Origin of the sequence: Cognatishimia coralii (genome assembly GCF_037478305.1) — a bacterium.
In the GTDB taxonomy this organism is placed as follows: domain Bacteria; phylum Pseudomonadota; class Alphaproteobacteria; order Rhodobacterales; family Rhodobacteraceae; genus Cognatishimia; species Cognatishimia coralii.
In genome coordinates, this window is sequence record NZ_JBBGAZ010000017.1 from 1 (window position 1) to 42,559 (window position 42,559).

The window sequence follows — 42,559 nt, forward strand, 5'->3', positions numbered from 1 at the left end:
GCCGGAGCCTGTGGCTCCGGCGCGGCGACCCCGCACAACAGAAAAGGCCCCGCGAAACCGCGAGGCCTTTCCAAGGATTTTAGATAGATCAGTGACCGAGAATCTGGCTGAGGAACAGCTTGGTCCGGTCGCTTTGTGGGTTGTTGAAGAACTCTTCTGGCTCGTTCTGCTCCACAATCTGGCCCGCGTCCATAAAGATCACGCGGTTCGCCACCTGACGCGCAAAGCCCATCTCGTGGGTCACGCAGAGCATGGTCATGCCCTCTTCGGCGAGTTCGATCATGGTATCCAGAACCTCTTTGATCATCTCTGGGTCCAGAGCCGAGGTTGGTTCGTCAAACAGCATGATCCGAGGCTTCATGCAGAGCGAGCGGGCAATCGCCACACGCTGCTGCTGACCACCAGAAAGCTGACCTGGGTATTTATTCGCCTGATCGGGAATCTTCACCTTCTCAAGGAAATGCATCGCCAGTTCTTCGGCTTCTTTCTTAGGTGTTTTACGCACCCAGATCGGCGCCAGCGTACAGTTCTCAAGGATCGTCAGATGCGGGAAGAGGTTGAAGTGCTGAAAGCACATGCCGACCTCGGACCGGATCTTGTCGATGTTCTTGAGGTCAGAGGACAGAACCGTCCCGTCGACCTCAATCAGACCCTGCTGGTGCTCTTCCAGAGCGTTGATGCAGCGGATGAGCGTGGATTTACCAGAACCGGACGGTCCACAGATAACGATCCGTTCGCCACGATAAACGGTCAGGTCGATGTCACGCAGAACGTGAAACGAGCCATACCATTTGTTCATCTTCTGGATTTGGATCGCGACTTCGTCGGATACTTTCATTTGAGCATTCGTCATTGAGATTAATCCCTATGATCAGTTTGCAGCTGGCGTTCGAGCCATTGCGAATATTGAGAGATGCCGTAGCACACGACAAAGAACAGAAGGGCGGCAAAGCCAAAGACTTCCCAGTAGATCCCGGTCCAGTTGGCTGACCCGAGGATCGGGCCACGGATGGCGCCGACGAGGTCGAACATGGAGATCACCGAAACCAGCGTGGTGTCTTTGAACAGACCAACCGCCACGTTCACGATGCCCGGAATAGAGATCTTGAGCGCTTGCGGCAGGATGATCAGACGCATCGCCTGAGAATAGTTCAGACCCAAGCTGTCTGCGGCTTCGTATTGGCCCTTCGGCAAGGCTGCCAGACCACCACGGATCACCTCGGCAATATAGGCCGCCGAGAAGAGCGTGATCATGATGATCACCCGCAGGATCAGGTCGATATTGGCATCCGGTGGGAAGAAATACGCCAGAACCACGTTTGCAACGAAGAGCAAGGTGATCAGCGGCACGCCCCGAACGAATTCAATAAAGACAACGCAGATGCCTTTGATGATTGGCATAGACGACTGACGACCCAGCGCCAGAGCGATCCCCAGCGGGATCGACAGCGACACACAGATCGTGCCCAGGATCATGTTGAGCATAAAGCCCCCCATGTCGCGGCTTGCTACCGGCTCAAAGGCCATGAAGCCAGAGGCCGCACCCGAGAGCATCCCGCCCAAACGCCATACGATGATGGCGGCGATCAGACCTGCAACCAGTCCCAATACAAAGCCAGAGCGCTTCTCGCCTTCAAGGAAGGCATAGTAGCCCGCGATGAAACCGATCAGACCCACGATTGGCGCCAGAATGGTGCCGCCCCAGATCAGCCAGAAGGCAATGAACGGGTAAAGCAGGGTCAAGACCAACATCTTGCGTGGCAGGCCGTTAAACAGCACGGGCGACACACAAGGCAGAAGCAGTACAAAGGCCAGGAATGGACGCCAGTAGCTATCAGACGGATAGCTGATCCCGAACAAAAGCTGGTTCCAGCGTTCCGCCAGAATGGCAAAACACGCGCCAGTCTCGCCTGCAAGCGCAGTAACGCAATCCGCGCGGCTGCCGCCTTCCCAGACGCCATTGGCGAACCATGGGTAAACGCCAATGACGATCTTGATGACGAAATAGACCGCCAGAATGGTCAGGATCGAGTTTATCCAGCCAGAGAACAGGTTCTCGCGCAGCCATTTGATCACCCCTGCTTCGCGCGCCGGTGGCGGCGATGGAGGGATCTGGTCGTGACGCACAAAGGATACATCAGACATATCAGCGCTCCTTCAACTTAACAGAGTTGTTGTAGATGTTCATGACCACCGAAATCGTCAGCGAGACGGTGAGATAGAACAGCATCAACAAGAGGATGGCTTCAATCGCGCGACCGGTCTGGTTCAGCGTGATGCCGCCCAGCGTGCCGGTGATGTCCATGTAGCCCACCGCAATCGCCAGAGACGAGTTTTTGGTGATGTTCAGATACTGGGAAATCAGCGGCGGAATGATCACGCGCAGCGCTTGTGGCAGGATCACAAGGTTCATGATCCGGCCCGGACGCAGGCCCAGGGCCGCGGCGGCTTCGGTCTGACCTTTGCTGATCGCCTGGATACCTGCACGGACGTTCTCCGCGATAAAGGCCCCTGTGTAGATCGCCAACGCGAACCAAAGCGCAATCAACGACAGACGGAGGTGCACCCCACCCTGGAAGTTGAAGCCTTTGAGTTCTGGGCGCTCAAGACCCACTGGCTGACCCAGCAGGAAGTACATGATCACGCCCGGCACGATCAGGATCGCCAAGGATGGCCAGCCCGTCGGCAGCATGCGACCGGTGCTGTAAAGCAGGTTGCGCGCATAGCGACGGTAGACAAAAACTCCGACAATCGACGCCAGAATGGTCAACCAAAAGACCATCGAACCGCTGCCGTTTTCAAACGCTGGGATATAGACCCCGCGGTTTGTGAAGGCGACCATGTCCAGCCACATCTCTGACGTCGCATTCTCTCCGCGGAAAGCCCGAGGCTGTGGCAGCGCGTTGGACATCGCCAGGAAGATGATCAGGATCCAGATCAGAACCGGCACGTTGCGGAAGGCTTCGACGTAGATGCTCATCAAGCGGGCGACCAACCAGTTGTTGGACAGACGCAAAACACCTGCGATGACGCCCAGAACCGTCGCAGAAACACAGGCCAGGAAAGCCACGATCAACGTATTGATCGCTCCGACGGTGGATGCACGGGCATGGGTGGATTGTGACGTATAGTCGATGGGACGCTGGTTGATGTCATAACCAGCAGGCTCGCCCAAAAACGCCCACGAGATATTCAGGCCCGCGCGTTCAAGGTTGGCGAAAAGGTTGGAGATCAGATAGCCGATGCCAAAGATCAGCAGCACAAGCGCGATAAACTGGAACGTATATGCGCGGTAGCGTGTGTCGTTGATCAGCATTCCGATACGGAAGCCGTCTTGACTCACACCTGGATCAGGGATTGTGGACATATGTGTCCTCTGTCAGCAGAAGCCGTCTCCGAGCAAGCAGCGCTCTAAGAGGTGGCAAAGTTTCAATAGCTACAGCGTTGACCGACGAAAACAGGAAACGGAAACCAGATACATACGCGGAGTCGTTGAGGTCCGTGCATGCCGCGCCCTGTCGATTTGATAAATTGTCAGAAAACGCCCCAGATAAGAAAAGGGCGTGGAAATTCCACGCCCTCTCCTAAGATCAACTTACCGGAATGGTGGGGAGTAGATCAGGCCACCGTCGGTCCACTTGGCGTTTACGCCACGTGCCAGACCGATGTTGGTGTCTTCGCCGATGTTGTTCGCGAAGACTTCGCCGTAGTTACCGCCCGCCATGATAGCGCGCTTCGCCCATTCTGCGTCCAGACCCAGCATCTCGCCCAGAGTACCTTCGGTACCCAGCAGACGGTTGATTTCTGGAGTGGATGGGTTCGCAGATGCGCCCAGAGTTGCGATGTTGTCAGAAGTAACACCCAGCTCTTCTGCAGTGATCAGAGCGTTCAGAGTCCAACGAACGATGTCGCCCCAGTTGTTGTCGCCGTGACGTACCAGTGGGCCGAGTGGCTCTTTGGATACGATTTCTGGCAGAACAACGTAGTCACCTGGGTTTGCGAAGTTCGCACGCTGCGCCGCCAGAGCGGATGCGTCAGTGGTGTAAACGTCACATGCGCCGGACAGGAACAGCTGAACAGCTTCGGAACCGGTTTCGATTGGCACTGGCTCATAAGAGATGTTGTTCGCGCGGAAGAAGTCCGCGAGGTTCAGCTCGGTGGTTGTACCGGTTTGGATACAAACAGTCGCGCCGTCCAGTTCTTTCGCAGAGGATACGCCCAGTGCGGTTGGAACCATGAAGCCCTGACCGTCGTAGTAGTTCACACCGACGAATTCAAACTTCAGGTCAACGTCACGAGAGAAGGTCCATGTGGTGTTACGTGCCAGCATGTCGATCTCGCCTGCTGCCAGCGCGGTGAAACGAGTTTTACCGGTGGTAGGAACGAATTCGATTGCGGTGGAGTCACCCAGAACAGCAGCTGCAACCGCACGGCAAACAGCAACGTCAAAGCCCTGCCATACGCCGTTCGCATCAGGCTCAGCAAAGCCTGGAACGCCGGTGGACACACCACAGTTCAGTTTGCCGCGCGCTTTGACGTCGTCAAGCGTACCAGCAAACGCAGCGCCAGCAGACAGAGCGAGTGCCGCAGCGCCGAAAATAACGGATTTTTTCATTTTTACCTCTTCCTGGTTTGTCGCCCTTTTGGGCGGCTTTCGATTCCGTTTTATTGGAATCGTTTTCACCGAGTGGAGTGCTCCCCATCCCAGTAGCGCCGAGTTTGGACGAATTTTCCGAGGAAGGTCAAGTGTATCTATTACAATGGCGATTAAATTTTAGGCGTTTTGCGAACTTTTGAAATGACCGCCCGAAAACGCCTATTGTTTGCGCAAACGATTGAACAAATATGCATTTTTAAACGCAGTTTTCTTAATTTCTGCTTGCTCTTGCGCCTCTTCGTCCTCGCCCCACTGCTCTTCTTGCCAAGATTCGTCGATGCGAGAAAGCGACCAAAGCTCATCAATTGGTGCGAAATCGGAAACAGCCGCGAATCCCAAGACCAGCGAACCGGACAAACAGACGAGGTCATGGAAGGCTGCGAGCTCGAAATTGTCCATTTCGTGGACCTTGAGTCGGAGCGATTCCAGCGCGTCAGCATCCTGTCCTTGGAACATCACTCCGGCCACCGGCTTCAGGCGCGCGCCGTAGGTTTCAGCTGCCCAATCCAAAACCGGATCCCAGGCCTCGGCCTGACGTTGAACCAACGCCTCGGGGCTGTCCGCGCGATAGCACAAAAGATCTGTGCCGCCGTATTCGGCCAACATGTCGGCAACTTCGGCATGCTGCTGCGCGACTTTGTCCAAAGCCGAGTTCGCGCAGCGCGTAACAGGCATGGACATGGGATCGATCTGTTCGCCTTGCGCGTCCCATTCTGCTGCAATCGCTTCGGCCAATGCGCGGGTTGGAACCACCACCGGAGTCTTTGCTGGGGTCTTCAAAGGACGCGCATCCAGCTCTACCGCAAAGCCTTCCTCCGTTTCCGCAACCGCGGCAGATTTCCAAAAACGTTTTGCCGTATTCCAGCCTGACATATCTCTATCCCAACATTTGACCCAAAACCGGAAGAAGCTCCTCGAACCGGTCTATGATGATTTCCGCATTGGCCAGCTTTTCGCGGCCATGGTATCCCCAGCTAACGCCAATGCCACGCACGCCAGCGGCGCGGGCCATGGACATGTCAAAGCTGGTGTCTCCGATCATGACCGTCTGCGCTGCGTCAACGCCCGTTTCAGCCATGGCAGCCTCGATCATCGAGGGATGCGGCTTGGACGGATGATGATCCGCGACCTGTTCGGTCACAAAAAATCCCTCCAGCGCATGTCCCGCGATCAGGCTGTCCAACCCTCGCCGAGACTTGCCCGTCGCCACACCCAACAATGTGTAGGGCTGCGCACGCAAGGCGTCCAATACCTGACGCGCACCGAGGTAAAGCGGCGAAGACTCCACGCTGCCTTTGGCCGCACGCAAGTCCTGATAGGCCTGCTTATAGGCGTCGACCAAATCGATCTGCTCGCCCAGCGAGGCCTCTGGTGCCAGCCGCTGCATGGCCACATCCAAAGACAGTCCCACAATCGACAGAACATTCTCCCGAGCCGGCGCTGGCTTGCCCAGCGCCGCAAACGCACGAGACATGGATCCCACGATGTCGCCCTGACTGTCGACCAACGTCCCGTCGACGTCAAAGATCACCAGCCTAAGGTCGCTCATCGCAACTCCTCAAAGGGATCTTCCTGCGCCATATCGGGCGTCCAGTCGAAGGTCTCAAAGGTATGGGCCATGTGGTCCGGCATTGGAGCTGTGACCGTCATAACGGATTTTGTGCCCGGATGCTCAAAGCTCATCATACGCGCGTGCAGGTGCAATTTCTTGGAAATGATCCCGCCCAGCTGCGCGCCCCAGCCGTCGCCAAGGTTCTCCTGCCCCGAGCCGCCGTATTTCCCGTCGCCAATAATCGGATGCCCGATCTCGGCCATATGCGCGCGCAATTGGTGGGTGCGGCCGGTGATCGGCTCCATTGCGACCCAGGCCGCGCGGCTGGCCACACGATAGAGCGTTGCATATTGCGTCAACGCGCGTTTCGCACCGGGTGTTGAACTGACATCGCGCGGATGCACTGCATGCATCTTCTCGCCTTCGCCACGTTTGCCATGCCCATGGGCTTTGACGAGACCGTATTTGATTTCGCCCAGATAAGGCGTCGGTACGCCAGCCACCACAGCCCAATAAATCTTGCGCGTCGCATGGTGGCGGATCGATGTCGTCAGGGCCTGCGCCGCCTGCCGCGTGCGCGCCAGCAGCAGAACGCCCGATGTGTCCTTATCCAGCCGATGCACAAGACGCGGCTTTTCCTCATAGCCGAATTTCAGCGCTTCAGACAGACAGTCCACATGGCGCGTCTGCTTGCTGCCGCCTTGGGTCGGCAGACCCGGAGGTTTGTTCAAAGCAATAATGTGATCGTCACGATAAATCACACAGGATTGGATCAGCTTTTCATCCGCGGCCGAGATGCGATTGCTGCGCGGTTTCGGCTCTGGCGCTTTATCTGGGAGGGGAGGCACGCGCACCATCTGACCCGCCTCAAGCCGCGTCGCAGGTTTCACCCGCCCGCCATCCACACGCAGCTCGCCTTTGCGGCACATCTTTTCGATGCGGATCTGGTTCAGCTGCGGGAAAGTCGCCTTCAGCCAGCGATCAAGACGCATATCTGCGTCGCCCGCCGCGACTTCAATCGTTTGCACGCCACTCATGCCCAAATCCCCCGAGCGATCCAAAGCCCCAACACAAGGGCCGCAATCGACGCCCCGACCGACAGAGCCACATAAAAGGCCGCAGCCCCCGTCTGACCTTTTTCAAACAGGGTCACCGCCTCTAGAGAAAAGGCCGAGAAGGTAGTGAACCCGCCCAAAAACCCCGTCATCACCAAAGGGCTCAGATGCATGATCCCCTTGCGATGGGCAAAGACCACGAAAAGCCCCATCAGAAACGACCCGACAATATTCACAGTGACAACGCCCAGCGGAAATCCGGTTCCGACAAGGCGGATCACGCCCAGCCCCGCAAGATAGCGCATCACTGCGCCCAAAGCTCCGCCCAGCGCCACATATGTCAGGTTCAAAAACATCCCGGCTCTCTCGCCCCTGCCTCGGCTTTTGTCAACCTTGGGGACGGGTCCGGACCCTTAGCCCATCCGAGATTTCACGAAATCCACAAAGCGTTGCTCAGGCGAAAAGCCGAACAGAACCTCGCCGTTGCCAACAAAGTTGGAATAAGGGTTAAAGTCATAGAAACAGGCGCTGCCAGAGTCTTCGCGCAGGAAATACTCGACGCCACCGATGTCGGCTTTGGATTTGGCGCAGATATCCAGCACATTCTGCAAGATCTCGGCGGGGACTTCGTTGGCAACAATGCCGTCGTTGCCAATCACGCACATGTCAAAGTCATCCGCTGCGGGTTCTTCGTCAAAGCTGATGCTGCAGCCATCTGCGGCGCAATAGTTGAACTGGTTTTCCACCACCTGCTGGCGAATGCTGTAAAACAGCGCCCCGTTCAGAATTTCCACGCGGTACACATGGCCGTCCGAGCGGATGTATTCCTGGACGAGCCCTGTGCCATCAATGCCAAGATCCAAGCTGTCTCCGGCAATCGCATCACGCAGTTCTTGCGCGGTATCAAACCGCGCCACGCCAGACCCAGAACCGCCGATGTTGGGTTTCACAATAACGGGATAACCGATGGTCTCAGCGGCGGCAGGCGCGTCTTCGGGGCGATAGATGGCGACGGATTTCGGGCAATCCAGCCCAAGGCGCTCAAATATCCCGTTCTGCACGGCCTTAGAGGCTCCGACGAAATGAGCCTGCGAGCCGTTGATGACTTCGATACCGAGGCTCTCCATCAAATGCAGAACATGCAGCGTATGTGCCGCAACCGAAGAGGCGCGCCCCTCAGAGGGCATCATATTCACGCGGTTGATGCAGAGGTCGAAATCGAAGTCTGATTTCGAAGTCAGAAAGGCAGCATCGGCGACATTGATCGCAACAAGCTCAATCCCGTTTTGCGCAAAACACGCGCGCAGATCATCCGACCAGGTGGGGTGCTCGTAAAGAAATCCGACTTTCATTGTCGCCTCGTATTTTTAGGTTGCTGGCCGGGACGCGAGTCTCTGGCCGATGGCCTTGCGCTATCAAACTCGAACGCTAGGTTCAAACATCGAAAACACCGACTGAGACCTCGGATTTTTAGCCCTTGCCACGCTGCGCCCGCAGTTTGGCGAAATAGGCCACCCGTTTGGCAAGATCGCGTTCGAAACCACGTTCAACCGGAGCATAAAACTCGGGCCGTTTCATGCCCTCGGGGAAATAGTTCTGACCCGAAAACCCGTCCTCTGCGTCATGGTCATAGGCATAGCCCGCGCCATAGCCCTGATCCTCCATCAGGCCGGTCGGCGCATTCAGGATATGCTTCGGCGGCATCATCGCCCCCGTCTTTTTCGCCGCTTTGCGAGCGGCCTTGTAGGCCACGTAGTTCGCGTTGCTCTTGGGTGCCAAGGCCAGATAGACCACGGCTTGGGACAGGGCCAACTCCCCCTCTGGCGAGCCGAGCCGTTCGTAGGTCTCCCAGCTCTGCAAACAAACCGCCTGCGCCTGCGGGTCGGCGAGGCCGATGTCCTCGACAGCCATACGCACCAGCCGTCGTGCCAGAAAGCGTGGGTCTTCGCCCCCCTCAAGCATCCGCGCAAACCAGTAAAGAGCTGCGTCGGGATCGGATCCCCGCACCGACTTGTGCAGCGCGGAAATCAGGTTGTAATGCTCATCCCCCGATTTGTCGTAGTTCACTGCGCGTTTCATCAGACGCGTCGCCAATTGGTCGGTTGAAAGTTTGCCATCGACCTTCCAGGCCGCAACCTGTTCGATCAGATTGAGCAAAGCGCGACCGTCGCCGTCGGCCATCTCAAGCAAACCTTCACGCGCCGCGCCTTCAAGCGGGAGCGCTTTGCCCAGTTCTTTCTCGGCGCGCTGCGCCAAACGTTCCAGATCTGAGAGCTTCAGGCGTTCAAGAACCAGGACCTGCGACCGCGATAAAACCGCGGCGTTCAGTTCAAAACTCGGGTTTTCGGTGGTCGCGCCCACCAAAAGGATCGTGCCGTCTTCCATATGCGGCAGGAACCCGTCCTGTTGGGCCTTGTTGAAGCGGTGGATCTCGTCCACGAACAAAAGGGTTCCCTGCCCGTTTGCCCGCCGGATCTTGGCCGCCTCAAAGACTTTGCGCAGCTCTGGCACGCCCGTAAAGATCGCAGAGATCTGGACGAAATGCAGATCCGTTTCCTGCGCAAGAAGCCGCGCGATGGTGGTTTTGCCAACGCCCGGCGGCCCCCAGAAAATCAGCGAGCTCAGGCTGCCCGCGTCCAGCATCACGCCCAAGGGCGCATCAGGCCCCAGAACCTGCTCTTGCCCAATCACCTCGCCCAACGACTGTGGGCGCAACCGATCGGCCAAGGGGCGCGGGGCTGTGTCTTGGGTCTGGGTCTGAGGGTCTCCGAAGAGATCGGCCATTGGGGTCGCCTTGGGGTTAGAGCCTGAAGCGCATGAGAATCTGTTGACCCCCACGCTCGATCGCCAAGGTGATACGGCTGCCGGCATTTCGCAAGGCGCGTTGGGCAGATTTCGTGTCGGGCGTCTCTTCGCCGTTGACCGCGCGCAGGATATCTCCGGGGCGCAAGCCCGCCCGCGCGCCCGAGGGACCCGGGTCTTCGATCACGACACCTTCGGCCCCAAGCGGCAGTCGTGAGTTGGCGATCACGGCTGGGTTGATATTGGATAAGGTCACCTCTGGAATGGCCGAACGTCTGCCCGTGGTGATCGTCTCACGCGCCGGAATTTCGGGTGGAGCCGCTAAAGAGACCCTCACGACTTGCGGGCGCCCCTTCTGTAAAACCGTCAGATCCGCTTCAGAGCCAAGCCCGGCCACCGACATGCGGAAAATCATCTCGGACCCGGTGTTCACGGGCTGACCATCCACCGCAAGGATCACGTCGCCCGGTGCGAGCCCCGCTTTGCGCAAGGGGCTGGCTTCGTGCAGCGAGGAAATCACGATGCCTCCAGGGCGATCCATCCCGAGGCTCTCGGCCATATCCGCATCGACGGGCTGGCCAGAGGCGCCGGCCCAGGGACGTTGGAAGGTGTCGTTGCCCGCCTTGGCCTGCGCCACAAATTGCGCGACCAGATTGGTGGGGATGGCAAAACCGATGCCATTGCTGCCGCCCGACCGCGTCAGAATACGGGTGTTGATGCCGATGAGGTCTCCGTTGATGTCAATCAAGGCACCGCCCGAGTTGCCCGGGTTGATCGGCGCGTCGGTCTGCAGGAAATACCCCTGCCCCGCACCTGCCGCAGTGCCCGAGCGCGCAAGACCCGACACAATCCCGCTGGACACGGTTTGGCCGACGCCGAATGGGTTGCCGATTGCCAGGACAAGCTCTCCGACATCGACGGTGTCGCTGTCTCGCAAGGTGAGGTGCGGCATGTCTTTAGGCGCATCAATCAACTGCAGGATCGCGAGGTCGCTTTGCTGATCCCCCAACAGAACACGAGCTGCGAACTCGCGACGGTCGTTGAGGACGACACGGATATCCGTTGCCATGCCGACGACGTGATAGTTGGACACGACGATGCCTTCGGCTGACAGGATCACGCCAGATCCCAATGAGTTCTGCACCTGCGGCCGCGTGGTGCCGAAATCTCGGAACAGGTTTTGAAAGAAGGGATCGCCCTGAAACGGGCTTTGGCGCGTCTCGACCACGCGTTTGGCGTAGATATTGACCACAGCAGGCGCGGCCTCTTTCACCAAAGGCGCAAAGCCGAGTTGGATTTCCACTTGGCTCGTCGGGACTTTGGTTTCCGCAGATGCGAGTGTGGCGAAGACAAGAGAGACGACAGCAAGGGTTGCGCGGATCATAGGGTGGCCTTGGTTGGATCGTGATCGTTTTGATATGCGCAGGAGACGCGCGCTTTGCAAGAGACAGCAAGGCCGAGGCGATGCCCCGGCCTTTACGTTGGAATGAGTATTTTTGGCAAGATGAAGCCTAGGCGCGTTTAGGCGCAACCACACGTTCAAACAAGAAGGCCGCAAGGCGGCGCAGACCAATGCCTGTGCGGATCTCGAATTCTTCGAATTTGAAACGAGACGGCGAAACACCCTCGCGGCGGAAGCCCTCGATCAGGGATTTGCGCATTTGCATTGGGCCGCAGAATGCCACTGTCAGGCGATCCGTAGACACTCCGGTTTTCGCCAGAATGCTATCAGCCGTCGCCCGACCATCCGTCGCAGAGTTTTGGATATGCAGGGTCAGGTTGGGTTTGGCCAAAGCCAGCTCTTTAAGTTGCGTCAGATGCGCGGCAGAGGCTTCGTCGCGGATACAATAGACCAGATGTACAGGGCCGCTTGACGGATCAAGGGCTTCGGACCAGGCTAGGAATGGCGTGATGCCAACACCGGCGGCAATCCAAAGTTCCGGGTCTTGCGTGTTACGGCGTTCGAAATGCCCGAAAGGGCCTTCAAGGCGCACAGCTGTTCCTGTTTTCAGGGTCCGCGCCATGCGATTGGTATAGTCGCCCAATTTTGCCACGGTCATGCGAATGCTGCCATCCTCTCGCGGAGCGCTTGAGATGGTGAAAGGATGCGGCTCGGCGCCCTCGATGCTGAGGAAGGCGAATTGGCCCGCCTTGTGACGCAGAGCGCGACCTTTTGGCGTCATGGTGATTGCCATCGCATTGCCGGTTTCTGTGATGTCAGAGACCTCATAACGTTTGGAGCTGCGCATACCAGCCGGCAACAGGCGATAGACGAACGCCACAATCCCAAGGGCGCAGAAGGCGCTTGTGTAAAGGCCCAGAGGGTCTCCGTTCGCGAATGGCTTGAGGATAAACAGATAGTGGAACGCCCCTGCCATAAAGAAGAACCCCATCAAACGGTGGGTCCAGCGCCAGAGGTGATAGGGGATGAAGGTCGCAATGGTGATCACGACAAGGATCAGGATGCCATAGAGGCTGAGTTCTCCGAGAGTTTCGGCCAGTTCCACCAAGGCTGTTTCGCGCCCAAGGCCGTCCATTTCTGCGTCAATCGTGTCGTGCAACAGGATTGCGGCCATGGCACCAATCCCCAGCCATTTGTGCAGGATATACCCGCGATCCAAGCCTCCGAAGATGGCTTCGACACCGGGCCAGCGGGTGGCAATCACTTGCAAGAGTGCCATGGCGATCAGAGCCCAAATGCCCAGATACTGACTAAACAGCGCGATCACATCCCGGCCCTGCGCAATTTCTGGCCACCAGATGACAGGAACGGCCAAGGCGGCAGCGGTGACAACGAGTCCGAGGGGGCGCAGAGACATGGGGCAGTTCCTGTTTTTGGCAAATGGCTAAGAGACTTTTAAACGCCGCCCCTAACAGGTCAACGGGTCTCCCCCAAAATGCCTCTTAGAGTGATGCTTAGATCTATAAACTTTTGGACGATTGGCAGGCTGCGCTTGACAGCCCTTCTATGTTCGCTCACTTTTGAAGAAATGAACATTCGTTCATTTAATGGGAGGATCAGATGCTAAACCGTGAAGCCACGATCGCCGCGACGCGCGAGGCGTTTCAATGGAACGTGCCAGAGTTCTATAATATTGGCGTCGACGTTTGCGACAAATGGGCAAGCGTCGAGCCTGATCGGCTGGCCTTGATCGACATCGATGCTGAGGGCGAGGCGCGCGAGTATTCCTTCGACGATCTGCGGCAAATGTCCTCTCGCTTCGCGCATGTTCTGTCCAGATGCGCGCAGCAGGGCGACCGGATTGGCGTGCTTTTGCCACAGTGCCTTGAGGCCGCGGTTAGTCACATCGCAATCTATAAGATGGGCGGGATTGCGCAGCCCTTGTTTACGCTATTTGGGCCGGACGCTTTGGCCTATCGGTTAAAGGATTCCGGGGCCTCGGTCGTCGTTACGAATGCGCAAATGGCCGAGATTCTTGCGAGCATTCGCCAAGATCTGCCCGCTTTGAAAACGATCATTTCAATCGACGGCCCCGACGGAGATATTATCGGATTTCACGAAGCCTCTGCAGTGCAACGCACATCATTTCCACCGGTAAATTCCCGCGCCGACGATCCTGCGGTTCTGATCTATACCTCGGGTACAACAGGCAACCCCAAAGGGGCTTTGCATGCGCATCGGGTTTTGCTGGGTCATCTGCCTGGGATTGAGATGAGCCACGATTTCTTTCCAAAACCGGGTGACAAAATCTGGACGCCCGCCGATTGGGCCTGGATCGGAGGCCTGCTGGACGTGCTCTTACCCGCTCTGCACCACGGGGTGCCTGTGGTGGCCTGCCGGTTCCAGAAATTCAGTGCCGAGGCGGCGTTTGACTTGATCAAATCTCAGGGCATTCGAAATGCATTTCTCCCCCCAACGGCGATCAAAATGATGCGCCAATATCCCGATGCCGAGAAATTCGGGATCAAGATGCGCTCTGTCGCAAGCGGCGGCGAAGCTCTGGGTGAAGAATTGATCGCGTGGGGCCAAAAAGCGCTGGGTGTGACGATCAACGAGTTTTACGGGCAGACCGAATGCAACATGATCGTGTCGTCTTGCGCGGATCTTGCAAGACCCGAACCCGGCGTTATGGGCTTTGCTGTCCCGGGTCACGAGGTCGACGTGCTTGACGCGGAAACCGGCGAGCCGCTTGGGGTCGACGAACAAGGCGATATCGCAGTGCGCTTCCCTGACCCGGTGATGTTTCTGCGCTATTGGAACCGCCCCGAAGCCACGTCAGAGAAATTCCGGACCGTAAATGGCGTGAAATGGCTTTTGACCGGAGATCAGGGGCGCAAAACATCCACCGGTCGCATTGCTTTTGTTGGGCGCGATGATGATGTGATCAACTCGAGCGGCTATCGCATTGGCCCTGCAGAAATCGAGCATTGTCTTCTGACCCATCCAGCCGTGGCCATGGCAGGCGTGGTCGGCAAACCGGATGAGATGCGCGGAGAGATCGTGACCGGTTTCGTCCAACTAGCCGAGGGCTATGCACCCTCAGACGAGCTGGCGCAGGACATCAGCAACTATGTAAAGACACGACTGGCCGCCTACGAATATCCCCGCGAGCTGCATTTCATTGATCAGATGCCCCTGACGACCACAAGCAAGATCATCAGAGGCGATCTGCGCAAACTCTTGGCGGATCAATCGAGCGGTGCGTGAAGCCGAGTCTTTGAGGTGATGATCCCACCGCGATTGCCAATCTCGATGCTGCCATAGCGCTGTTTGAAAACCTCTGGCAGTGGACGGTCACCGGTCGGAGACAGCCACAGGCGAAACAAATGACGCCTTTCTGCGGGATCAGGCCAGTCCGTAAAACCTGTGCGGTCATGTAGCTGGGCGTGGTTATAGACGAACTGCAAATCTCCGGGCGCAAGGCGCATGGTCAGGTGAAGGCTTGGATCGTTGGCCAGATCATCAAACATATCCAGCGCCTCGATATGGGCCGGCGTCAGACGCATTGCCTCGGGGAAACGCTGGGCGCTGTCGATATATTGCCGTTGATAAAACACGGTCAGCTTGCCCTCATGCCAGATCAGCGGCGGGATGGTCATAAAGGGCTCCATCCCCTCGGGCACCTCTCCGCGGCGGTCGGTGGCGATCGGGTCAAACAAGAGCTTCAGCAGGTCCGGACGTTCCGCGCGCATGCGGTTGTAGATGCTTTCCGCGCTGACCAAGAGCGAGTCCCCGCCCTCTTTGGCTTCGCGCAAACACATCAGCCCAACGATATCGGCGCTGTCTGTGTGAAAGGTCTGACGCGCTGCTGTCTGGTAGATGCGTGAATTCGGGTCATTTGGATCCGCGCCGATATTGCGCACATGCCCCAAAATATGCCCATCCGCATTCTGAGACCGAGCCGAGCCCAAATGCGCGCCAATCCCGCAGAAGATCGCGGCGCACATTTCTTGTGTGTATTGCTCTATCGGCAGTCCCCGCAGGACTTCGAAGCCGTGGCCATTGATTAGGGTTTGCTTCAGGGCGGCCAAATGTGCGTCAAACACCCGCAGTGGAAAATCCTCTTGGCGGATTTCACCGATATCGCGGCCCAAAGACAGATAGTGACGTGCTGCGGCCTCTATGTCGGCGATCTCGGTCGGAGAAAGGTGATAGAGCCAGACATCTTGTTTGCTTTGCATATCGGCGCCGATCCAAGCGGCTGGGCCTTCGATTTTTTCTGGAAGAGTAAGCGGCATTTGGGCGTCCTATGTCTGGCTGCCGTTAACCTGCACAAAAGCCTAAAGGATGTGGAGCAATAATTTCTGGGTCTCAGACCAGAGGAGATGCGGCAAGACGTCCTTGCGCGTTGCCGTCACCATTGCTGCGACCTATATCTGAGGTGAACCAGGTGGAGAAAGACCATGTCCCAGTCCCCCGACACCCGCGCGCTTTATAATGGCGATTGCCCGGTCTGTAGCGCCGAGATGTGCCACTATGAGGACTACTCGAAACAACGTGACCTGCCGGTCGGTTTTGAAGACCTCAATCAAATCGATCTGGCGGAATGGGGCGTCACCGAGGATGAGGCGACCCGTCTTTTGCATGTGATGCACAAGGGGCAGCTTTTTGTCGGATGGGATGCGTTTCTTGTCCTTTGGGAGCAGATGCCGAGATACCGGCTCGCCGCGCGCATTACCCGTGTGCCCGGCATTTATCACATTTGTAGCTGGGGATACGCCAATATCGTCGCGCGGATTATCTACAATCGCCACATGCGCCGCAAAGCGCGCGGTTTGATCGGTGTAAAATGAAAAGCCCGCCGGTTGGGCGGGCTTTCCACAGATCCTAAGGATCTCAATCTTATTCTGCAGCCGCTTCTTCTTCGGCCAGACGCGCTTTGTCAGCTGCGCCTTTTGCATCAACGTCGCGCTCTACGAATTCGATGATCGCCATTGGCGCCATGTCGCCATAGCGGAAGCCCGCTTTCAGAACGCGGATGTAGCCACCCTTACGCTCAGCAAAACGTGGGCCGAGGACTTCGAACAGTTTCGCAACATGCTTGTCTTGCTTCAGCTGAGCGGCTGCCTGACGGCGTGCGTGCAGATCGCCGCGCTTGCCCAGGGTGATCAGTTTTTCAACGATCGGGCGCAGTTCTTTTGCTTTTGGCAGAGTTGTTTTGATCTGTTCGTGTTCGATCAGAGAGCCCGCCATGTTCGCGAACATCGCTTTACGGTGTTCGTGTGTACGGTTCAGGCGGCGGTAACCACGTGCGTGACGCATAATTTCATTCCTTTTTCAGTGGCCTTGCTTGGCCGGTACTTTGTCTGGCTTCTCATGCGTGGCGAGAAGCTCTCCTTGGGGCGGGATTGCCCATATCTTCCCCGGATGTCCGGGCATTTGAGGTGGGTGGCGGGCTAAAGCCCGCCCTACCCGTGTTTCGCGACGCTTAAAACGCGTCTTCGAATTTCTTCGCCAGATCTTCGATGTTGTCTGGTGGCCAGTCGTCCACGTCCATACCGAGGTGCAGACCCATGCCAGAGAGCACTTCTTTGATCTCGTTCAGAGACTTGCGGCCGAAGTTCGGCGTGCGCAGCATTTCTGCTTCGGTCTTCTGGATCAGATCGCCGATGTAAACGATGTTGTCGTTCTTCAGGCAGTTTGCGGAACGCACGGACAGTTCCAGCTCGTCCACTTTCTTCAGCAGAAGCGGGTTGAACTCGAGACCATCGTCTTCGTCCTGACGGCCAGCGGCTTCTGGTTCGTCGAAGTTCACGAAGATAGACAGCTGATCCTGCAGGATGCGAGCAGCGAATGCCAGCGCGTCCTCAGGGGTGATAGAGCCATCGGTTTCGATTTTCAGCGTCAGCTTGTCATAATCCAGAACCTGACCTTCACGGGTCGGCTGAACGTCATAGGACACTTTCTTGACCGGAGAATAAATCGCGTCGATTGGCATCAGGCCAATTGGTGCATCCTCGGGCTTGTTTTTGTCCGCAGAGACATAGCCTTTGCCGGTGTTGACGGTCAGTTCCATGTAAAGATCCGCGCCGTCATCGAGGTGACAGATAACGTGCTCTTTGTTCAGAACTTCGATGCCAGCCGAGTCAGAGATATCACCCGCAGTCACCGCACCAGGGCCTTTGGCATTGATCGACAGACGCTTAGGGCCTTCGACTTCCATGCGCAGAGCAACCTGCTTGAGGTTCAGGATGATGTCGGTGACATCTTCGCGAACGCCTGCGACCGACGAGAACTCGTGCAGAACGTTGTCGATCTGAACGGAGGTGATGGCCGCGCCTTGCAGGCTGCTCATCAGAACGCGGCGCAGCGCGTTGCCGAGCGTCAGGCCAAAACCGCGCTCCAGAGGTTCTGCGATGGCGGTTGCCGTGCGCATCGGGTCATTGCCCGGTTTAACTTCAAGCTGGGTTGGCTTGATAAGTTCTGCCCAGTTTTTGTGGATCATGCGTCCCTCCATTCTTGTTCAACCCCCATGATCAATCAGGGTCAAACGCCCGAGGTTTCAAAATGACGGACTGGGGCCGTGCAAAATTGCAGGGCCCCAGCGGGTAGTTCTATTAGACGCGGCGACGCTTTGGTGGGCGGCAGCCGTTGTGCGCGATTGGGGTCACATCACGGATCGAGGTGATGTTGAAACCGATCGCAGCCAGAGCGCGCAGTGCGGATTCACGGCCAGAACCTGGACCCTGAACTTCGACCTCAAGGGTCTTAACGCCGTGCTCTTGTGCTTTTTTGCCCGCGTCTTCCGCAGCCATCTGAGCGGCATAAGGCGTAGACTTACGAGAGCCTTTAAAGCCCATGGTGCCCGCAGAGGACCAGGAAATTGCGTTGCCCTGAACGTCAGAGATCAGGATCTTGGTGTTGTTGAAGGAAGAGTTCACATGCGCAACGCCTGCTGCGATGTTTTTCCGTTCCTTACGCTTGGTTACGCGACGATCACGTGCCATTGGTCAGACCCTCCCTTATTTCTTCTTACCAGCAATGGCCTTTGCAGGGCCTTTGCGAGTACGAGCGTTGGTGTGGGTACGCTGACCGCGAACCGGCAGGTTACGACGGTGACGCAGACCGCGGTAGCAGCCCAGGTCCATCAAGCGTTTGATGTTCATTTGCACTTCGCGGCGCAGGTCACCTTCTACGGTGTAGTTTGCGTCGATGTGCTCGCGGATGGCCAGAACCTCTGCGTCAGACAGTTCGTTCACACGACGGGTTTCGTCGATGTTGACTGCTTCGCAGATCGCTTTCGCGGAAGTATGGCCAATGCCGGTGATATAAGTGAGGGCGATCGGGACGCGCTTATGCGTCGGGATGTTCACGCCAGAAATACGTGCCACGTATGTCTTTCCTTTTCGTTGCGGTTCCGTAGCTCCAGAACCTTTTTTCACAACATAAGCCCGAGGCGTTTGTACCGTCGGGCTATAGCTGATCGAGGTGCTCTGCGCGGTGGGAGCGACCCACGTTGCCGAATTTGATTCTCCGAAGGAGATGGGTTGCTTTAAGGGGGAAACAAGGCTGGGTCAACCGTTTATCAACCTATTCCTTGCGCTCGGCAAAATTCACCAAAGCTCTGTAGTCAGATAGGTCAGATCTCCATGGATTGAAAGGCCTGCCCCATGCGTTTGATCAATCCGTCTTCGGTGCCGCCGATCAGAAGGTATTCATAGTCCCCGTGACTCCAGACGGCAGAGCTGAGGCCCTCAAGGCGCATTGTTTCCACCATCCCTGCAGCCATCTCGGGATCGTCCGACCGAATGATGCACAACGCAATCGGAACCCCGGTTTTGCTGGCGAAGGCCAATTGCACCAAAGGACGCCCTTCAAAGGCTAGCACCTGCGCGCGTTTGTAGTCCACTTCGGGAAAGGCCGTCAGTTGATCGAGTGCAAAGTCCTTGCCGATCACTGAAGATACACGATCCAGTTCAGTCGCATGCTGTTCAGGTGTCTGCGCGATATGATCCAGCGTCGCATGGGTATAAAGCGCCTGATAGGCCGCCACATAGGCCACCCAGCCCTCAAGAGGCTTGGACGCATTCCACGACCCCGCACCAAATCCAATCGCCAGTGCAAGGCTGGCCGCGACAGCAAGCCCGCCCCAAGCGCGGCGCGGTGCAGCGGGTGTCATCGTCTCAAGCTCTAGATCCGGCGCCTGCAGTAACTCAAAACTGTCCGCCAGAGCGTCCATATCCAGTTTGAGCGCATCCAGACGTGCGGCCAGAGCGCGATCCGTCCGCAAAGCCTCGCGGATCGCATCGACGGGCGCGTAATCCTCTTCGCCGTCCAAAAAGGCGACGAGTTCTTCGTCCGAGAAATGTCTATCTTGCATTGCTCAATCCTTCGTGGTCGCGAAACTTGCGTCCCAAATTTGCGCGTGCGGTGGCAAGACGGCTCATGACCGTTGCCAAGGGTATATTTAGTATTTCTGCCGCGGCCTTGTAAGAGTAGCCTTCGACATAGACCAGAAATACCGTGGCCCGCTGGGCCTCTGGCAAGCCTAGCACAGATTTCAGCACCTCTTTGCGATCGTAAGCACGTTCCGGGTTTTGCGCTGGGTCGGGGATCTCGGATACGTCGATCACCGGCAGCCCCCCTCCTTTGCGAACCCTGTCTTTGCGCAATTCACTGATCCAAAGATTATGCGTAATCCGAAACATCCAACGGTCCAAATGCGAGCCCACCTTGAACTGGCTGGCCTTTTCAATCGCGCGCAGACAGGCTGCCTGGGCGAGGTCATCCGCGCCGTCTCTGGACCCTGTGAGGGAAAACGCATAGCGCCAGATACGGGGGAAGACCTCGGGCAATCCAGCTTGAACCTCTTTTTGAGGGTTCTGGCGACGCAAAGATCTTAGCATTTCGCTGTTAGAGGCTTCCTTGGACTACTCGGTTTCCATTTCACTCTGCAAATAGGCGATCAGATCGTCAACTTGCTCGGGCTTCTTCAGACCTGAAAACGCCATCGAGGTTCGAGGCACAACATCCTTGGGCTTGGTCAGAAACGCCGACAGCGTTTCTACGTCCCAGGTCAAACCCGCCTCGGCCATCGCTTTGGAGTAGCGAAAATCCGGGTTCGCGCCAGAGGCTGCATCAATGATGTTGTAAAGCGTTGGTCCAACTTTGTTGTCCGCTGGCTTTAGGCTGTGGCAGGCCTTGCATTTCTTAAAGACCTTCTTGCCCGCTTTGATATCGCCTTCAGCCATTGCTGCCGTCGACAGAGCGGCCAGTGCCGCTGCCATAAGTGCAATTTTCTTCATCGTCATACTCCAATTTGCCCCGGGGTGCCTCATGGGGACGCGACACCCCGGAACGGTGGGATTACTTTTCAAAGACCATGCGAACGGTCGCCGGGCTGACGCGGGTGATACCCGGCAGCTTGGCCAGCTCCATCAGCTTATCGACGCCTGCATTCACGCCGATATCCGCGGTGGACAGCATGATGATGTCAGAGGTCGTGACCAGAACGCGGTCCTCAGAAAGGCGCGCAACAAAAAGCTCGGTTTCGATGTCCGAGGTGACACCTGCAAGACTGAGCGTGCCTTCGAAATCTGTGACGGTGGTCGCGCCGACAGCAAGCTCGCTCACGTCATCCATATCGACAGAGCCATTCAGTTCGGCAACAGCGTCCATACCCTTAAAGACATGTTCGATCATACGCTCGTTGCGGATGTCGATATTGGTTTCAACAGAGCCCAACTGGATGGTAATCGCAACGTCGCCACTGTCGCTGACGGTGCCCGCAACATCGCTAAAAGTGTGAACTTCGCCCACGACATCCTTCTTTACAGAGCCGAATGCGATCAGACTTTCATCGCCAACAGATTTCCAGGCTGCGTGCCCCCCAGCAAAGGCCGGTGCCGCCAGAACCACAGCTGCTACGGCTGCTGTCATCAGTTTTTTCATGGTGTTTCCTCCCAAGGATTTGTATTCCGTCGTATTCCGTTCTGAGAGGTCAACGCGCCGGGTCGGAAAACTATTCAAAACTTTTTTGAGAAAGTTCGAAAAAAGAAAAAGCCCCCGGAAATCCGAGGGCTTTTCCAAATCTCTTTGGCTGGATTTAGCCGAGGATCTTGGCAATCGAGCCCTGAACCTCTTCGATCGATGCAAGCCCATCGATGGACTGCAGATCGCCCTTGGCGTGGTAGTAGCCAATCAGCGGGCTGGTCTTTTTGTAGTATTCCATCAGGCGGATCTTGAGGCTTTCCTCATTGTCATCCGCCCGCGCAGTTCCACCGGCTGCAACCGCGTCACGAGCGCGACCTACGATGCGTTCCACGAGGACATCATCCTCAACCTGCATCTCGATCACTGCGTCCAGCTTTTCGCCAAACTCATTCAGCAGCGCCTCAAGCGCATCGGCTTGCGCGAGCGTCCGAGGAAAGCCGTCAAAGATGAAGCCGCCCTTTTTGTCGCCTTCCAGCTTTTCGCGGATCAGGCCGATGACGATTTCGTCGGTGACCAGCTCGCCGCGGTCCATTACCTCGGCCACGCGCTTGCCCATTTCGGTACCAGACGTCTTGGCGGCACGTAGCATGTCGCCAGTGGACAGTTGGATCATATCGCGGGTTTCAACCAGGTGACCCGCTTGGGTCCCTTTACCTGCGCCCGGTGGGCCAAGCAGAATAATATTCATCGACGAGCAGCTCCCTTTTTGCCGCGTCGTTTCCCTTTTCCGCGCAGCTGTGATTTCTCGATCAGGCCTTCATATTGATGCGCCAGCAAGTGGCTTTGGACCTGTTGAATGGTGTCCATGGTGACCGAGACAACGATCAGCACGGAGGTGCCGCCAAAATAGAAAGGAATTGCCAGTTGGCCACGGAGAATCTCTGGAAGGAGACAAACTGCCGCAAGGTAGCCAGCACCCAGAACCAAGACGCGGTTCACAACATACTCAAGATACTCGGCCGTTTTCGCGCCTGGACGGATGCCAGGAATAAAGCCGTTTTGGTTCTTCAGGTTGTCCGCAACGTCATCGACTTTGAAGGAGACGTTGAAGGTGTAGAAATACGCGAAGAAAACGATCATGCCAGCGAAGAACAACAGATAGAGCGGCTGACCCGGGCCAAAATAGGCCAGAATGGTCGACATAATCACGCCGGTGTTGTTGCCAGAAAACGTCGAGATCGTTGTTGGCAAGAGCAGCAAAGAGCTCGCGAAGATCGCAGGGATAACGCCTGATGGGTTGACCTTAACAGGCAGGTGGGACGAGCCACCGTCATACATCTTCATCCCGACCTGACGGCGTGGGTATTGGATGTGGATTTTGCGCAAAGCGCGCTCCATGAAGACCACGAAGGCGATGGTGGCGACGACCATGACGATCACGCCAACGATCACAGCAGGGCTGATCGCACCAGAGCGACCAGAGGCAAAGAACTGCGCCAAGGCTGCTGGGATCTCGGCGATGATGCCCACGAAGATGATCAGAGAGATACCGTTGCCGATGCCGCGCGCGGTGATCTGCTCACCCAACCACATCAGGAACATGGTGCCGCCAACCAGCGTGACCATGCAGGACACGATAAAGAAGCCGCCTGGGTTGGTGACAAGCTCACCCGACTGCAGGGAAACAGCCAGACCGTAGGACTGCAGCGTCGCCAAGAACACCGTACCATAGCGGGTGTATTGGTTGATTTTCTTACGGCCCTGCTCGCCTTCTTTCTTCAATTGCTCCAGGGCTGGAACCATCGAGGTCAGAAGCTGAACGATAATCGAGGCCGAAATGTAAGGCATGATGCCCAGAGCAAAGATCCCCATCCGGCCCAAGGCGCCGCCGGTGAACATGGTCAGGATACCACCGATACCGCCAGCGGCCTGTTCCATGAATTCACGAAGCGCGATCGAGTCGATACCAGGCACCGGAATAAAGGTGCCGAGACGATAAACGATCAACAGCCCGATGGTGAAAAAGATGCGGTTGCGAAGATCAGTCGCTTTGCCCAATGCGGACCAACTGGTGTTCGCCGCCATTTGCTCTGCTGCAGATACCATTAGGATCTCTCTTTGAATGCGAACGCCGCCAAGAGCTTTCGGCTCTGGCGGCGTCTAAGAAAACTCAGAGGACTATGTAAGCGGTCAATTGCCCGCTCACAACCTCTTATTCAGCTGCTGCCGCGGATGTGACTGTCAGAGAGCCACCCGCTTTTTCAACAGCTTCAACGGCAGATTTGGATGCGCCGGTCACTTCGATAGTAACTTTCGCGGAAATCTCGCCCTTCGCCAGAACGCGAACGCCGTCTTTCACGCGGCGGACCAGACCGGAAGCAACCAGAGCTTCTTCGGTGATGGTCGCGGATGCGTCCAGTTTCTTGTCGTCGATGAATTTCTGGATCAGGCCCAGGTTTACAACAGCGAATGCCTTGCGGTTTGGCTTGTTGAAGCCACGCTTAGGCAGACGTTGATACAAAGGCATTTGGCCGCCTTCGTAACCGTTGATTGCAACACCGGAACGGGATTTTTGGCCTTTGATACCACGGCCACCCATTTTACCTTTGCCGGAACCCGGACCACGGCCAACGCGCATACGTTTCTTGGCGGCACCTGGGTTGTCGCGCAACTCGTGCAGTTTCATATCGCTTCTCCTTTGCCGGAACTGACCCCTGAAGCGTAAGCGGGCCAAACACGGCTTTTCTTGATTGTTGATTCTGTGACGAGACTCGCCACCGGGGGCGTATAGACCTTCGTTTTGACCAATGCAAGCGTGGGCTGCTTTATTGGAACCGCCCATAAGCCACAGGTCGCGCGACGGAAATTGACGCGTGCGCCGTTTAATCTCTGACCATCAGAGGAGATCGACATGAAAGCAGTTTCAATCGCCCTATGCGCCTTGTTGCCGGTAGCAGCTTTAGCCGAGATTCCAGCGCTGCAGACGCCTGCGCCGGTATTATTTCTGGCCGACAATTTGGATGAGCCTGACGCGCTGGGATATTGTTTGGATACAGTTGGCCGCGGCCTGTCTGATCGCGCGCATTTGCATTCCTGCAAACCGCGCGGCGGGGATGTTCAGTTCATGTATGCCGATCAAGGGCAGATCAAATCCGCCACTTTTGACGACCTTTGCCTTGATGTTGCAAACGGATTTGCGCTGACACGTTGCACCGGTGGCGCGGGACAGGTTTTTACCTGGTCAGACACGGCGGAACTGCGGCTGGCCGCCGTCCCGGAACTATGCCTCGCGAGCGCCCCTGAAAGCCGGCGTGCGGGGCCGTTTGTCGCGCGCGATCTTGTACTGGCGGACTGCGAAACAACTCCTGTCGACCTAAAGACCTGGGTCTATCTTTCAGAATAAGCCGAGGCACAAAAAAACGCCCTCAAGATTTGAGAGCGTTCTTTGAACCGTGAGTGGTGGTTTTACTTGCCTGCAACATGTGCGCGGGCGATGTCTTCGATGTCGCCCCGACGGATGCCGATGTCGGCCAGTTCGCGGTCGCTCAGACCGTTGAGCTCGCGGAAAGTTTCATTGAACTTCTGCTGCTCAAGGCGTGCTTCGCGATAGGTTGCAATGAAAGCCTGCACGCGACGTGCAAAGCCAAAATCCGTTTCGATGTTTGTGATGGCCTGTGCCATGATATTTTCCTTTAATTTCGGACCGGAACGTATTTTCCGGCAATCTTGTGTTTGTCCTTTTGACACGCTTCAGATAGCGCCATGTTAGCGCCCAAACAACGCACATTCCCGCTGTAGCACTATGCAGAAAATGCAAGGCTACGGCGGTTGGTCGACAAGCCTCACTCAATCCCGCTGAAAGCCTGCTTTTAAAAACAAAATCGCCCCCGACGACGCGAGGGCGACTAAAATTTGGGGAGTGTTGGCCTGATTACTTCAGGTACGCGTGCTCGTAAGCGATGCTAGAGATAGACGCGCGGGACAAGCCCAGATCCGCCAGTTCACGGTTGCTCAGGGACTGCAGCTCGGACACGGTTTTGTTGTATTCCGCGCGGCGTGCCAGGTATTCTTGAACGGAGGAAATTGCAGAGCGCACATAGGCGACAACTGGGTTTGCAGATGGGGCGACAGATACAGCGTTAGCCATGGACTTAATCCTTCATACGGTGACCGGAACCCGGCCAGTGTTTATCTCTCCTCCACTTACGCCATTAATTAATGCGCGGATCGCAACCCAACAATCGCCAAAAGCGTCAGGCCGCTATGCGCCATTTGCATAGCTGTTTTGGGTGTTCTGTTTTAGAGCAGGGTATCGCGCACTTCGATCTGCATTGGAGCCAATTGCTGTTGCTCCAATGGTGCGGTCAGAATGAACACCCATTCTCCGCTTTGCCACCTGAGGGACGTCAGGCCTTGGTCTTCCAGCACCTGCACGTCGGTGGTCTCGTCCTGATCGAGACGGGTCATGAAAAGGGTGACGCGTTTGCCATCCGCGGTTTCATACATGTATTGCGCCGCTGCGCGGTCATCAAAGGGCAGCATGCGTCCGCCAAGGAAGGTCAGACCAAAGGCAGACAGATTGGGCACCGTCATCTCGCGGCCCATCCGATCCGCAAGCCAAGTCTGTAGGTGCTCGGTCTCATCCGCCGTCACCTCGACCGCGTGGCGTTTCTCGGCCGCAAAGACGCGGTGAGAATTGGTCGCGCCCATAGTGGCCTGCACGATGATGGTGGTCTGAGGGTTTGTCGTGAATTGGCTGAGGCCATAGCCCCCGACTCCGCCGAAGGCGAAGACCGCGAGCATGGCGGCGATCCGCAGGCCGGGCCATCGATTTGCATTGGCCGCTGAGCTTGCCGAAATAAGCGCATCCAAATGAGCATCTGATGGCGTCGGAATGGACGATGCAAAGAGCTGATCGGTCGCGGACCACCTCTCAATGCGGGCAACCAGCGCTGGGTCCGCTTCCATCTCGGCTTCAAACGCGGCGCGATCCGCCTCAGACATCTGATTGTCCAGATAGGCGCTGATCTTTTCTTCTATGTTGCGATAGTCCGTCATGTCGCGCTCCGAATGCCGGGCACCTGAGGGGCCGCCTCTTTGTTCAAAAACGCCCGCGCCCGCGATATCCGAGACATAATCGTCCCAATGGGAACGTCCAGCACCTCGGAGGCCTGCGCGTAGCTGAGGCCCCCAATTGAGACCAGCAACAACGGTTGGCGTTGCTCATCGGGCAGGTCGTTCATGCGTTTCATCACAGCGCGCAGTTCCGAGCGGGCCTCAATGGTGCGATCATCCGCGCCGATATCGAAATCGTCCTCCATCGCCACTTCCTGCGCGCGCGCCTTGGCACGGTATTTGTCACGAAAGATGTTGAGTTCGATTTTCATGAGCCATGGCCTGAGAGGGTGTAGCGCGTCCCAGAGGGAGCGTTTGAGAATGCCTCTTTCGACCGTGTCTTGGACCAGATCATCTGTCTGGTGATGCGCGCGGGTCAGCGAAAACCCATACCTCCATAGGTGCGGGAGCGACTCCTTAAGCTGCGCATCAAATGTGGCCATAAAGGGCCTCCGTAAAAGGGCGGCGAGCGGCCCGGGGAAGCCGCCCGCCAGCAAAACCGATTAAGGCTTTGCGATGTGCCAGGTGCCTCCGACGCCGTCGCCTGTCGTTTGACCAGGCTTCTTGTCTTGTACCCAAAGGTACAAAGGTTGGTCGTTATACGCTACCTGTTGATCCCCATTTTTGCGGGAAATCACGCTGAAGCCCTCGGGCAGCGCGTCGGCCTTGCCTTCAAGGATCAGTGGAGGCCAAGCTTTGGCGCAGCCTGCGTTGCAGTTGGATTTGCCAGCATCGTCCTTGTCAAAGGTGTAAAGCGTCATGTCGTGACCATCGGTGAAATAGCCTGCGTCAGACAGTTTCACATCTTTGTGGCCATGGCCCGCTGCATAAGAGGTGCAGGCGGTGACGGACAAAGCAGCGGCAGTCGCGATAATCATAAAACGGTTCATTGTTTGGGCTCCTAAGTAAAAAACTGGGCTGCGTTCATGCAGCGGATACTTCACTTACGAGCAGGGGCGGATTTTATTCCCGCATTCCCAAACTTTTTTTTTAAAAAAAGAAAAAGCCCCCGAAAAATCGGAGGCTTTTCAAAGCTTTAGTTGAAAAAGAAACTTAGTCTTTTTCTTCGATGATTTTCACCATGTGTGGGATCTTGTTGATCATGCCACGTACCGAAGGCGTATCCTCCAGCTCACGGGTTTTGTTCATCTTGTTCAGGCCCAGGCCGATCAGAGTTGCGCGCTGATCTGCTGGACGACGGATCGGAGACCCGATCTGTTTTACAACGATAGTCTTAGCCATTGATCAAGCTCCTTACGCTTCTGCTTCCGCAGGTGCTTCGTCCTTTTTCAGGATGTCAGCAACTTTTTTGCCACGACGCGCTGCAACGTGACGAGGGGAAGATTCCTTGCCCAGGCCGTTAATGGTTGCGCGGATCATGTTGTAAGGGTTCTGAGACCCGATGGACTTAGAGACAACGTCTTTAACACCCAGCATCTCAAATACCGCACGCATTGGACCACCGGCGATGATACCGGTACCTTCTGGCGCTGTGCGCATGATGACTTTGCCTGCGCCGTGACGACCTTCGATGTCGTGGTGCAGAGTACGGCCTTCACGCAGAGGGACGCGGATCATTTGACGTTTCGCTTGCTCGGTCGCTTTGCGGATCGCTTCAGGTACTTCTTTCGCTTTACCTTTACCGAAACCTACGCGGCCTTTTTGGTCGCCAACGACAACCAGAGCAGCAAAGCCAAAGCGCTTACCGCCTTTAACGGTTTTGCTGACGCGGTTGATCGCGACCAAGCGGTCTGCGAATTCTGGGGTTTCTTCTTCGCGGTTGCGACCGCGACCCCGGCGGTTTTCACGTTCTGCCATGTGGCATTCCTTTGTGTTCTGGCGCGTTTGGGCGCCGTGAAATCCAATCCTGGTGAGCCATGCCGAAACACGGCCCCCGGATCATCGGGAGGACGCGAACGTCCTCCGCAGTACTTAGACTTTCAGGCCACCTTCACGCGCAGCGTCGGCCAGAGCCTTCACTTTGCCGTGGAAGAGACGACCGCCCCGGTCGAAATACGCTTCGGTGTAGCCAGCTTTGACTGCACGTTCTGCGATCGCAGCGCCCACTTTGGTTGCTGTTTCGATGTTGTTCTTGCCGTTGCTGATGTCTTTTTCCAAAGAGGAAGCAGAAACCAGAGTCACGCCTTGAACGTCGTCGATCAGCTGTGCGCTGATGTTTTTGTTGGAGCGGTTCACGGACAAGCGCAGCTTGCCAACGTTGACCTTGCGAAGTTTGTTCCGGACGCGCAGGCGGCGCTTGAGGAACAGTTCCCGTTTGCTGTTTGCCATTTGTCTGGTCCTTACTTCTTCTTACCTTCCTTGCGGAAGATATACTCGTCTTTGTATTTGATGCCCTTGCCCTTGTAAGGCTCTGGCTTACGCCATTCGCGGATGTTTGCCGCGACTTGGCCAACGAGTTGTGGATCGGTGCCTTCGATGATGATCTCAGTCGGCTTCGGTGCGGTGACCGTTACGCCGGCTGGAACTTCAAAGTTGACGTCGTGGGACAGGCCCAATGCCAGTTTCAGAGTGTTGCCCTGCATCTGTGCACGATAACCAACACCAACGATCTCGAGCTCTTTTTTGAAGCCCTGGGTCACGCCGGTGACGAGGTTCTGAACCATAGTGCGGGACATGCCCCACTGTTGACGTGCACGCTTGGACTTGCCGCGCGGCGTAACCGCGACAGCGTTGTCCTCAACTGCGAGGGTCACATCATCGGTTGCGGTGAAGCTATGGGTCGCTTTTGGGCCCTTAACTTCGATGGTCTGGCCGGAGACAGAGGCAGTTACGCCTGCTGGCAGCTCGACCGGTTTTTTACCAATACGAGACATTCAGCTTCTCCTTAGAAGACCGTGCAAAGCACTTCGCCGCCAACATTGTTGGAGCGCGCGCTTGCGTCAGACATCACACCTTTGGAGGTGGAGACAATCGACACACCCAGGCCCTGACGGACGGTTGGGATGTCATTGACGCTCATGTAAACGCGACGACCAGGTTTAGAAACCCGCTTCAACTCGCGAATAACAGGAGTGCCTTCGAAGTACTTCAGGCTGATTTCCAATGCTGGATGGCCGTCGGCACCAGTGGTTGCTTCGTAGCCGCGGATGTAGCCTTCGTCGGCCAGTACATCCAGAACCCAGCCGCGCAGTTTAGATGCAGGGGTCGAGACAGTACTCTTGCCGCGCATTTGACCGTTACGGATACGGGTCAGCATATCACCGATAGGATCGTTCATAATGCTCTCTCCTTACCAGCTAGATTTAACCATGCCAGGGATCTGACCAGCAGAACCCAGCTCGCGCAGCGCGATACGGGAGACCTTGAGCTTACGGTAGTAAGCGTGAGGACGACCGGTCAGCTGACAGCGGTTGTGAAGACGTGTCGCCGAGCTATTGCGCGGCAGTTTCGCCAGTTTCAGACGCGCTTTGAAACGCTCTTCCATTGGCTTGCTTTCGTCGTTTGCGATCTCTTTAAGTGCGGCACGTTTGGCAGCATATTTTGCAACCAAAGCTTCGCGCTTTTTCTCGCGTGCGATCATAGATTTTTTAGCCATGATATCCTCTCCCGCGCTTAAGCGTTGAACGGCATGTTGAAGTGCTTCAACAGGCTCTTTGCTTCGGCGTCGGTGTTTGCGGTGGTTGCGATGATGATGTCCATGCCCCAGTTCTCGTCGACTTTGTCGAAATCGATTTCTGGGAATACGATGTGCTCTTTCAGACCGGTGGCGAAGTTGCCGCGGCCATCAAAGCTTGGCTTCACACCACGGAAGTCACGAATACGTGGCATCGCGATGGTGATCAGACGATCGAGGAATTCATACATGCGGTCACCGCGCAGGGTCACCTTGGCACCCATCGGCATGCCGTCACGAACACGGAAGCCAGCGATGGAGTTTTTCGCCACGGTGGTCATCGCCTTCTGGCCTGCGATTGCAGTCAGATCGGCCTGAGCGGACTTCGCTTTTTTGGAGTCTTTAACAGCCGCACGACCACAACCGATGTTCAGAACGATTTTGTCCAGCTTAGGGATCTGCATGTCGTTCTTGTAACCGAACTCTTCTTTCAGAGCGGTACGGATGGAGTCTGTGTACTGAGACTTCAGACGTGGTGTATAGGTATCAGCCATCGATCACGTCTCCTGTGGTTTTCGCGAAACGAACCTTTTTGTCGCCTTCCACTTTGAAGCCAACGCGGGTCGCTTTGCCGTTTGCGTCCAGATACGCCAGGTTGCTCAGCTGGATCGGCATTGCCTGAGGAATGCGGCCACCTTGCGAGGTCTGGGTCTGTTTGGTGTGACGGATCGCCATGTTGATGCCGTCTACCACTGCTTTGCCAGCCTTAGGATCAACAGAAGAGATTGTGCCCTCTTTGCCTTTGTCCTTGCCGGCCAGAACGACGACCTTGTCGCCTTTTTTCAGTTTAGCAGCCATCTTACAGCACCTCCGGCGCGAGCGAGATGATTTTCATGAAGTTCTTTGCGCGCAGTTCACGAACAACTGGGCCAAAGATACGAGTGCCAACTGGTTCACCTGCGTTGTTCAGGATTACAGCTGCGTTGCGATCAAAGCGGATCGCGGTCCCGTCTTCACGACGAACTTCTTTTGCGGTGCGCACGACGACGGCCTTACGGACGTCACCTTTTTTAACGCGACCACGTGGAATGGCTTCCTTAACCGAAACGACGATGATGTCGCCTACGGATGCGTATTTACGCTTGGAGCCACCCAGCACCTTAATGCACTGAACACGGCGCGCGCCGCTGTTGTCAGCAACATCCAGGTTTGTTTGCATCTGGATCATGTGGTTTCTCCCGACCTTTAGGACCGGCGATGCGTGCCATGTGGTCCTAGGGTTTCGACTTTGCTAAGTCGTCCGGGAAGCTTGTTTGATTAAGCTTCCAGAACTTCCCAGCGTTTTGTTTTCGACTTAGGTGCGCATTCGATGATGCGAACTTTGTCACCTACGTTGAAAGCATTCTTCTCATCGTGCGCCCGGTATTTTTTGGACTTACGAATGGTTTTCTTCAGAACAGGGTGTGTGAAGCGACGCTCGACAGACACGGTTACGGTTTGTTCGTTTGCGTTGCTGGTGACAACACCTTGAAGGATACGCTTAGGCATGTCTCAAGCTCCTTATTCTGCGGCCGAAGCGGCTTTTTCGTTCAGGATGGTTTTTACACGTGCGGCTTGGCGGCGTGCTGCCTTGATGCCCGCAGTGTTTTCCAACTGACCGGTTGCTTGCTGAAAGCGCAGGTTGAAGCTTTCTTTCTTGAGCTTAACGAGTTCATCGCGAAGCTCGTCTGCGGATTTATCACGCAGTTCATTGGCGTTCATGTCGCCTTTTCCTTCTCTTACACCAGAGGGCGCCTAACAATATGTTTAGGGTGACCCTTGGACCTGGTGGACCAACAAAAAACACACGAATCCCGTCGCCGGGAATCGTGAGATGCCGCTTACTATGGGGTTTGAGGGGTTAGGGCAAGGGAATTATTCAAGTTTTTAAGGGGTAAAGCCCTCTAAACGCCCCTGAAACCAGATCAAACTCGGATAGGCACAGATCCAGATCCAGAAAAACCGGTTTAGCCCGAAAAGAAAGGCATTTACGAGGTGGAAGGTGGCGGCAACCGCGAGTCCCGCGTATAGCGCCAATGGATGCAGCAACGCCAGAGGGAACAGCACCTCAAACCCCATCACGCCCCAGCTCATAACTTGCAATAGACGCGGCCGCGCGGCCCAACCGCGCAGGCTCTCTGACACCGGATAGGCCGAGAAGGTAAAGACATCCACCAAGGCCTGCCCCGACCGCCATTCAGGCTTCACGATCTTCACATAGCCCGACACGAAGTAGGACAGCACCAGCTGCACCGCGAGATAGGCCATCGCCAGCTCTGCCCACAAGGGCGACGGCCCGAGCCGCGCCACCATCAGACAGGTCACGATCAGGATCGTCATCTTGTCGGAACCACCATTGTAAGGCCCACCAAACCGGTGAAGATGCACAAGCGACGTCGCAAAGAGCCCCAAAAACGCAAAGCCCGTCGCCACCCCGCTCAGCAGCCACAGACACAAAGCGATGCGCAGAGCAAAGAGCGTCCTGCCCTTACCCGACAAATGCTCGGCGCCCTGCTGGATCATCGCAAGCGCCAGCATGACCTCGGTCACACGCATGGCCAGATCGAGCGTCATAGGAAGGCCTCCGCCGAGAACAAATCGCTCGTGTAGATCACTTCCGAGATCAACTCTTCTCCCTCCCGCATCACAAAAACCAATCGAAACTGCAGCTGTCCCGCCGACCCATGCGCCTCGGCCACCAACCGCATCAGTTCATCCCGACTGTGATCGCACGGTGCCGCCACCAATCGCTCCGCCAAAGCCACCGCATAAAGCTGCGTATTGCGCGCATGATTGGAAAACATCCGCAAGGCCATCTGCCCCACCGACAAATGCGCAGGCTTCGGATGGCTCTCGCGCCACACCCCGCCTTTCTCGCGATATTCCACACGCGGGGACGGCCCGACGGTCATGAAAAACCGCCAGCTTGGGAACAGCACCGGCATCAACTGGGAAAATGTACGCGCAATCATACCCTTTGATACCGCCCGCTGTTTACAGGAGCTTTAAACCTTCCCCCAAAACGCGCGCGGCGCTAAGAGGGGCCATGGCCCAAATCGACTCTCTCTTTGTGACCCGCCTCTACCGTGCTGCTTTGTCAGAACACGCCCCCGCCATCGACGCGCAGGAGCTTGAGCAATCCTGCCTTGTGATCGCCGAAGACGATGACGCGGGCCATGACTGGTGTGAGGCCAACAACTATCCGGGCTACACGTCCTATGCGTCCTTGACCGACCTGCCCTGGCGGTTCCCGATCTTTGCGGATCTGGTGAAAGTGCTGGATCTGCATGTCGCGGCTTTTGCCGAAGACCTCGAACTAGACCTAGACGGCCGCGCGCTGGAACTGGAGGACCTCTGGATCAACATCCTGCCCGAAGGCGGCAGCCACGGCAGCCACATCCACCCGCATTCCGTGATCTCTGGCACCACCTATGTGACCATGCCGGAAGGCACGAGCGCGTTGAAACTCGAAGACCCGCGCCACGCGATGATGATGGCCCATCCCCCCCGCCGCAAAGACGCGCGTCGGGATCTGCGGACGTTTATCTATGAAACGCCGAAGGTCGGAGATGTGCTCTTGTGGGAAAGCTATCTGCGCCACGAAGTGCCGACGAATATGGCCGAAGACGAGCGGATTTCGGTGAGTTTTAATTATAAGTGGGCGTGAGAACGGCGTTCGGTTTCTGAACGTCTAAACCAAAAGAAAACCCCCGCCGCTTTCGCGCCGGGGGCCAATCTCTTGCCGTAGGGCGGGCTTCAGCCCGCCACCACCTTACCAGTCCTCGCGGACCACAACGCGGGTTTTCACCGGCAGTTTCATCGCAGCAAGACGCAGCGCTTCGCGCGCAATCTCGTCGTTGACACCGTCGATTTCAAACATCACGCGGCCAGGCTTTACCTTGCACGCCCAGTAATCCACGGAACCTTTACCTTTACCCATACGAACTTCGACAGGCTTAGAGGTCACAGGAGTGTCTGGGAAGATGCGGATCCAAACACGGCCCTGACGTTTCATGTGGCGGGTCATCGCGCGGCGGGCTGCCTCGATCTGACGCGCAGTCACACGCTCAGGGGTGGTTGCTTTCAGGCCGTAGGAGCCGAAGTTCAGAGTGGAGCCACCCTTCGCTTCGCCTTTGATGCGGCCCTTCTGCATCTTGCGGAATTTAGTACGCTTTGGTTGAAGCATTGATCAGTCTCCCTTAGCGACGACCGCCACCTGCACCGCGAGGTGCTGGGCCGTCCTGGAGTTCTTGAGCGCGACGATCACGTGCTGCTGGATCGTGTTCCATGATCTCACCTTTGAAGATCCAGGTTTTGATCCCGATGATGCCATAAGGCGTCATCGCTTCAGCATGTGCATAGTCGATGTCTGCACGCAGGGTGTGCAAAGGCACGCGGCCTTCACGGTACCACTCGGTCCGCGCGATTTCCGCGCCGCCAAGACGGCCCGCAACATTCACACGAATACCCAGTGCGCCCATACGCATTGCGTTCTGAACCGCGCGCTTCATGGCACGACGGAAAGACACACGACGTTCCAGCTGTTGAGCGATGGACTCGCCAACCAGAGCCGCGTCGAGTTCCGGCTTGCGCACTTCGACGATGTTCAGGTGCAGTTCAGAGTCGGTCATCGCGGCGATTTTCTTGCGCAGAACTTCGATGTCTGCACCTTTCTTACCGATGATGACGCCTGGACGTGCGGTGTGGATCGTGACGCGGCACTTCTTGTGCGGACGTTCGATGATCACACGTGCAACACCAGCTTGCTTGCACTCAGTTTTTACGAATTCACGGATCTTCAGGTCTTCGAGCAACAGGTTGCCGTAGTCCTTCGTGTCCGCGTACCAGCGGCTGTCCCAGGTGCGGTTGACCTGAAGACGCATACCGATTGGGTTTACCTTATGTCCCATTAGGCTTGCTCCTCAACTTGACGCACCTTGATGGTGATCTCAGCAAATGGCTTGATGATCTTACCGAAACGGCCACGGGCCCGAGGGCGACCGCGCTTCATGGTCAGGTTCTTACCAACGTAAGCCTCTGCCACGATCAGCTCGTCGACATCCAGGTTGTGGTTGTTTTCAGCATTGGCAATCGCGGACTGAAGACATTTCTTCACGTCTGCGGCGACACGCTTGTTCGAGAAAGTCAGGTCGGTCAGCGCCTTCTCAACTTTCTTGCCGCGGATCATGCCAGCAACCAGGTTCAGTTTCTGCGGGGAAGTACGGAGCATGCGCAGCTTTGCCATTGCTTCGTTATCTGCCACGCGGCGGGGGTTCTTTGCCTTGCCCATGACTTACTTCCGTTTCGCTTTTTTGTCAGCCGCGTGACCATAATAGGTCCGAGTCGGAGAATACTCACCGAACTTCTGACCGATCATCTCTTCGGTGACGTTAACAGGAACATGCTTCTGACCGTTGTACACACCAAAAGTCAGGCCAACGAACTGTGGCAGGATGGTGGAACGACGGGACCAGATCTTGATCACTTCGTTGCGACCGCTTTCGCGAGCCGCTTCTGCCTTTTTGAGGACATAAGAGTCGACAAAAGGACCTTTCCAAACAGAGCGAGACATATCTTAACGCCCTTTCTTCTTGGCGTGACGCGAGCGGATAATAAGCTTTTGCGACGCTTTGTTCTTGTTGCGGGTGCGCTTGCCTTTGGTTGGCTTACCCCAAGGTGTCACTGGGTGACGACCACCAGAAGTACGACCTTCACCACCACCGTGCGGGTGGTCGATTGGGTTCATAACAACACCACGGACGGACGGGCGGATGCCTTTGTGGCGCATACGACCGGCTTTACCGTAGTTCTGGTTAGAGTTGTCTGGGTTGGATACCGCACCGATGGTGGCCATGCATTCCTGACGGACCATGCGCAGTTCGCCTGAGGACAGGCGGATCTGAGCGTAGCCACCGTCACGACCAACAAACTGAGCATAAGTACCAGCTGCGCGGGCGATCTGGCCGCCTTTGCCTGGTTTCAGCTCGATGTTGTGGATGATGGTACCAATAGGCATGCCAGAGAACGGCATTGCGTTGCCCGGCTTGATGTCCGCTTTCGCAGACGCGATGACCTGATCGCCAACGGCCAGACGCTGAGGCGCCAGGATGTAGGCTTGCTCGCCATCTTCATACTTGATGAGTGCGATGAACGCGGTCCGGTTCGGGTCGTATTCGATCCGCTCTACAGTTGCCGCGACATCAAACTTGTTCCGTTTGAAATCAACGATCCGGTACAGACGCTTTGCGCCACCGCCACGACGACGAGAAGTGATCCGTCCGGTGTTGTTCCGGCCGCCCGACTTGGTCAAACCCTCGGTAAGGGATTTGACAGGACGTCCTTTCCAAAGCTCCGAACGGTCGATCAGAACCAGCCCACGCTGGCCCGGCGTCGTCGGTTTATACGACTTGAGTGCCATGTTTACTGTCTTCCGTTTTAGCAGTGCGAGCTGGGCTTATGAGGTCCCTAACCCGCGATGTAAGCCCCCCATCTAGGCCGCTTGCGCGACTGTCCGGGTGACAAAGTTATAGGCCCCCGAAGGTGCCCAAGAAAAAAGCAACAGGCCCCAGAACGAATCTGAGGCCGGAAGCGATGGCTGCGTTTAGCAGGGATGGGGGGTGGTGGCAATGGGGTTAGAGCTCCTTCAAGTCCTCGCTCAAAACTTCGTCTCGAACCATACTCAGGATTTGGGATACTGTTCGGCCGCCATTTAGACGCGGGACATAAGGAGCACGAATCAAAATCTGGCTACTCGCGGCCTCTGCAGCAGCCAAAGCCGCATCGTTGATTTTAGATTTCCTGTCCCACAAATACACGTCGCACTCATTGTTAAATGGACTCGTCACGGAGAAAGCAGGTCGCGTCAAATTTGAGCTTCCGACAATGCCAACGAGTGGATCACCACCTCTAAATCCAATGTACACCTTTGCATGCCATTTCAATCCAGCTTTATAGTAACTATTAATTGCTACACCTGCAGCCTTCATATTGTCGCGAAAATCTCTATATGAACTCTTCCAAGTATTGTTATGTACACCCACTGTTGTCAGCCTTATTTTACTTGCGGCGCAAACTTTGGCGAAACTTGCTTCTCCACTTACCTGAAAGTGGGAACCCTGAAAGTTCTCTTGGTAGAATCCAGAACAAATTAGTACCTCATCAAGATGTCCTGAGCCAATAGTCGAAATAACCGCATCACGAAAAACATTCGTCTTTGCAGAAGTGCGTAGCACAATTGAAATAGACAAAATCGAAAACTCTGTTTTGTTATTTAGAAATTAGGGTAGCTCAAACTAACCTGAACTTCGCGCTGATTAAAACATCCAATGCTAACGTTCCTTAGTTGACCATCATTGTCCCACGGGGTGGCGCTCTCAACGTTTCATTCTTGCCCTTTATCCCCGCCAAACCCGTCAGCCCTCTCCAGCCACCACACCATATCCAAAAGCGCCGCCCCATGGGAGCGGGACGGCGCTTGGCGCGGCGGCCTGCGGCCTTGATTCCGCGCAGGGTCTAACTTGTGAGACGTAGGGTGGGGTTTAACCCACCAATCCGGGCAAAAGGTGGGTTGGAAACCCACCCTACAAAAAACCCCCGCTCGCGCAGGGGTTCCTCAATCTCTTTATCGCGACGGCTTAAACCAGCGCCAGATCCACAGCGCTTTCGCGGCCGTCGCGGCCGGATTGCAGCTCGTAGCTGACCTTCTGATTGTCCGCCAGCGTGCGCAGGCCAGATTGCTCCAGCGCGCGGATGTGTACGAACACGTCCTTGCCGCCATCTTCAGGTGCGATAAAGCCGTAGCCTTTAGTTTCGTTGAACCATTTTACGGTGCCAGTGGCCATCCCGTTGTCTCCTATAAATATGCTGCCCACATCAGGCGGCAGCCCGGCCAGCGTCTTGGCAAGATCGAATGCAAAACGCCGGTGAAGGAGAAGAGGTCGATAAACTATAACGTAGCACCACCGCAGCTATCCGACGCCCTTCTTTAGGTCAAATGAAAACAGGGGAAACTCCGCTAAACCGGCATCGAATCGGCGCGACCTTGCGCCAGCCACGCTTCTGCCGCATCGCCGTCCTCCATCCCAAAGGCCTTTATGTCGATGCCAGGAAACATACGTCCCTCAAGCTCGGCAGCGGTGCGGATCCAGGAAGCGTCAGACATCACCGCGCATTTGTCAAACTTCCCCAAGAGCCCAAAGAGTTTCGGCAGATACCCCATCTCGACCCCAATTGCCCCCAAGGTTGGGAAAGCAAAACCGGAGATCTTATAGAGCATTTTCCCGCCGCTCACCCCTTCAGACTTTTCAATCAACTCAGACAGGGCGTCGCGCATACTCTCAGCATCCAGCGTTCCAGAAAGTTCCAGATCCACTCGATTGTCACTTGGTTTGGTTATTTTCAGCATCGTTAACTCCTCACATTGAGGTCAGTTTACGTGCCTAAGCTGATGCGTTCCCTGATCAGGATCAACAAATGCGAAAAACCCCAGCCGAGGCCGGGGTTTTCCAAATCAATCGTGAAAAAACGACTTACAGTCCGGTGGACACGTCGATTGTGTTGCCCTCTTCGAGCGTCACATATGCTTTTTTCACGTCCTTACGCTTACCCTGGATGCCACGGAAGCGTTTGGTTTTACCTTTGGTGATCGTGGTGTTAACCGCTTTGACCTTCACACCAAACAGAGCCTCTACGGCCTCTTTGATCTGAGGTTTGTTGCTGTCGATCGCCACTTCAAAGACAACCGCGCCGTTTTCAGACGCCATGGTCGCTTTTTCAGTGATGACCGGCTTGCGGATCACGTCGTAGTGTTCTGCCTTCGCGCTCATTTCAGTCGAGCCTCCAGTGCTTCGACACCTGCTTTGGTGATCACCAGAGTGTCACGCTTGAGGATGTCATAAACGTTTGCGCCCATTGTTGGCAGGATATCCAGACCTTCAATGTTTGCGGCTGCTTTCTTGAACTCTGCGTTCGCTTCTGCACCGTCGATGACCAGAGCACGTTTCCAGCCCAGGTTCTTCACCTGTTTGGCCAGAGCAGCGGTCTTGCCTTCTGCGGCTGCGTCTTCGATCACAACCAGCTCGCCTGCTTTCGCTTTCGCGGACAGAGCGTGCTTGAGGCCCAGCTTGCGGAACTTCTTCGGCAGGTCGTGGCCGTGAGACCGGACAACCGGGCCTTTATAGATACCACCACCGCGGAAGATCGGCGCGTTACGGTCACCGTGACGTGCGCCACCGGTGCCTTTTTGGCGATAGATCTTTTTGGTGGAGTAAGAGGTCTCAGAGCGGGTCTTTACCTTGTGAGTGCCGGCTTGCGCGTTGTTACGCTGCCAACGGACCACACGGTGCAGGATGTCCGCGCGAGGCTCCAGACCGAACAGGTCCTCAGAGAGCTCAACGGAACCGGCTTTGCCGCCGTCCAGTTTGATCACATCAAGTTTCATGCTTCACCACCTTCCGCAGGTGCTTCTTCAGCAGGTGCTTCAGTTGCAGCAGATTTCACTGCGGCTGGGAACGGCACGTTCTCAGGCAGTTTCTTTTTGACGGCATCCTTAACGGTCACCCAGCCACCTTTGGAGCCAGGGACGGCGCCTTTGATGAACACGAGACCACGGTCGGCGTCGGTTTTAACAACCTCCAGGTTCTGCGTGGTAACGCGTACCGCACCCATGTGACCAGCCATTTTCTTACCTTTGAAAACGCGGCCTGGGTTTTGACACTGACCTGTCGAGCCGTGCGAACGGTGAGAGATAGACACACCGTGAGACGCGCGCAGACCACCGAAGTTGTGGCGCTTCATCGCACCGGCAAAACCTTTACCGATAGATGTGCCCGCAACGTCGACTTTCTGACCCAGAACAAAGTGCTCGGCAGAGATCTCTGCGCCGACTTCGATCAGGTTGTCTTCGCTGACGCGGAACTCTGCAACTTTGCGCTTAGGCTCGACTTTTGCTTTCGCAAAATGGCCACGCATCGCTTTGGAGGTACGCTTGGCTTTGGCTGCACCGGCGCCGAGCTGAACAGCGGTATACCCGTCACGGTCTGCGGTGCGCTGGTCTACAACTTGCAGACCGTCAAGGGAAAGAACGGTCACAGGGATCTGCTTGCCGTCTTCCATGAACAAGCGGGTCATGCCCACTTTCTTCGCGATAATTCCGGAACGCATGTTCAGCCCCCTTATACAGAGATCTGAACGTCAACGCCCGCCGCCAGATCGAGCTTCATCAGCGCGTCAACGGTTTGTGGGGTTGGGTTCACGATGTCGAGCAGACGCTTGTGCGTACGGATCTCGAACTGATCACGAGATTTCTTGTCAACGTGTGGACCACGCAGAACGGTGAATTTCTCGATTTTATTGGGCAGAGGGATCGGGCCACGCACATCAGCGCCAGTGCGCTTTGCAGTGTTAACGATTTCCTGAGTGCTGGCGTCCAGTACACGGTAATCGAAAGCCTTCAGCCGAATGCGAATGTTTTGACTTTGCATTTCGTCAGCCTTTTTTAGGCGTTGGAGTTGAGAGGAGGATCTGCGACCACCGCGAACCCTCATCGAACCCGAAAAGGCGGGAATCACCCCGCCTTAGCGTTCTATTGAGAACTCGCGCGGTATATGGCGCGAAGGCCTTGTTGGCAAGGGGTTTTTGTGAAGGAGTGCAGGCCGGGTAGCGCCCGACCTCGGGTGAGCGCGCTCTGGCGGTGTGTGGCAGTTAATCTATCCGCATTATTTGAACGGCACGCTTGCCGAAACGGTGGCGAAAGCGCCATCCCGTGCGGGAGGTCGGGCGCTGCCCAGTGATGCTTTGCACCTTGTTCCGCGTTGAGCTTGATTGACCAATTTGAGCCCAAAGTTCCAAAATCTGCAACTTTAGCAGACTTCGCTTATTGATCGCCCTCGCAACGAGCTAAAGGTACTATAACTTTCAGTTCGGATTGAATGGCGCGTTTGGCTTCCTCAGATGAAATGAACCCAGCTTTTAGCATCTCTTTCAATACAAGATTCCTCCGCTCAACAGCTCTCTCATAAGACTCGACAGGATGAAACCGCAATGGAGCTTTAGGTAGCGCAGCCAAATAGGCGGCTTCTTCAAGCTTCAACTCTCCTACAGTCGTACCAAAATATGCTGCCGCTGCGTTGGACACTCCGAAACAAGATTGTCCTAGAAAAACCTGGCTCACGAACCACTCCACAACCTCTTCATGCGAAAGCTCTCGACCAATAAGGATAGCGAGGGCTAATTGTTGTAACCGTCCTGAACTAGGAGGCAGATGCCGAATTGAAACGTGCTGTGTGATTACCGACCTACTGATTGGCCTCTGGTAGAAATTTCTGTCTTCACCCGCAATGAACGCCTGTAGTACAAGAGCCGGCAATGTGTTCTGGTTGGCAGTGGCTTCCTCGTATAGCTGACGAATTTGATCTTTGCTCGTGAGCATCGGTTCCGCGTCCTGCGCCTGCATACTGCTTGACAAAACAACAGAGACGAAAATCGCGGTCGCTAGGCTGCAAAATAGTCGCATAAAATTAACCCTCAACAAATGTATTCTTGGCTATTCTATCAAGCCAAACGAAATCCAGACAATGGAACGTTTGTATCCAAGTACGCACACAATGCAGCCTTTGAAGCATTTGCATGCGCAATAAGCCGCTTGGCCTGTTAAAACCTCAACAAAAAAGGCCGCCCCAAAGGACGGCCTTTCTATAAGTCTTGCGTAGGGTTGGGTTTTACCCCACCGAACCTGATGGCTTTCGGTGATTTGCTGCGCAATTCACCTACCGCCCGGCCGCGTTTGAGCCCTTACGGGCTCAAGCCACGTCCTTACTCAGTGATCTTGGAAACGACACCGGAACCAACGGTGCGGCCACCTTCGCGGATCGCGAAGCGCAGACCGGCTTCCATCGCGATTGGTGCGATCAGCTCTACGTCGAACTTCAGGTTGTCGCCTGGCATAACCATTTCTGTGCCGGAAGGCAGGTTCACGGTGCCGGTGACGTCAGTAGTCCGGAAGTAGAACTGTGGACGGTAGTTCGCGAAGAATGGGGTGTGACGACCACCTTCTTCTTTGGTCAGAATGTAGGCTTCTGCTTCGAACTTGGTGTGAGGCTGAACAGAACCTGGCTTACACAGAACCTGGCCACGCTCAACGGCTTCACGGTCAACACCACGCAGCAGCGCGCCGATGTTGTCGCCTGCTTCGCCAGAGTCCAGCAGCTTGCGGAACATCTCAACACCAGTACAGGTGGTTTTCTGAGTGTCTTTGATGCCAACGATTTCGATTTCGTCGCCAACGTTGATCACGCCACGCTCAACACGGCCGGTCACAACGGTACCACGACCAGAGATCGAGAACACGTCTTCGATTGGCATCAGGAACGGCTGGTCGGTCGCACGTGGAGGCTGTGGGATGTACTCGTCAACAGCCGCCATTAGCTCAGCG

60 protein-coding genes are annotated in these 42,559 nt (G+C 56.0%); 4 read left to right on the forward strand and 56 right to left on the reverse strand.

Annotated elements, in window-relative coordinates:
* Positions 1 to 88: 88 nt before the first annotated feature.
* The 12 genes from WG622_RS17640 to WG622_RS17695 form a co-directional block, all read right to left on the reverse strand.
* Positions 89 to 853, reverse strand: a complete 765-nt coding sequence (locus WG622_RS17640) for an amino acid ABC transporter ATP-binding protein (RefSeq protein ID WP_209355441.1) — start codon at positions 851 to 853, stop codon at positions 89 to 91.
* A 5-nt stretch (positions 854 to 858) separates the two neighbouring features.
* Positions 859 to 2,145: an amino acid ABC transporter permease gene (locus WG622_RS17645; protein ID WP_339404722.1), complete on the reverse strand. Its 1,287-nt coding sequence runs from the start codon at positions 2,143 to 2,145 to the stop codon at positions 859 to 861.
* Between the two features lies 1 nt (position 2,146).
* On the reverse strand, positions 2,147 to 3,367 hold the full coding sequence (locus WG622_RS17650) for an amino acid ABC transporter permease (protein WP_209355439.1): 1,221 nt from the start codon (positions 3,365 to 3,367) through the stop codon (positions 2,147 to 2,149).
* A 228-nt stretch (positions 3,368 to 3,595) separates the two neighbouring features.
* Positions 3,596 to 4,615, reverse strand: a complete 1,020-nt coding sequence (locus tag WG622_RS17655) for an amino acid ABC transporter substrate-binding protein (RefSeq protein ID WP_209355438.1) — start codon at positions 4,613 to 4,615, stop codon at positions 3,596 to 3,598.
* A gap of 201 nt (positions 4,616 to 4,816) precedes the next feature.
* Positions 4,817 to 5,530, reverse strand: a complete 714-nt coding sequence (locus WG622_RS17660; protein WP_339404723.1) for an ATP12 family chaperone protein — start codon at positions 5,528 to 5,530, stop codon at positions 4,817 to 4,819.
* 4 nt (positions 5,531 to 5,534) lie between these two features.
* Positions 5,535 to 6,206, reverse strand: coding sequence for an HAD-IA family hydrolase (locus WG622_RS17665; RefSeq protein ID WP_339404724.1), 672 nt, complete (start codon positions 6,204 to 6,206; stop codon positions 5,535 to 5,537).
* Entirely contained in the window at positions 6,203 to 7,246 is a 1,044-nt protein-coding gene (locus WG622_RS17670) for an RluA family pseudouridine synthase (protein ID WP_339404725.1), read from the reverse strand. Before WG622_RS17670 ends, WG622_RS17665 begins: the two co-directional genes overlap by 4 nt.
* Positions 7,243 to 7,620, reverse strand: a complete 378-nt coding sequence (gene crcB / locus WG622_RS17675) for a fluoride efflux transporter CrcB (protein WP_209355434.1) — start codon at positions 7,618 to 7,620, stop codon at positions 7,243 to 7,245. The genes WG622_RS17670 and crcB overlap by 4 nt, the downstream gene beginning before the upstream one ends.
* Positions 7,621 to 7,677: 57 nt before the next feature.
* Positions 7,678 to 8,616 carry an ATP-grasp domain-containing protein gene (locus tag WG622_RS17680; RefSeq protein ID WP_339404726.1) on the reverse strand — a complete coding sequence of 313 codons (939 nt, stop codon included), beginning with the start codon at positions 8,614 to 8,616 and terminating at the stop codon, positions 7,678 to 7,680.
* A gap of 118 nt (positions 8,617 to 8,734) precedes the next feature.
* Complete coding sequence (locus tag WG622_RS17685) at positions 8,735 to 10,048, reverse strand: replication-associated recombination protein A (protein WP_339404727.1); 1,314 nt, start codon at positions 10,046 to 10,048, stop codon at positions 8,735 to 8,737.
* 16 nt (positions 10,049 to 10,064) lie between these two features.
* Positions 10,065 to 11,450, reverse strand: a complete 1,386-nt coding sequence (locus WG622_RS17690) for a trypsin-like peptidase domain-containing protein (protein WP_339404728.1) — start codon at positions 11,448 to 11,450, stop codon at positions 10,065 to 10,067.
* A gap of 127 nt (positions 11,451 to 11,577) precedes the next feature.
* Entirely contained in the window at positions 11,578 to 12,885 is a 1,308-nt protein-coding gene (locus WG622_RS17695; protein WP_339404729.1) for a ferredoxin reductase family protein, read from the reverse strand.
* Between the two features lie 203 nt (positions 12,886 to 13,088).
* Here WG622_RS17695 and WG622_RS17700 point away from each other — a divergent pair, with 203 nt between their 5' ends.
* The gene (locus WG622_RS17700) at positions 13,089 to 14,735 is read left to right on the forward strand and encodes an acyl-CoA synthetase (RefSeq protein WP_339404730.1); all 1,647 of its coding nucleotides are present in this window, start codon (positions 13,089 to 13,091) and stop codon (positions 14,733 to 14,735) included.
* Here the strand turns inward: WG622_RS17700 and WG622_RS17705 are convergent.
* Positions 14,717 to 15,766: a TauD/TfdA family dioxygenase gene (locus WG622_RS17705; protein ID WP_339404731.1), complete on the reverse strand. Its 1,050-nt coding sequence runs from the start codon at positions 15,764 to 15,766 to the stop codon at positions 14,717 to 14,719. The genes WG622_RS17700 and WG622_RS17705 overlap by 19 nt on opposite strands.
* A gap of 165 nt (positions 15,767 to 15,931) precedes the next feature.
* Here WG622_RS17705 and WG622_RS17710 point away from each other — a divergent pair, with 165 nt between their 5' ends.
* Positions 15,932 to 16,321 (forward strand): thiol-disulfide oxidoreductase DCC family protein, encoded by a 390-nt coding sequence (locus tag WG622_RS17710; protein WP_339404732.1) that lies wholly within the window; start codon positions 15,932 to 15,934, stop codon positions 16,319 to 16,321.
* A 49-nt stretch (positions 16,322 to 16,370) separates the two neighbouring features.
* Here the strand turns inward: WG622_RS17710 and rplQ are convergent, their stop codons facing one another.
* From rplQ to rplO, 11 genes are all read right to left on the reverse strand, one after another.
* Positions 16,371 to 16,790 carry a 50S ribosomal protein L17 gene (rplQ, locus tag WG622_RS17715; protein ID WP_209355425.1) on the reverse strand — a complete coding sequence of 140 codons (420 nt, stop codon included), beginning with the start codon at positions 16,788 to 16,790 and terminating at the stop codon, positions 16,371 to 16,373.
* 166 nt (positions 16,791 to 16,956) lie between these two features.
* A complete protein-coding gene (locus tag WG622_RS17720; RefSeq protein WP_209355424.1) occupies positions 16,957 to 17,973 on the reverse strand; it encodes a DNA-directed RNA polymerase subunit alpha in 1,017 nt (338 codons plus the stop codon).
* 112 nt (positions 17,974 to 18,085) lie between these two features.
* Positions 18,086 to 18,475, reverse strand: coding sequence for a 30S ribosomal protein S11 (gene rpsK, locus WG622_RS17725; RefSeq protein ID WP_209355423.1), 390 nt, complete (start codon positions 18,473 to 18,475; stop codon positions 18,086 to 18,088).
* A gap of 15 nt (positions 18,476 to 18,490) precedes the next feature.
* A complete protein-coding gene (rpsM, locus tag WG622_RS17730; RefSeq protein ID WP_209355422.1) occupies positions 18,491 to 18,859 on the reverse strand; it encodes a 30S ribosomal protein S13 in 369 nt (122 codons plus the stop codon).
* Positions 18,860 to 19,107: 248 nt separating this feature from the next.
* The gene (locus tag WG622_RS17735) at positions 19,108 to 19,848 is read right to left on the reverse strand and encodes an anti-sigma factor (RefSeq protein ID WP_339404733.1); all 741 of its coding nucleotides are present in this window, start codon (positions 19,846 to 19,848) and stop codon (positions 19,108 to 19,110) included.
* Positions 19,838 to 20,374 carry an RNA polymerase sigma factor gene (locus WG622_RS17740; protein ID WP_339404734.1) on the reverse strand — a complete coding sequence of 179 codons (537 nt, stop codon included), beginning with the start codon at positions 20,372 to 20,374 and terminating at the stop codon, positions 19,838 to 19,840. The genes WG622_RS17735 and WG622_RS17740 overlap by 11 nt, the downstream gene beginning before the upstream one ends.
* 24 nt (positions 20,375 to 20,398) lie before the next feature.
* A complete protein-coding gene (locus tag WG622_RS17745) occupies positions 20,399 to 20,773 on the reverse strand; it encodes a c-type cytochrome (RefSeq protein ID WP_339404735.1) in 375 nt (124 codons plus the stop codon).
* Between the two features lie 61 nt (positions 20,774 to 20,834).
* Positions 20,835 to 21,419, reverse strand: a complete 585-nt coding sequence (locus WG622_RS17750; protein WP_339404736.1) for a YceI family protein — start codon at positions 21,417 to 21,419, stop codon at positions 20,835 to 20,837.
* 154 nt (positions 21,420 to 21,573) lie between these two features.
* Positions 21,574 to 22,149, reverse strand: a complete 576-nt coding sequence (locus tag WG622_RS17755; RefSeq protein WP_339404737.1) for an adenylate kinase — start codon at positions 22,147 to 22,149, stop codon at positions 21,574 to 21,576.
* Complete coding sequence (gene secY, locus WG622_RS17760; RefSeq protein WP_339404738.1) at positions 22,146 to 23,507, reverse strand: preprotein translocase subunit SecY; 1,362 nt, start codon at positions 23,505 to 23,507, stop codon at positions 22,146 to 22,148. Before secY ends, WG622_RS17755 begins: the two co-directional genes overlap by 4 nt.
* A gap of 106 nt (positions 23,508 to 23,613) precedes the next feature.
* A complete protein-coding gene (gene rplO / locus WG622_RS17765) occupies positions 23,614 to 24,087 on the reverse strand; it encodes a 50S ribosomal protein L15 (protein ID WP_339404739.1) in 474 nt (157 codons plus the stop codon).
* Between the two features lie 225 nt (positions 24,088 to 24,312).
* Between rplO and WG622_RS17770 the strand changes: the two genes are divergently transcribed.
* Positions 24,313 to 24,804, forward strand: coding sequence for a ricin-type beta-trefoil lectin domain protein (locus tag WG622_RS17770; RefSeq protein WP_339404740.1), 492 nt, complete (start codon positions 24,313 to 24,315; stop codon positions 24,802 to 24,804).
* Positions 24,805 to 24,866: 62 nt separating this feature from the next.
* Here WG622_RS17770 and WG622_RS17775 read toward each other — a convergent pair whose 3' ends face one another.
* The 18 genes from WG622_RS17775 to WG622_RS17860 all read right to left on the reverse strand — a co-directional run bounded on the left by WG622_RS17775 (position 24,867) and on the right by WG622_RS17860 (position 33,101).
* Entirely contained in the window at positions 24,867 to 25,082 is a 216-nt protein-coding gene (locus tag WG622_RS17775; RefSeq protein WP_209355413.1) for a DUF1127 domain-containing protein, read from the reverse strand.
* A gap of 250 nt (positions 25,083 to 25,332) precedes the next feature.
* Positions 25,333 to 25,548: a DUF1127 domain-containing protein gene (locus tag WG622_RS17780; RefSeq protein WP_209355412.1), complete on the reverse strand. Its 216-nt coding sequence runs from the start codon at positions 25,546 to 25,548 to the stop codon at positions 25,333 to 25,335.
* Between the two features lie 152 nt (positions 25,549 to 25,700).
* Complete coding sequence (locus tag WG622_RS17785; RefSeq protein ID WP_339404741.1) at positions 25,701 to 26,459, reverse strand: anti-sigma factor family protein; 759 nt, start codon at positions 26,457 to 26,459, stop codon at positions 25,701 to 25,703.
* Entirely contained in the window at positions 26,456 to 26,959 is a 504-nt protein-coding gene (locus WG622_RS17790; RefSeq protein ID WP_339404742.1) for an RNA polymerase sigma factor, read from the reverse strand. The genes WG622_RS17785 and WG622_RS17790 overlap by 4 nt, the downstream gene beginning before the upstream one ends.
* 60 nt (positions 26,960 to 27,019) lie before the next feature.
* Complete coding sequence (locus WG622_RS17795; RefSeq protein ID WP_245168632.1) at positions 27,020 to 27,406, reverse strand: COG4315 family predicted lipoprotein; 387 nt, start codon at positions 27,404 to 27,406, stop codon at positions 27,020 to 27,022.
* A 163-nt stretch (positions 27,407 to 27,569) separates the two neighbouring features.
* A complete protein-coding gene (gene rpmD / locus WG622_RS17800; protein WP_058313877.1) occupies positions 27,570 to 27,758 on the reverse strand; it encodes a 50S ribosomal protein L30 in 189 nt (62 codons plus the stop codon).
* Between the two features lie 12 nt (positions 27,759 to 27,770).
* A complete protein-coding gene (rpsE, locus tag WG622_RS17805; protein ID WP_339404743.1) occupies positions 27,771 to 28,334 on the reverse strand; it encodes a 30S ribosomal protein S5 in 564 nt (187 codons plus the stop codon).
* 114 nt (positions 28,335 to 28,448) lie between these two features.
* Entirely contained in the window at positions 28,449 to 28,805 is a 357-nt protein-coding gene (rplR, locus tag WG622_RS17810) for a 50S ribosomal protein L18 (protein WP_209355408.1), read from the reverse strand.
* A gap of 11 nt (positions 28,806 to 28,816) precedes the next feature.
* On the reverse strand, positions 28,817 to 29,350 hold the full coding sequence (gene rplF, locus WG622_RS17815) for a 50S ribosomal protein L6 (protein WP_209355407.1): 534 nt from the start codon (positions 29,348 to 29,350) through the stop codon (positions 28,817 to 28,819).
* An 11-nt stretch (positions 29,351 to 29,361) separates the two neighbouring features.
* Complete coding sequence (gene rpsH / locus WG622_RS17820) at positions 29,362 to 29,754, reverse strand: 30S ribosomal protein S8 (RefSeq protein ID WP_209355406.1); 393 nt, start codon at positions 29,752 to 29,754, stop codon at positions 29,362 to 29,364.
* Between the two features lie 12 nt (positions 29,755 to 29,766).
* On the reverse strand, positions 29,767 to 30,072 hold the full coding sequence (gene rpsN / locus WG622_RS17825) for a 30S ribosomal protein S14 (protein ID WP_339404744.1): 306 nt from the start codon (positions 30,070 to 30,072) through the stop codon (positions 29,767 to 29,769).
* Positions 30,073 to 30,089: 17 nt separating this feature from the next.
* The gene (rplE, locus tag WG622_RS17830; RefSeq protein WP_209355404.1) at positions 30,090 to 30,644 is read right to left on the reverse strand and encodes a 50S ribosomal protein L5; all 555 of its coding nucleotides are present in this window, start codon (positions 30,642 to 30,644) and stop codon (positions 30,090 to 30,092) included.
* Positions 30,637 to 30,948 (reverse strand): 50S ribosomal protein L24, encoded by a 312-nt coding sequence (rplX, locus tag WG622_RS17835; RefSeq protein WP_209355403.1) that lies wholly within the window; start codon positions 30,946 to 30,948, stop codon positions 30,637 to 30,639. The genes rplE and rplX overlap by 8 nt, the downstream gene beginning before the upstream one ends.
* 1 nt (position 30,949) lies before the next feature.
* A complete protein-coding gene (gene rplN / locus WG622_RS17840) occupies positions 30,950 to 31,318 on the reverse strand; it encodes a 50S ribosomal protein L14 (protein WP_007427594.1) in 369 nt (122 codons plus the stop codon).
* Positions 31,319 to 31,407: 89 nt separating this feature from the next.
* On the reverse strand, positions 31,408 to 31,638 hold the full coding sequence (gene rpsQ, locus WG622_RS17845; protein WP_209355402.1) for a 30S ribosomal protein S17: 231 nt from the start codon (positions 31,636 to 31,638) through the stop codon (positions 31,408 to 31,410).
* 12 nt (positions 31,639 to 31,650) lie between these two features.
* Complete coding sequence (gene rpmC / locus WG622_RS17850) at positions 31,651 to 31,851, reverse strand: 50S ribosomal protein L29 (protein WP_339404745.1); 201 nt, start codon at positions 31,849 to 31,851, stop codon at positions 31,651 to 31,653.
* 165 nt (positions 31,852 to 32,016) lie between these two features.
* Complete coding sequence (locus WG622_RS17855; protein WP_339404746.1) at positions 32,017 to 32,703, reverse strand: HTTM domain-containing protein; 687 nt, start codon at positions 32,701 to 32,703, stop codon at positions 32,017 to 32,019.
* Positions 32,700 to 33,101, reverse strand: coding sequence for a hypothetical protein (locus WG622_RS17860; RefSeq protein WP_339404747.1), 402 nt, complete (start codon positions 33,099 to 33,101; stop codon positions 32,700 to 32,702). Before WG622_RS17860 ends, WG622_RS17855 begins: the two co-directional genes overlap by 4 nt.
* 74 nt (positions 33,102 to 33,175) lie before the next feature.
* Here WG622_RS17860 and WG622_RS17865 point away from each other — a divergent pair, with 74 nt between their 5' ends.
* A complete protein-coding gene (locus WG622_RS17865; protein WP_339404748.1) occupies positions 33,176 to 33,796 on the forward strand; it encodes a TIGR02466 family protein in 621 nt (206 codons plus the stop codon).
* A 105-nt stretch (positions 33,797 to 33,901) separates the two neighbouring features.
* On the opposite strand, the gene rplP is transcribed toward WG622_RS17865, so the two are convergent.
* The 14 genes from rplP to WG622_RS17935 all read right to left on the reverse strand — a co-directional run.
* A complete protein-coding gene (gene rplP, locus WG622_RS17870; protein WP_209355397.1) occupies positions 33,902 to 34,315 on the reverse strand; it encodes a 50S ribosomal protein L16 in 414 nt (137 codons plus the stop codon).
* Positions 34,316 to 34,328: 13 nt separating this feature from the next.
* Positions 34,329 to 35,039, reverse strand: a complete 711-nt coding sequence (gene rpsC, locus WG622_RS17875) for a 30S ribosomal protein S3 (RefSeq protein ID WP_339404749.1) — start codon at positions 35,037 to 35,039, stop codon at positions 34,329 to 34,331.
* Entirely contained in the window at positions 35,039 to 35,419 is a 381-nt protein-coding gene (gene rplV, locus WG622_RS17880; RefSeq protein ID WP_209355395.1) for a 50S ribosomal protein L22, read from the reverse strand. The genes rpsC and rplV overlap by 1 nt, the downstream gene beginning before the upstream one ends.
* A gap of 3 nt (positions 35,420 to 35,422) precedes the next feature.
* On the reverse strand, positions 35,423 to 35,701 hold the full coding sequence (gene rpsS, locus WG622_RS17885; protein ID WP_058313895.1) for a 30S ribosomal protein S19: 279 nt from the start codon (positions 35,699 to 35,701) through the stop codon (positions 35,423 to 35,425).
* 3 nt (positions 35,702 to 35,704) lie between these two features.
* Entirely contained in the window at positions 35,705 to 36,547 is an 843-nt protein-coding gene (rplB, locus tag WG622_RS17890; RefSeq protein ID WP_209355394.1) for a 50S ribosomal protein L2, read from the reverse strand.
* A 214-nt stretch (positions 36,548 to 36,761) separates the two neighbouring features.
* Positions 36,762 to 37,376, reverse strand: a complete 615-nt coding sequence (locus tag WG622_RS17895; protein ID WP_339404750.1) for a phospholipase D family protein — start codon at positions 37,374 to 37,376, stop codon at positions 36,762 to 36,764.
* 387 nt (positions 37,377 to 37,763) lie between these two features.
* The gene (locus WG622_RS17900) at positions 37,764 to 37,970 is read right to left on the reverse strand and encodes a cold-shock protein (protein ID WP_339404751.1); all 207 of its coding nucleotides are present in this window, start codon (positions 37,968 to 37,970) and stop codon (positions 37,764 to 37,766) included.
* Between the two features lie 173 nt (positions 37,971 to 38,143).
* A complete protein-coding gene (locus tag WG622_RS17905; RefSeq protein ID WP_339404752.1) occupies positions 38,144 to 38,533 on the reverse strand; it encodes a SpoIIAA family protein in 390 nt (129 codons plus the stop codon).
* A gap of 124 nt (positions 38,534 to 38,657) precedes the next feature.
* Positions 38,658 to 38,954 (reverse strand): 50S ribosomal protein L23, encoded by a 297-nt coding sequence (locus WG622_RS17910; protein ID WP_209355391.1) that lies wholly within the window; start codon positions 38,952 to 38,954, stop codon positions 38,658 to 38,660.
* Positions 38,951 to 39,568, reverse strand: coding sequence for a 50S ribosomal protein L4 (gene rplD, locus WG622_RS17915; RefSeq protein WP_209355390.1), 618 nt, complete (start codon positions 39,566 to 39,568; stop codon positions 38,951 to 38,953). Before rplD ends, WG622_RS17910 begins: the two co-directional genes overlap by 4 nt.
* A complete protein-coding gene (rplC, locus tag WG622_RS17920) occupies positions 39,565 to 40,290 on the reverse strand; it encodes a 50S ribosomal protein L3 (RefSeq protein WP_209355389.1) in 726 nt (241 codons plus the stop codon). The genes rplD and rplC overlap by 4 nt, the downstream gene beginning before the upstream one ends.
* 11 nt (positions 40,291 to 40,301) lie before the next feature.
* Positions 40,302 to 40,610, reverse strand: a complete 309-nt coding sequence (gene rpsJ / locus WG622_RS17925) for a 30S ribosomal protein S10 (protein ID WP_209355388.1) — start codon at positions 40,608 to 40,610, stop codon at positions 40,302 to 40,304.
* Positions 40,611 to 41,002: 392 nt separating this feature from the next.
* A complete protein-coding gene (locus tag WG622_RS17930; protein WP_339404753.1) occupies positions 41,003 to 41,557 on the reverse strand; it encodes a transglycosylase domain-containing protein in 555 nt (184 codons plus the stop codon).
* 383 nt (positions 41,558 to 41,940) lie between these two features.
* A partial coding sequence (locus tag WG622_RS17935; protein ID WP_339404754.1) for an EF-Tu C-terminal domain-related protein occupies positions 41,941 to 42,559 on the reverse strand: 619 nt, incomplete at its 5' end.

What these genes read in the sequence shown, in the direction of transcription:
- WG622_RS17910 (WP_209355391.1), bottom strand. Translation starts at nt 38,954, where the DNA reads ATGAGCGCGAAGGCAGAACACTACGACGTGATCCGCAAGCCGGTCATC.
- rplD (WP_209355390.1), bottom strand. Translation starts at nt 39,568, where the DNA reads ATGAAACTTGATGTGATCAAACTGGACGGCGGCAAAGCCGGTTCCGTT.
- rpsE (WP_339404743.1), bottom strand. Translation starts at nt 28,334, where the DNA reads ATGGCAGAACGTGAAAACCGCCGGGGTCGCGGTCGCAACCGCGAAGAA.
- rpsQ (WP_209355402.1), bottom strand. Translation starts at nt 31,638, where the DNA reads ATGCCTAAGCGTATCCTTCAAGGTGTTGTCACCAGCAACGCAAACGAA.
- WG622_RS17740 (WP_339404734.1), bottom strand. Translation starts at nt 20,374, where the DNA reads ATGCTAAGATCTTTGCGTCGCCAGAACCCTCAAAAAGAGGTTCAAGCT.
- WG622_RS17930 (WP_339404753.1), bottom strand. Translation starts at nt 41,557, where the DNA reads ATGCTCACGAGCAAAGATCAAATTCGTCAGCTATACGAGGAAGCCACT.
- crcB (WP_209355434.1), bottom strand. Translation starts at nt 7,620, where the DNA reads ATGTTTTTGAACCTGACATATGTGGCGCTGGGCGGAGCTTTGGGCGCA.
- WG622_RS17780 (WP_209355412.1), bottom strand. Translation starts at nt 25,548, where the DNA reads ATGGCTAACGCTGTATCTGTCGCCCCATCTGCAAACCCAGTTGTCGCC.
- WG622_RS17770 (WP_339404740.1), top strand. Translation starts at nt 24,313, where the DNA reads ATGAAAGCAGTTTCAATCGCCCTATGCGCCTTGTTGCCGGTAGCAGCT.
- WG622_RS17785 (WP_339404741.1), bottom strand. Translation starts at nt 26,459, where the DNA reads ATGACGGACTATCGCAACATAGAAGAAAAGATCAGCGCCTATCTGGAC.
- WG622_RS17655 (WP_209355438.1), bottom strand. Translation starts at nt 4,615, where the DNA reads ATGAAAAAATCCGTTATTTTCGGCGCTGCGGCACTCGCTCTGTCTGCT.
- WG622_RS17650 (WP_209355439.1), bottom strand. Translation starts at nt 3,367, where the DNA reads ATGTCCACAATCCCTGATCCAGGTGTGAGTCAAGACGGCTTCCGTATC.
- rpsC (WP_339404749.1), bottom strand. Translation starts at nt 35,039, where the DNA reads ATGGGACATAAGGTAAACCCAATCGGTATGCGTCTTCAGGTCAACCGC.
- WG622_RS17750 (WP_339404736.1), bottom strand. Translation starts at nt 21,419, where the DNA reads ATGAAAAAACTGATGACAGCAGCCGTAGCAGCTGTGGTTCTGGCGGCA.
- WG622_RS17900 (WP_339404751.1), bottom strand. Translation starts at nt 37,970, where the DNA reads ATGGCCACTGGCACCGTAAAATGGTTCAACGAAACTAAAGGCTACGGC.
- rplQ (WP_209355425.1), bottom strand. Translation starts at nt 16,790, where the DNA reads ATGCGTCACGCACGTGGTTACCGCCGCCTGAACCGTACACACGAACAC.
- WG622_RS17695 (WP_339404729.1), bottom strand. Translation starts at nt 12,885, where the DNA reads ATGTCTCTGCGCCCCCTCGGACTCGTTGTCACCGCTGCCGCCTTGGCC.
- rplX (WP_209355403.1), bottom strand. Translation starts at nt 30,948, where the DNA reads ATGGCTGCTAAACTGAAAAAAGGCGACAAGGTCGTCGTTCTGGCCGGC.
- WG622_RS17790 (WP_339404742.1), bottom strand. Translation starts at nt 26,959, where the DNA reads ATGGCCACATTTGATGCGCAGCTTAAGGAGTCGCTCCCGCACCTATGG.
- WG622_RS17685 (WP_339404727.1), bottom strand. Translation starts at nt 10,048, where the DNA reads ATGGCCGATCTCTTCGGAGACCCTCAGACCCAGACCCAAGACACAGCC.
- rpsN (WP_339404744.1), bottom strand. Translation starts at nt 30,072, where the DNA reads ATGGCTAAAAAATCTATGATCGCACGCGAGAAAAAGCGCGAAGCTTTG.
- WG622_RS17690 (WP_339404728.1), bottom strand. Translation starts at nt 11,450, where the DNA reads ATGATCCGCGCAACCCTTGCTGTCGTCTCTCTTGTCTTCGCCACACTC.
- WG622_RS17680 (WP_339404726.1), bottom strand. Translation starts at nt 8,616, where the DNA reads ATGAAAGTCGGATTTCTTTACGAGCACCCCACCTGGTCGGATGATCTG.
- WG622_RS17755 (WP_339404737.1), bottom strand. Translation starts at nt 22,149, where the DNA reads ATGAATATTATTCTGCTTGGCCCACCGGGCGCAGGTAAAGGGACCCAA.
- rplB (WP_209355394.1), bottom strand. Translation starts at nt 36,547, where the DNA reads ATGGCACTCAAGTCGTATAAACCGACGACGCCGGGCCAGCGTGGGCTG.
- rpmD (WP_058313877.1), bottom strand. Translation starts at nt 27,758, where the DNA reads ATGGCTAAGACTATCGTTGTAAAACAGATCGGGTCTCCGATCCGTCGT.
- rplF (WP_209355407.1), bottom strand. Translation starts at nt 29,350, where the DNA reads ATGTCTCGTATTGGTAAAAAACCGGTCGAGCTGCCAGCAGGCGTAACT.
- rplP (WP_209355397.1), bottom strand. Translation starts at nt 34,315, where the DNA reads ATGCTTCAACCAAAGCGTACTAAATTCCGCAAGATGCAGAAGGGCCGC.
- WG622_RS17710 (WP_339404732.1), top strand. Translation starts at nt 15,932, where the DNA reads ATGTCCCAGTCCCCCGACACCCGCGCGCTTTATAATGGCGATTGCCCG.
- WG622_RS17735 (WP_339404733.1), bottom strand. Translation starts at nt 19,848, where the DNA reads ATGCAAGATAGACATTTCTCGGACGAAGAACTCGTCGCCTTTTTGGAC.
- rplR (WP_209355408.1), bottom strand. Translation starts at nt 28,805, where the DNA reads ATGGCAAACAGCAAACGGGAACTGTTCCTCAAGCGCCGCCTGCGCGTC.
- WG622_RS17775 (WP_209355413.1), bottom strand. Translation starts at nt 25,082, where the DNA reads ATGGCACAGGCCATCACAAACATCGAAACGGATTTTGGCTTTGCACGT.
- secY (WP_339404738.1), bottom strand. Translation starts at nt 23,507, where the DNA reads ATGGTATCTGCAGCAGAGCAAATGGCGGCGAACACCAGTTGGTCCGCA.
- WG622_RS17670 (WP_339404725.1), bottom strand. Translation starts at nt 7,246, where the DNA reads ATGAGTGGCGTGCAAACGATTGAAGTCGCGGCGGGCGACGCAGATATG.
- WG622_RS17665 (WP_339404724.1), bottom strand. Translation starts at nt 6,206, where the DNA reads ATGAGCGACCTTAGGCTGGTGATCTTTGACGTCGACGGGACGTTGGTC.
- WG622_RS17860 (WP_339404747.1), bottom strand. Translation starts at nt 33,101, where the DNA reads ATGATTGCGCGTACATTTTCCCAGTTGATGCCGGTGCTGTTCCCAAGC.
- rplV (WP_209355395.1), bottom strand. Translation starts at nt 35,419, where the DNA reads ATGGGCAAGGCAAAGAACCCCCGCCGCGTGGCAGATAACGAAGCAATG.
- WG622_RS17745 (WP_339404735.1), bottom strand. Translation starts at nt 20,773, where the DNA reads ATGAAGAAAATTGCACTTATGGCAGCGGCACTGGCCGCTCTGTCGACG.
- rpsH (WP_209355406.1), bottom strand. Translation starts at nt 29,754, where the DNA reads ATGAACGATCCTATCGGTGATATGCTGACCCGTATCCGTAACGGTCAA.
- WG622_RS17795 (WP_245168632.1), bottom strand. Translation starts at nt 27,406, where the DNA reads ATGAACCGTTTTATGATTATCGCGACTGCCGCTGCTTTGTCCGTCACC.
- WG622_RS17705 (WP_339404731.1), bottom strand. Translation starts at nt 15,766, where the DNA reads ATGCCGCTTACTCTTCCAGAAAAAATCGAAGGCCCAGCCGCTTGGATC.
- WG622_RS17905 (WP_339404752.1), bottom strand. Translation starts at nt 38,533, where the DNA reads ATGCTGAAAATAACCAAACCAAGTGACAATCGAGTGGATCTGGAACTT.
- rpmC (WP_339404745.1), bottom strand. Translation starts at nt 31,851, where the DNA reads ATGAACGCCAATGAACTGCGTGATAAATCCGCAGACGAGCTTCGCGAT.
- WG622_RS17640 (WP_209355441.1), bottom strand. Translation starts at nt 853, where the DNA reads ATGACGAATGCTCAAATGAAAGTATCCGACGAAGTCGCGATCCAAATC.
- WG622_RS17645 (WP_339404722.1), bottom strand. Translation starts at nt 2,145, where the DNA reads ATGTCTGATGTATCCTTTGTGCGTCACGACCAGATCCCTCCATCGCCG.
- WG622_RS17720 (WP_209355424.1), bottom strand. Translation starts at nt 17,973, where the DNA reads ATGATCCACAAAAACTGGGCAGAACTTATCAAGCCAACCCAGCTTGAA.
- rpsJ (WP_209355388.1), bottom strand. Translation starts at nt 40,610, where the DNA reads ATGCAAAGTCAAAACATTCGCATTCGGCTGAAGGCTTTCGATTACCGT.
- rplO (WP_339404739.1), bottom strand. Translation starts at nt 24,087, where the DNA reads ATGAAACTGCACGAGTTGCGCGACAACCCAGGTGCCGCCAAGAAACGT.
- rplE (WP_209355404.1), bottom strand. Translation starts at nt 30,644, where the DNA reads ATGGCTGATACCTATACACCACGTCTGAAGTCTCAGTACACAGACTCC.
- WG622_RS17855 (WP_339404746.1), bottom strand. Translation starts at nt 32,703, where the DNA reads ATGACGCTCGATCTGGCCATGCGTGTGACCGAGGTCATGCTGGCGCTT.
- rplN (WP_007427594.1), bottom strand. Translation starts at nt 31,318, where the DNA reads ATGATCCAGATGCAAACAAACCTGGATGTTGCTGACAACAGCGGCGCG.
- rpsK (WP_209355423.1), bottom strand. Translation starts at nt 18,475, where the DNA reads ATGGCACGTGATCGTCGCGTAACCAAGCGTAAGGAACGGAAAAACATC.
- rplC (WP_209355389.1), bottom strand. Translation starts at nt 40,290, where the DNA reads ATGCGTTCCGGAATTATCGCGAAGAAAGTGGGCATGACCCGCTTGTTC.
- WG622_RS17660 (WP_339404723.1), bottom strand. Translation starts at nt 5,530, where the DNA reads ATGTCAGGCTGGAATACGGCAAAACGTTTTTGGAAATCTGCCGCGGTT.
- WG622_RS17700 (WP_339404730.1), top strand. Translation starts at nt 13,089, where the DNA reads ATGCTAAACCGTGAAGCCACGATCGCCGCGACGCGCGAGGCGTTTCAA.
- WG622_RS17865 (WP_339404748.1), top strand. Translation starts at nt 33,176, where the DNA reads ATGGCCCAAATCGACTCTCTCTTTGTGACCCGCCTCTACCGTGCTGCT.
- rpsS (WP_058313895.1), bottom strand. Translation starts at nt 35,701, where the DNA reads ATGTCTCGCTCTGTTTGGAAAGGTCCTTTTGTCGACTCTTATGTCCTC.